The organism is Gracilibacillus kekensis, from assembly GCF_900143085.1.
GTDB classification, from domain to species: Bacteria; Bacillota; Bacilli; order Bacillales; family Amphibacillaceae; genus Gracilibacillus; species Gracilibacillus kekensis.
The window spans coordinates 634,388-692,058 of sequence record NZ_FRCZ01000001.1 but is presented as its reverse complement, the minus strand read 5'-3'; the positions used below and the strand labels follow the sequence as shown (position 1 = coordinate 692,058).

Annotated in this window: 57 protein-coding genes and 1 pseudogene (2 of these 58 running past the window's edge); 55 read left to right on the top strand and 3 right to left on the bottom strand. The window is 37.2% G+C overall.

The window, feature by feature from the left end; genetic code table 11:
- Positions 1–229, top strand: partial view of an arginine--tRNA ligase gene (argS, locus tag BUC25_RS03225; protein ID WP_073199597.1) — the 3' end only. Its footprint begins 1,439 nt before the window's first position; the window shows 229 of its 1,668 coding nt (coding positions 1,440–1,668); its start codon lies off the left edge, out of view; it ends in the stop codon at positions 227–229.
- Positions 230–592: 363 nt separating this feature from the next.
- Here argS and BUC25_RS03220 read toward each other — a convergent pair whose 3' ends face one another.
- On the bottom strand, positions 593–754 hold the full coding sequence (locus BUC25_RS03220) for a XapX domain-containing protein (RefSeq protein ID WP_073199595.1): 162 nt from the start codon (positions 752–754) through the stop codon (positions 593–595).
- A 19-nt stretch (positions 755–773) separates the two neighbouring features.
- Positions 774–1,922, bottom strand: coding sequence for a phospholipase D-like domain-containing protein (locus tag BUC25_RS03215; RefSeq protein ID WP_073199594.1), 1,149 nt, complete (start codon positions 1,920–1,922; stop codon positions 774–776).
- An 801-nt stretch (positions 1,923–2,723) separates the two neighbouring features.
- Here BUC25_RS03215 and BUC25_RS03210 point away from each other — a divergent pair.
- The 47 genes from BUC25_RS03210 to BUC25_RS02980 all read left to right on the top strand — a co-directional run bounded on the left by BUC25_RS03210 (position 2,724) and on the right by BUC25_RS02980 (position 49,236).
- Positions 2,724–3,311 (top strand): P-loop nucleotide/nucleoside kinase family protein, encoded by a 588-nt coding sequence (locus tag BUC25_RS03210; protein WP_073199592.1) that lies wholly within the window; start codon positions 2,724–2,726, stop codon positions 3,309–3,311.
- Positions 3,312–3,444: 133 nt separating this feature from the next.
- The gene (gene rpoE, locus BUC25_RS03205) at positions 3,445–3,963 is read left to right on the top strand and encodes a DNA-directed RNA polymerase subunit delta (RefSeq protein WP_073199590.1); all 519 of its coding nucleotides are present in this window, start codon (positions 3,445–3,447) and stop codon (positions 3,961–3,963) included.
- A gap of 265 nt (positions 3,964–4,228) precedes the next feature.
- Positions 4,229–5,836 carry a CTP synthase gene (locus BUC25_RS03200; RefSeq protein ID WP_073199588.1) on the top strand — a complete coding sequence of 536 codons (1,608 nt, stop codon included), beginning with the start codon at positions 4,229–4,231 and terminating at the stop codon, positions 5,834–5,836.
- 303 nt (positions 5,837–6,139) lie between these two features.
- Positions 6,140–6,499 carry a response regulator gene (locus tag BUC25_RS03195; protein WP_073199587.1) on the top strand — a complete coding sequence of 120 codons (360 nt, stop codon included), beginning with the start codon at positions 6,140–6,142 and terminating at the stop codon, positions 6,497–6,499.
- A gap of 164 nt (positions 6,500–6,663) precedes the next feature.
- Positions 6,664–7,521: a class II fructose-1,6-bisphosphate aldolase gene (fba, locus tag BUC25_RS03190; protein ID WP_073199585.1), complete on the top strand. Its 858-nt coding sequence runs from the start codon at positions 6,664–6,666 to the stop codon at positions 7,519–7,521.
- A gap of 315 nt (positions 7,522–7,836) precedes the next feature.
- The gene (locus BUC25_RS03185) at positions 7,837–9,123 is read left to right on the top strand and encodes a UDP-N-acetylglucosamine 1-carboxyvinyltransferase (protein ID WP_073199582.1); all 1,287 of its coding nucleotides are present in this window, start codon (positions 7,837–7,839) and stop codon (positions 9,121–9,123) included.
- Positions 9,124–9,709: 586 nt separating this feature from the next.
- Positions 9,710–11,002: a transcription termination factor Rho gene (rho, locus tag BUC25_RS03180; RefSeq protein WP_139251757.1), complete on the top strand. Its 1,293-nt coding sequence runs from the start codon at positions 9,710–9,712 to the stop codon at positions 11,000–11,002.
- Between the two features lie 127 nt (positions 11,003–11,129).
- The gene (locus BUC25_RS03175; protein WP_058308716.1) at positions 11,130–11,375 is read left to right on the top strand and encodes a type B 50S ribosomal protein L31; all 246 of its coding nucleotides are present in this window, start codon (positions 11,130–11,132) and stop codon (positions 11,373–11,375) included.
- Between the two features lie 400 nt (positions 11,376–11,775).
- Positions 11,776–12,381, top strand: a complete 606-nt coding sequence (locus BUC25_RS03170; RefSeq protein WP_073199578.1) for a thymidine kinase — start codon at positions 11,776–11,778, stop codon at positions 12,379–12,381.
- Positions 12,382–12,463: 82 nt separating this feature from the next.
- Positions 12,464–13,534, top strand: a complete 1,071-nt coding sequence (gene prfA / locus BUC25_RS03165; protein ID WP_073199576.1) for a peptide chain release factor 1 — start codon at positions 12,464–12,466, stop codon at positions 13,532–13,534.
- A gap of 1 nt (position 13,535) precedes the next feature.
- Complete coding sequence (prmC, locus tag BUC25_RS03160) at positions 13,536–14,393, top strand: peptide chain release factor N(5)-glutamine methyltransferase (protein ID WP_073199574.1); 858 nt, start codon at positions 13,536–13,538, stop codon at positions 14,391–14,393.
- A 94-nt stretch (positions 14,394–14,487) separates the two neighbouring features.
- Complete coding sequence (gene spoIIR / locus BUC25_RS03155) at positions 14,488–15,078, top strand: stage II sporulation protein R (protein ID WP_073199572.1); 591 nt, start codon at positions 14,488–14,490, stop codon at positions 15,076–15,078.
- Positions 15,079–15,137: 59 nt separating this feature from the next.
- A complete protein-coding gene (locus tag BUC25_RS03150; RefSeq protein WP_073199570.1) occupies positions 15,138–15,563 on the top strand; it encodes a hypothetical protein in 426 nt (141 codons plus the stop codon).
- A 207-nt stretch (positions 15,564–15,770) separates the two neighbouring features.
- Entirely contained in the window at positions 15,771–16,784 is a 1,014-nt protein-coding gene (locus tag BUC25_RS03145) for an L-threonylcarbamoyladenylate synthase (RefSeq protein ID WP_084543338.1), read from the top strand.
- Between the two features lie 173 nt (positions 16,785–16,957).
- Positions 16,958–17,506 carry a manganese efflux pump MntP gene (locus tag BUC25_RS03140; RefSeq protein WP_073199568.1) on the top strand — a complete coding sequence of 183 codons (549 nt, stop codon included), beginning with the start codon at positions 16,958–16,960 and terminating at the stop codon, positions 17,504–17,506.
- A gap of 74 nt (positions 17,507–17,580) precedes the next feature.
- Positions 17,581–18,141 carry a low molecular weight protein arginine phosphatase gene (locus BUC25_RS03135; RefSeq protein ID WP_073199566.1) on the top strand — a complete coding sequence of 187 codons (561 nt, stop codon included), beginning with the start codon at positions 17,581–17,583 and terminating at the stop codon, positions 18,139–18,141.
- A 107-nt stretch (positions 18,142–18,248) separates the two neighbouring features.
- Complete coding sequence (rpiB, locus tag BUC25_RS03130) at positions 18,249–18,689, top strand: ribose 5-phosphate isomerase B (protein WP_073199564.1); 441 nt, start codon at positions 18,249–18,251, stop codon at positions 18,687–18,689.
- A 26-nt stretch (positions 18,690–18,715) separates the two neighbouring features.
- Positions 18,716–19,261, top strand: a complete 546-nt coding sequence (locus tag BUC25_RS03125; protein WP_073199562.1) for a TIGR01440 family protein — start codon at positions 18,716–18,718, stop codon at positions 19,259–19,261.
- 226 nt (positions 19,262–19,487) lie between these two features.
- Positions 19,488–20,723: a serine hydroxymethyltransferase gene (locus BUC25_RS03120; RefSeq protein WP_073199560.1), complete on the top strand. Its 1,236-nt coding sequence runs from the start codon at positions 19,488–19,490 to the stop codon at positions 20,721–20,723.
- A gap of 309 nt (positions 20,724–21,032) precedes the next feature.
- A complete protein-coding gene (upp, locus tag BUC25_RS03115; protein ID WP_073199558.1) occupies positions 21,033–21,662 on the top strand; it encodes a uracil phosphoribosyltransferase in 630 nt (209 codons plus the stop codon).
- Between the two features lie 287 nt (positions 21,663–21,949).
- Positions 21,950–24,022, top strand: a complete 2,073-nt coding sequence (locus tag BUC25_RS03110; RefSeq protein WP_073199556.1) for a S8 family serine peptidase — start codon at positions 21,950–21,952, stop codon at positions 24,020–24,022.
- A gap of 306 nt (positions 24,023–24,328) precedes the next feature.
- Positions 24,329–24,550, top strand: a complete 222-nt coding sequence (locus BUC25_RS03105) for an AtpZ/AtpI family protein (protein WP_073199554.1) — start codon at positions 24,329–24,331, stop codon at positions 24,548–24,550.
- A gap of 2 nt (positions 24,551–24,552) precedes the next feature.
- Positions 24,553–24,921, top strand: a complete 369-nt coding sequence (locus tag BUC25_RS03100) for an ATP synthase subunit I (protein WP_073199551.1) — start codon at positions 24,553–24,555, stop codon at positions 24,919–24,921.
- Positions 24,922–24,944: 23 nt separating this feature from the next.
- Positions 24,945–25,667, top strand: coding sequence for a F0F1 ATP synthase subunit A (gene atpB, locus BUC25_RS03095; protein WP_058308698.1), 723 nt, complete (start codon positions 24,945–24,947; stop codon positions 25,665–25,667).
- 47 nt (positions 25,668–25,714) lie between these two features.
- On the top strand, positions 25,715–25,921 hold the full coding sequence (gene atpE / locus BUC25_RS03090; protein WP_018930781.1) for a F0F1 ATP synthase subunit C: 207 nt from the start codon (positions 25,715–25,717) through the stop codon (positions 25,919–25,921).
- A 412-nt stretch (positions 25,922–26,333) separates the two neighbouring features.
- A complete protein-coding gene (gene atpF / locus BUC25_RS03085) occupies positions 26,334–26,861 on the top strand; it encodes a F0F1 ATP synthase subunit B (RefSeq protein WP_073199549.1) in 528 nt (175 codons plus the stop codon).
- Positions 26,858–27,400, top strand: coding sequence for a F0F1 ATP synthase subunit delta (locus tag BUC25_RS03080; RefSeq protein ID WP_073199547.1), 543 nt, complete (start codon positions 26,858–26,860; stop codon positions 27,398–27,400). The genes atpF and BUC25_RS03080 overlap by 4 nt, the downstream gene beginning before the upstream one ends.
- A 21-nt stretch (positions 27,401–27,421) precedes the next feature.
- Positions 27,422–28,930 (top strand): F0F1 ATP synthase subunit alpha, encoded by a 1,509-nt coding sequence (atpA, locus tag BUC25_RS03075; RefSeq protein ID WP_073199544.1) that lies wholly within the window; start codon positions 27,422–27,424, stop codon positions 28,928–28,930.
- 226 nt (positions 28,931–29,156) lie between these two features.
- Entirely contained in the window at positions 29,157–30,020 is an 864-nt protein-coding gene (locus tag BUC25_RS03070; protein ID WP_073199542.1) for a F0F1 ATP synthase subunit gamma, read from the top strand.
- Between the two features lie 42 nt (positions 30,021–30,062).
- Positions 30,063–31,466, top strand: a complete 1,404-nt coding sequence (atpD, locus tag BUC25_RS03065) for a F0F1 ATP synthase subunit beta (RefSeq protein WP_073199540.1) — start codon at positions 30,063–30,065, stop codon at positions 31,464–31,466.
- Positions 31,467–31,525: 59 nt separating this feature from the next.
- Complete coding sequence (locus tag BUC25_RS03060; protein WP_073199538.1) at positions 31,526–31,924, top strand: F0F1 ATP synthase subunit epsilon; 399 nt, start codon at positions 31,526–31,528, stop codon at positions 31,922–31,924.
- A gap of 387 nt (positions 31,925–32,311) precedes the next feature.
- On the top strand, positions 32,312–32,545 hold the full coding sequence (locus BUC25_RS03055; protein WP_058308691.1) for a DUF1146 family protein: 234 nt from the start codon (positions 32,312–32,314) through the stop codon (positions 32,543–32,545).
- A gap of 111 nt (positions 32,546–32,656) precedes the next feature.
- Positions 32,657–33,370 (top strand): YwmB family TATA-box binding protein, encoded by a 714-nt coding sequence (locus tag BUC25_RS03050; RefSeq protein WP_073199536.1) that lies wholly within the window; start codon positions 32,657–32,659, stop codon positions 33,368–33,370.
- 35 nt (positions 33,371–33,405) lie between these two features.
- On the top strand, positions 33,406–34,728 hold the full coding sequence (gene murA / locus BUC25_RS03045) for a UDP-N-acetylglucosamine 1-carboxyvinyltransferase (RefSeq protein ID WP_073199534.1): 1,323 nt from the start codon (positions 33,406–33,408) through the stop codon (positions 34,726–34,728).
- A gap of 109 nt (positions 34,729–34,837) precedes the next feature.
- The gene (gene spoIID / locus BUC25_RS03040; protein ID WP_073199532.1) at positions 34,838–35,893 is read left to right on the top strand and encodes a stage II sporulation protein D; all 1,056 of its coding nucleotides are present in this window, start codon (positions 34,838–34,840) and stop codon (positions 35,891–35,893) included.
- A gap of 68 nt (positions 35,894–35,961) precedes the next feature.
- Complete coding sequence (spoIIQ, locus tag BUC25_RS03035) at positions 35,962–36,819, top strand: stage II sporulation protein SpoIIQ (RefSeq protein ID WP_073199529.1); 858 nt, start codon at positions 35,962–35,964, stop codon at positions 36,817–36,819.
- A 799-nt stretch (positions 36,820–37,618) separates the two neighbouring features.
- A complete protein-coding gene (locus BUC25_RS03030; protein ID WP_073199527.1) occupies positions 37,619–38,650 on the top strand; it encodes an AimR family lysis-lysogeny pheromone receptor in 1,032 nt (343 codons plus the stop codon).
- Positions 38,651–38,961: 311 nt separating this feature from the next.
- Positions 38,962–39,252 carry a sporulation transcriptional regulator SpoIIID gene (gene spoIIID / locus BUC25_RS03025; RefSeq protein ID WP_073199525.1) on the top strand — a complete coding sequence of 97 codons (291 nt, stop codon included), beginning with the start codon at positions 38,962–38,964 and terminating at the stop codon, positions 39,250–39,252.
- Positions 39,253–39,525: 273 nt separating this feature from the next.
- Positions 39,526–40,524 (top strand): rod shape-determining protein, encoded by a 999-nt coding sequence (gene mreB, locus BUC25_RS03020; protein ID WP_073199523.1) that lies wholly within the window; start codon positions 39,526–39,528, stop codon positions 40,522–40,524.
- A gap of 49 nt (positions 40,525–40,573) precedes the next feature.
- Positions 40,574–41,398, top strand: a complete 825-nt coding sequence (locus BUC25_RS03015; RefSeq protein WP_073199521.1) for a flagellar hook-basal body protein — start codon at positions 40,574–40,576, stop codon at positions 41,396–41,398.
- 17 nt (positions 41,399–41,415) lie between these two features.
- Positions 41,416–42,246 carry a flagellar hook-basal body protein gene (locus BUC25_RS03010; protein ID WP_073199519.1) on the top strand — a complete coding sequence of 277 codons (831 nt, stop codon included), beginning with the start codon at positions 41,416–41,418 and terminating at the stop codon, positions 42,244–42,246.
- Positions 42,247–42,276: 30 nt separating this feature from the next.
- Positions 42,277–42,585, top strand: a complete 309-nt coding sequence (locus BUC25_RS03005) for a DNA-directed RNA polymerase subunit beta (protein ID WP_073199516.1) — start codon at positions 42,277–42,279, stop codon at positions 42,583–42,585.
- 198 nt (positions 42,586–42,783) lie between these two features.
- Positions 42,784–43,200, top strand: coding sequence for a 3-hydroxyacyl-ACP dehydratase FabZ (fabZ, locus tag BUC25_RS03000; protein ID WP_073199514.1), 417 nt, complete (start codon positions 42,784–42,786; stop codon positions 43,198–43,200).
- A 172-nt stretch (positions 43,201–43,372) separates the two neighbouring features.
- Positions 43,373–43,702 (top strand): hypothetical protein, encoded by a 330-nt coding sequence (locus BUC25_RS18935; protein WP_084543337.1) that lies wholly within the window; start codon positions 43,373–43,375, stop codon positions 43,700–43,702.
- Between the two features lie 728 nt (positions 43,703–44,430).
- Positions 44,431–45,258: a TetR/AcrR family transcriptional regulator gene (locus BUC25_RS02990; protein ID WP_073199512.1), complete on the top strand. Its 828-nt coding sequence runs from the start codon at positions 44,431–44,433 to the stop codon at positions 45,256–45,258.
- 28 nt (positions 45,259–45,286) lie between these two features.
- Complete coding sequence (locus BUC25_RS02985; protein ID WP_073199509.1) at positions 45,287–46,147, top strand: efflux RND transporter periplasmic adaptor subunit; 861 nt, start codon at positions 45,287–45,289, stop codon at positions 46,145–46,147.
- Between the two features lie 2 nt (positions 46,148–46,149).
- Positions 46,150–49,236 (top strand): efflux RND transporter permease subunit, encoded by a 3,087-nt coding sequence (locus tag BUC25_RS02980; RefSeq protein WP_073199507.1) that lies wholly within the window; start codon positions 46,150–46,152, stop codon positions 49,234–49,236.
- Positions 49,237–49,752: 516 nt separating this feature from the next.
- Here the strand turns inward: BUC25_RS02980 and BUC25_RS02975 are convergent.
- Entirely contained in the window at positions 49,753–50,520 is a 768-nt protein-coding gene (locus tag BUC25_RS02975) for a glycosyltransferase family 2 protein (RefSeq protein WP_073199505.1), read from the bottom strand.
- Positions 50,521–50,680: 160 nt separating this feature from the next.
- Here BUC25_RS02975 and BUC25_RS02970 point away from each other — a divergent pair, with 160 nt between their 5' ends.
- The 7 genes and pseudogenes from BUC25_RS02970 to BUC25_RS02940 all read left to right on the top strand — a co-directional run.
- Entirely contained in the window at positions 50,681–51,940 is a 1,260-nt protein-coding gene (locus tag BUC25_RS02970; protein ID WP_073200473.1) for a lipopolysaccharide biosynthesis protein, read from the top strand.
- Positions 51,941–51,957: 17 nt separating this feature from the next.
- Complete coding sequence (locus tag BUC25_RS02965) at positions 51,958–53,166, top strand: hypothetical protein (RefSeq protein ID WP_073199504.1); 1,209 nt, start codon at positions 51,958–51,960, stop codon at positions 53,164–53,166.
- Positions 53,167–53,178: 12 nt separating this feature from the next.
- Positions 53,179–54,183, top strand: a complete 1,005-nt coding sequence (locus BUC25_RS02960; RefSeq protein WP_073199502.1) for a UDP-N-acetylglucosamine 4,6-dehydratase family protein — start codon at positions 53,179–53,181, stop codon at positions 54,181–54,183.
- 14 nt (positions 54,184–54,197) lie between these two features.
- Positions 54,198–54,881: an acylneuraminate cytidylyltransferase family protein gene (locus tag BUC25_RS02955; RefSeq protein ID WP_073199501.1), complete on the top strand. Its 684-nt coding sequence runs from the start codon at positions 54,198–54,200 to the stop codon at positions 54,879–54,881.
- A gap of 3 nt (positions 54,882–54,884) precedes the next feature.
- Positions 54,885–55,919: an N-acetylneuraminate synthase gene (gene neuB, locus BUC25_RS02950; RefSeq protein ID WP_280174036.1), complete on the top strand. Its 1,035-nt coding sequence runs from the start codon at positions 54,885–54,887 to the stop codon at positions 55,917–55,919.
- Positions 55,916–57,073: a UDP-N-acetylglucosamine 2-epimerase gene (gene neuC / locus BUC25_RS02945; protein ID WP_073199497.1), complete on the top strand. Its 1,158-nt coding sequence runs from the start codon at positions 55,916–55,918 to the stop codon at positions 57,071–57,073. The genes neuB and neuC overlap by 4 nt, the downstream gene beginning before the upstream one ends.
- A gap of 12 nt (positions 57,074–57,085) precedes the next feature.
- Positions 57,086–57,671 (top strand): annotated as a pseudogene (locus BUC25_RS02940) (acetyltransferase); it runs 46 nt beyond the window's last position.

Here is a 57,671-nt window from a genome sequence, read left to right as displayed (position 1 = left end):
ATTTACACAAGTGATTGCAGATGCAGCCATCAACCGTACGCCACACCGAATTACGCAATACATTTTTGACTTATCAGCAAATCTGCACAGCTTTTATAACGCAGAGAAGGTCATTAATGAGGATAACGTGGAGGCAACAAAAGCTCGACTTGCTTTAATGGAAGCAGTACGCATTACCTTGGCAAATGGTATGAAACTGATCGGAGTCAATGCACCACAAAGCATGTAAATATCATTATCATCAAAAAAGCTGGATTCTTTCTAAAAAAGTTTCAGCTTTTTTGTTTGCGGGTAATTAAAGACTAATTTAATGAATGAAAGCAGGAAAGGACGACATAACTGAAATTGAATAAAGCCAATATGATTATAGATGCTTGAGTTGTAGAGTATAAAAAAGCGTAGGCGTCCGCTTCCACTCCTGCAGGAAGTTTTTATCCGAAGATCCACTTTGGTAAGTGGTTTTTGCTTACCAAAGTTAGCTGAGGAGAAAAACCTGCGGAAAGGGAAGCGGACAAGCCGAAGCGGTTTTTAAGCAGTTAAAATATTTCATTACCATTTCATTTATGTCGCAATTTGTTTCTTTTATATATTTTTAGAAAAATTGCTGGACCCAGTCAAATAGCCGAAAGCCTAAGTAGATACCGACAATGCCCATGACCCCTGCCAAGGCGGGTGGGGCCGGAATCGGTAGTTTTAACCAAGCAAATAGAAATCCAACAACTAACCCAGTGATAAGTGCTAAGAAAACTTGCAAATTAATCAACCTCCAATCTTTAAAGTAAGGACCTGAAAGGGATCGTGAGCCACATTAATAGTTTTAAGTAGACAGGCTGATGTTTGAGCCATCCGTCGGTCATTTTTTTACTAATGGAGAGGTCTTTTTCATAAATACGCATCATCTCTTGGAAAATGTCATGCTCCTTCGTTACAACGATATTTAATTCCTGATTAAGGCAAAGGCTGCGTCGATCAAAGTTAGCTGTGCCAATATCACAAATTGCTTTATCAAAAAACATTACTTTGCCATGGAAAAAACCATCTTTATATAAATAGATATTTGCCCCATGCTTTTTCATCTTATTGAAATATGCTAAAGCTGCTGCTTTCGTTAATAGATGATCTGCTTTATCAGGAACCACTACTGTCAACGTAACACCTCTTTTTAATGCTTTTATAAGTGCTTTTTCAATTTGTTTCGTAGGAATAAAATAGGGAGACCCAATGTCAATAGACTCTTTTGATTGCGAAATAAGGCCGAGAATTTCGTTTTCTAAAACATCCCCTTCAGTTGCTAACACTTTTACGCCTTCTTTTTCCTGAAGGTCTGTTCTGTCCAGTGTTTGTGTTTGAGGATCCCAATCGAGATTAAATGATCTCTGCAACACTGCGGTGATATCTCCGGTTAAGCGTAAATGGTAGTCCTGCCATTTACCCAGCTTTTTATCTTTTCCTACATATTCATCTCCTAGGTTAAATCCGCCAATATAACTAATCGTCTTATCTACAACCAAGACTTTGCGATGATTTCGTTGTTGAAGGTGATAGAAAAAAGGAAATACCGGGCGATTCATTTTTCGAAACGATACTTTATCCTTTAACCATTTACTGCGAAATTTTAAACTGCCAACCCAGTCTGTCATCACTTTTACCTTTACCCCTTCGTTCTGTTTTCTAACAAGTAAAGAGTAAAACTGATTGGAAATTCGATCATTACGAATGATAAAAAACTGTATATCAATGGAATACTTAGCATTTTCCATATCGATTAGCATTTGATCAAACAGGCGGTCACCAGAAGTGAAGACGTCAACTTGATCGGTACTTGTTACCCATGAAGTGCTTTTGTTTCGCTTACCCATTAACCATTTGCCTATTTGGAAGTCAATGACGCAGAGAAGAATCAATCCAATTATAAAAAACATACGCTATTCCCTCATTTCCTCTCTTAATGTACCCAAATAAGTTTAAAATCATTAATTACTGTGTACGCGTCCGTAATACCTTAACTTCCTGATAAGCTTTGCCGGGCATAGAGGCTTTGACAAAAGATTGATATGCGTATTAGGAAGAAACTGCGCAATAACCGATGGGTAACTATATAGTCGAAGTAGTAATTTTGAAATGAGTAATTCACTAAATATTCGCTACGGCTCTCCACTTCCCTTTCCGCGGGTTTTTCTCCTCAGCTAACTTTGGTAAGCAAAGACCACTTACCAAAGTGGATCTTCGGATAAAAATATCTCGCAGGAGTGAAAGTGGACGCCTTCGCTTAGATATACTCGACAACTTAGGCCAGAATAATCATATTGGCTTTTTCGACTATCTTTTTTAGTAGGATACTGAAGGGATAGCATTTGTCATTGATGTAGAATCTCATTGAGCGTAGGCGCCCACTTCAACTCCTATGGGATCCTTTTTCCTGAAGATCCACTTTTTCATGCGATTTTTGCAGGGAAAAGTTAGCTGAAGGAAAAAGCCCATGGAAAGGGAAGTGGGCAAGCCGAAGCGGATGTCACACTCATTAATGTCAAAATTACCACAAGGTTATGTCGCAGTTTCCTGATATTACGCAACAATAGATATTGCATCGTTCTTGTTTGAAGTTAAGAGATATGTAAGTCGTAGTCTTTGATTGACGTCTCACTTTATCACTTAATGGATGCGTTTTTCAGTAGAATACGTTAACATATAGAAGGAATAATTATTTAGAAGAGGTGGATATCGTGCAAAAGTTAGTATTTTTTGTAGGGGTAGCAGGTACAGGTAAAACGACGGTTGCTGAAAAAATTTCAGAAAAAATCCCTTGTGCTTTTCTTGATCGTGATACAGTAGGAGGACGTTTTGTAGAACGTTTTCTCGAAATGAATGACCTTGATCCAAATGATCGTGATTCTGACTTTTACAAAAAGAATTTACGTGATTTAGAGTACGATACAACAAAAGATATATGTATTGAAAACTTACGTGTTGGACAAAATGTTTTTATGATTTCTCCATTTACAGCAGAGCTGAAAAATAAAGAATGGATTGAAGAGGTAATCACAGCGAGTGGGAAAACAAAAGCGGATATTGATGTTAAAGTAATTGTAGTTACTCTGCAAGACATTGAGCAACAGCGTAAGCGTATTGAAGAACGTGGAACGGAAAGAGACACTTGGAAACTCGACAACTGGGGTTCTTATGAAACAAGAGTTGACTTCGTACCTACTATAAATTGGGATATTCCTGAGGATAACATCAACATTTTTGATAATGCAGGAGATTTAACGAACGAGAAAGTAGAAAAATTAGTAACGTTTATCAAAAGGTAACCATTGCTGTTAAAAATAGCTCCTTGAAAGATTGTTGCAATTCAAAGAACAAAGCCATATAATATGATGGTAGAACGTAACTGATCATTGGAATTTGTTTACATATAGATTGAGATAAAAGGAGTGCTATAACATGAAATTAAAGCAATTAAATCAAGAAAAAATAGATAATATGGCAATGATTGATATTGCAACAAAAGTGCTGGAAGAAGAGAAAAAAGCATTGGATTTCCGTAAAATTTTTGATCGTGTCGCAAAATTAAAAGGTTTTTCGGAAGCTGATAAAGATATTTGGATCTCTCAGTTTTATACAGATTTGAATATCGATGGTCGGTTTATGACCAAAGGATCGAATCTGTGGGGTTTGAAGAAATGGTATCCTGTCGAAGAAATAGATGAAGATATCACGCCTGAACCGAAGAAAAAGAAGAAAAAGAAAAAAGCAGTAAAGAAAAAAGCTCCAGTCGAAGAAGTAGATGAATCAGAAGATTTAGATGAAACCATTGTTGAGAAAGATGCAATTGGTTTTGATGATGATTTAGAATCGGATACGGACATTGTCGACGATGACTTTGATTTCGATGATGATGACGACTTAGAAGATGATATCGATGATGACTTGGACACGGAAGATGACGAAGAAGAAAAATAGTTAGAAGAGATACTTGACTTTCGAGTAGCTTCTGAGTAAAATTTTTATTGGGCTCCATAATTTAATGGATAATATACAGCGTTCCCCTGCTTAAGGGGAGCGCTTTTTATTTTTTTATTAGCAATGCATAAAATTTTAGCGATGGAGCAAAAACGATCAGCATTTCTAATTACCAATTCAATCAAGTTTAGTATTACATAGAGAAAAAAGAAAAATGAATACTAAACAATAGATAGAACAATTAAAAAAGAAAGAGGGATAAAGTGTGACGAAATATATCTTTGTAACTGGTGGAGTTGTTTCTTCTATTGGAAAGGGAATTACAGCCGCCTCTTTAGGACGTTTATTAAAAAACAGAGGATTAAAAGTAACGATTCAAAAATTTGATCCATATATCAATGTCGATCCGGGAACAATGAGCCCCTATCAACACGGCGAAGTTTTTGTTACAGACGATGGGGCAGAAACGGATTTAGATTTAGGGCATTATGAACGCTTTATCGATATTAATTTAAATAAATACAGTAATATTACCACAGGAAAAATCTATTCTACGGTTATTAAAAAAGAGCGTCGTGGCGATTATTTAGGTGGAACGGTTCAAGTAATTCCACATATCACAAATGAAATTAAAGATAAAGTATTCCAAGCTGGTAAACAAACGAACGCCGATATCGTTATTACCGAAATTGGCGGTACTGTAGGGGATATAGAATCACTTCCATTTATCGAAGCAATTCGCCAAATTAAAAGTAATATCGGTAAAGAAAATGTGATGTACATTCACTGTACGCTAGTTCCATACATTAAAGCAGCAGCGGAATTAAAAACAAAGCCGACCCAGCATAGTGTAAAAGAGTTGCGTTCATTAGGTATTCAACCAGATGTTATCGTGTTACGAACAGAACACGAGATTAGTCAAGAAATGAAAGAAAAGATTGCCTTATTCTGTGATATTAATGAAAAAGCCGTTGTCGAATCGGGAGACGCGGATACGCTATACCATGTTCCATTGGCTATGCAGGAACAAAAATTAGATCAATTAACATGTGATCACTTTGGATTAGATTGTGAACAGGCAGATATGACGGAATGGAATGAATTAGTGGAACGCGTTTTAAACTTATCGAAAAAAATCACTATCGGTCTCGTTGGAAAGTATGTAGAATTACCTGATGCCTATATTTCTGTAGTAGAAGCTCTGAAACATGCTGGCTTTGCACATGATGCAGATGTAGACATAAAGTGGATCAATGCTGAAGAAGTATGTGCTGAAAATGTGGCAAGTGAATTAAATGATGTAGACGGGTTACTGGTACCAGGAGGATTTGGTGACCGTGGTATAGAAGGTAAAATTGAAGCAATTCGTTTTGCCAGAGAAAGCAAATTGCCTTTCTTAGGAATTTGTTTAGGGATGCAGCTTGCAACTGTGGAGTTTGCCCGTAATGTCTTAGGATTTAAAGGAGCAAATTCTGCTGAAATCGATCCGAATACGCCTTATCCAATTATTGATCTGTTACCAGAACAAAAAGATGTCTCTGATTTAGGTGGTACTTTACGTCTTGGTCTCTACCCTTGTCGTTTAAAAGATGGTACCAAAACCAAAGAAGCCTATGAAAATGAAGATGTAGTTTATGAACGTCATCGTCACCGTTTTGAATTTAACAATCAATACCGCGAACAAATGGAAAACAGTGGATTCATTTTCTCAGGTACTAGCCCAGACGAAAAATTAGTAGAAACAATCGAACTAAATGATCACCCTTGGTTTGTGGCATCTCAATTCCACCCGGAATTTAAATCACGACCAACGAAACCACAACAGTTATTCAAAGGATTTATCAATGCAGCTACTAAGGGTTCCGTAAGATAAAGTGAGACTTTTCATTTTCCTACACTTAGCCTTTGAGAGGGTTCCGACCGCTATAGCATCAAGCTGTGGCGGTTTTTCTTATGACAACGAGTTTTTAACATTTTTTGTGATTCGTTTTGAGTAGGATAAATAACTTAATATGACTTATAGTAATGTCTGAATTTTTCTTAAAAAAAACGATTTTTGCAGGATTTTTAAGTATAATATCGAAATATAAGTAGAAGGTCATAATTCAAAAAGCTAACAGTTCGCAATATATGACAAATTTATCCAGTGTAAAGAGAGAAAAGGAGCTGACGATACATGAGTAAAACAGTATTAGTGGTTGATGATCAAATCGGGATCCGACTATTACTAGAGGAAGTAATTCATCAAGAAGGATACAATGTTGAAGTCGCGATAAATGGGAAAGAAGCATTAGACTCTATAACTGCCAAGCAGCCTGACCTTATCTTACTAGATTATAAATTACCTATCATTGATGGTCCAAACCTGTTAAAAAAATTGGAAGCGCAAAATATTTTTGTACCTACGGTCGTGATGAGTGGACTTCCTGATAAAGCAAATGATGAAATGAAGGCCTATAAATCAGTAATTAAAACAATTGGCAAACCATTTCAGTTAAATGATATTAGAGAAATGGTTAATCATATTTTGAAATAGTTTTATTAAATTTCTGTAATAAATTTTATTAGGAAAGCGGTTACTATTGATTGTTATGTTGCACCTTTCGTGTGGAATTGGTATTCTATTAATGGGTGCAATCTTTCGAAGTAGGATCGATTGTCGATACAATTTTATATACATACCTTAAAGGAGGAACAACTATGCCATTAGTATCAATGAAAGAAATGCTTGAAACAGCTAATAAGAATCGTTATGCTGTAGGTCAATTTAATCTTAATAACCTAGAGTATGTACAAGCTATTCTTCAAGCTGCAGAAGAAGAAAAGTCTCCAGTAATTCTTGGTGTATCTGAAGGTGCCGGAAAATACATGGGTGGTTTTAATGTAGTAGTTGCAATGGTTGAAGCGACAATGGAAGCGCAAGGGACAACTGTTCCAGTAGCTATTCACTTAGATCATGGTTCAAGTTTTGAGGCTTGTGCTAAAGCAATTCATGCAGGATTTACATCTGTAATGATTGATGCATCTCATGATCCATTTGAAGAAAATATTGCGGAAACATCGAAAGTTGTAGAACTTGCACATTTCCACGGTGTATCTGTTGAAGCTGAACTAGGTACAGTAGGCGGTAATGAAGATGGTGTACAGGGTGGAATTATGTACGCAGATGCTGAAGAATGTAAAGAGTTAGTTCAACGTACTGGTGTGGACTGTCTTGCACCAGCACTAGGATCTGTACATGGACCTTATCAAGGTGAACCAAACTTAGGTTTTAAAGAAATGGAAGAAATCAATACAATTGCAGGTATTCCATTGGTACTTCATGGTGGAACTGGTATTCCAGTAAAGGATATTCAAAAAGCAATTTCTTTTGGTACTTCTAAAATTAACGTCAACACAGAAAACCAAATCCAACAAACAAAAGTAGTTCGTGAGGTTTTAGAAGCAAATCCTGAAATGATCGATCCTCGTAAGTATTTAGGACCAAGCCGAGATGCAATTAAAGACACTGTAATCGGAAAAATGCGTGAATTTGGTTCCTCAGGTAAAGCTGAATAATTGATATTTCAAACCCTGTTGCATGGTCAACAGGGTTTTCCTTTTGTTAGATAGTAACGCACCTGAAGTTGCCAGTAAAACACCCGAAGTTGCCAGTAAATCCGAAAAGTTGCCAGTAACACATCCGAAGTTGCCAGTAACCGAACCACGTGTCGTCCTCAAAATAATCTTCTGTTTTCATTCAAACTTAAATAGGCTATAATAGAATCAACTGTGAAAAACATTACATAATTTTGGCAGCAATGTACAAACTATCATTACAGTTACAACTATGCCAAAAGTTATTAGGAATCCTTGAAAGCGAGGGAATACAATATGCAGAAGTTGCTAATAGAGGGCGGGCATTTATTAAATGGAAAAGTTCGAATTAGTGGTGCGAAAAATAGTGCAGTAGCATTGCTGCCAGCATCAATATTAGCTGATTCTAAAGTAATTATTGAAGGCTTACCAGATATTTCCGATGTAGAAACATTAAGCTGCTTATTAGAGGAAATTGGTGGAACAGTAGAAAGAAGAGGACAAACTGTACATATTAACCCAGCAGACATGACTGCTATGCCATTACCTAATGGCCGAGTGAAGAAGTTAAGAGCTTCCTATTATTTTATGGGTGCAATGCTGGGACGATTTAAGGAAGCCGTGATCGGTTTGCCAGGCGGCTGTTATCTTGGTCCACGCCCCATAGATCAACATATCAAAGGATTCGAAGCACTTGGTGCAACGGTTACAAATGAACAAGGCGCGATTTATTTACGTGCGAAAGAGTTAAAAGGTGCGAGAATTTATCTGGACGTTGTCAGTGTCGGTGCAACGATTAATATTATGCTTGCTGCAGTTAAGGCAAAAGGTCGTACGATTATCGAAAATGCTGCACGTGAGCCTGAAATTATTGACGTGGCCACATTGTTAACAAGTATGGGAGCAAGAATTAAAGGTGCAGGAACAGATGTTGTTCGAATCGATGGAGTGGAAGAATTAAGCGGATGTATGCATACAATTATACCTGACCGAATTGAAGCCGGTACATACACAATCATGGCAGCTGCGCAAGGCGAAAAAGTCTTAATTGATAATGTGATTCCTCAGCATTTAGAACCTTTACTTGCAAAATTAAGAGAAATGGGAGTAAACATTGAAGAAGGCGAAGAACAACTGTTGATTCATCGTAGTGATAAACTAAAAAGTGTTGACATTAAAACATTAGTCCATCCAGGTTTTCCAACGGATCTCCAGCAACCATTTACTTCATTACTAACGAAAGCGCAAGGTACTGGTGTTGTTACAGACACGATTTATCAAGCAAGGTTCAAGCATATTGATGAACTCAGACGTATGAATGCGAAAATTAAGGTCGAAGGTAGTTCTGCGATTGTACAAGGCCCTAACGAATTAGAAGGTGCAAAAGTAAAAGCTAGTGATCTTCGGGCAGGTGCTTCTCTAATAGCAGCTGGACTAATGGCGAACGGAATTACAGAAATAACCGGTCTAGAACATATTGATCGCGGTTATGCTAATATCACCGAAAAATTAGAGGAACTAGGTGCCAAAGTATGGCGCGAAGAAATGACAGAAAAAGAAATCCAACAATTTCAAAATTCGTAAAAAGAGGCTTAGTTAGTCTCTTTTTTTATGCGCAGGCACGGAGGACAAGATAATAAAAAGTATAACAGGTTCTGACCGAAAGAAATTTTAATGAAAAATCGTTTTTTATCAGAAAAAAGTTGAATATCTAGTTGTAACCGTGTACTATATAGAAAGAATATAATTCACGCATTTTTATATGAGAATGCGTACTTCAAAAGTATCATCATTACTTCATTAAGTGAGATTCCAATCAGTGTGAGTTAAAACTGCTACTGATGGAAATCGAACCGTTTTTCTCCCATTTATCTGCAACTCAGATGTTGAAGTGGTATCAGGAACGGTTACACTGTGAAAAAGTATTGATGAAGCATGCTTCCATCTCATACTCTTCTTGAGATTTCAAGCGATCTCGGTGCTCCATATTGAGTTTCCAAAGCTGATTGGCCAATGTTAGATACAACTTCATCAATTTTTTGGTTAAAACGAAAGGATCAATTAGTCCATTATGCTACGATTCCCCACGTTTATAAAATCTACAATTGTTAATCTCGAAAATTAAAATGAAGATGGAAAAATATAAATAATGAATAGGTGTGGTGATTTTGTGAGTGAAGTAACAATTTCAGAATTAGAATCAATGACATTAAAAGACCTTTATGCGAGAGCAAAAGAATATAAAGTGTCTTATTATGCCAAATTAACAAAAAAAGAATTAATTTTTTCAATATTAAAAGCCCAAGCTGAAAAAAGCGGTTATCTTTTTATGGATGGTATCTTGGAGATTATTCCGACAGAAGGTTTCGGTTTCTTACGACCGATTAATTACTCTCCAAGTGCAGAAGATATTTATATTTCCGCTTCCCAAATTCGCCGTTTTGATTTGCGTAATGGGGACAAGGTGTCAGGTAAAGTTCGACCTCCAAAAGAAAATGAACGGTATTATGGGTTGTTGCATGTCGATGCAGTAAACGGAGAAGATCCGGAAGCAGCAAAAGAACGTGTCCATTTTCCTGCGTTAACACCATTGTATCCAGATCGTTTAATGCATTTAGAAACAGATACCAAATTAATTTCTACCAGAATTATGGACTTGCTAACCCCTGTTGGTTATGGCCAGCGTGGTTTGATTGTCGCCCCTCCTAAAGCAGGGAAAACAATGCTTTTAAAGCAAATTGCCAATAGCATTGCAAAAAACCATCCCAATACGAAACTAATTATTTTGTTAGTGGACGAGCGTCCGGAAGAGGTAACCGATATTGAACGATCGGTAGATGAAAATGTCGACGTAGTAAGTTCAACTTTCGATGAAGTGCCAGAAAATCATATTAAAGTAGCGGAGCTTGTATTAGAACGTGCGATGCGACTGGTGGAACATAAAAAAGATGTCGTTGTTCTTATGGATAGTATTACACGTTTGGCTCGTGCTTATAACCTTGTTATCCCACCAAGTGGCAGAACGTTATCAGGTGGTATTGATCCAGCGGCCTTCCACCGACCAAAACGATTCTTCGGTGCAGCACGAAATATTGAAGATGGTGGAAGCTTCACGATCCTGGCTACGGCATTAGTAGAAACAGGCTCACGTATGGATGATGTGATCTATGAGGAATTTAAAGGTACTGGAAACATGGAATTACACTTAGACCGTCATTTAGCACAGCGCCGAATTTTCCCAGCACTTGATATTCCGCGTTCAAGTACGAGAAAAGAAGAACTATTACTTACAAAAAATCATGTAGAAAAAATGTGGGCAATCCGTAAAAGTATGCAGGATTCTCCGGAATTCGTGGAAAGATTTTTACGTAAGCTACGTTCGACTAAAAATAATGAAGAATTCTTATCCGTACTTGACGAAGAAATGAAACGAAAAGGCACTGCTAAAAAATCAAACTCATAGATCTTTTTGTAAATACTTCTTGCAAACCGGATGTGAGATTGATATAATGCTTCTGTGCGAAAAAATGCTTACAGGCATTAATCTAACTCTGTTTCCTAAGGATTCAGGGCAAAAGGAGTGGACAGACATGAAAAAAGGCATTCATCCAGAATACCAAAAAGTTGTATTTCTTGATACAAGTTCTGACTACAAATTTCTAGGCGGATCTACACAATCGTCTGAAGAGACAATTGAATGGGAAGATGGCAACTCTTATCCATTAATCCGTGTAGAAATCAGCTCAGCTTCTCACCCGTTCTATACTGGTAAGCAAAAAGCTGATAAAGTCGGCGGTCGTGTTGATCGATTCAAGAAAAAATATAACATGGGTTAATTGGTATTTTTTACTTGAACGAAATAGAACAGGATATAAATCCTTAGAAACAGGCAAATGCACCAAAAATTTGCCTGTTTTTTATTTGAAATAGTATATGAAGGACAAAAAAGTGAAATCGAGGAAAAACTGTCTCTCATCAGCCGAATGAGAGACTAAAAAAGGCAAAACAGTCTTTTATGCATCATGCACTAGATTCCATTCACTTGAAATTACCTTCAAATTGATTACATATTACGGCGTTAAACATGGTAAAATGATTAGATATAAAGTGAGACAATGATCAATTAGTTGTTTGATCTTCGCTGACTATTAGCGGTACTGCTTAAGGTGTTAATATACATACTAATGGTTAGCATATTGATAAAGAAACATTACTGTTGGAAGGGGCAACATCATCATGCATATTATGAAACATGCCGGTTGGATAGAACTTATTTGTGGGAGCATGTTCTCAGGTAAATCAGAAGAGTTAATTCGCAGAGTTCGTCGTGCTACCTATGGCAATCTATCCGTGGCGGTATATAAACCACAACTAGACAATCGATATAGCGACGATTGTGTCGTATCCCATAATGGGCAAGAGGTCGTAGCTAAACCGGTAGCAAGAGCTATGGATATTTTAAAAGATGTCACAGAAGATATCGAATTAATTGGTATAGATGAAGTGCAATTTTTTGACGAGGATATCATTACCGTCGTAAGTGAACTGGCCGATAAAGGACATCGGGTCATTTTAGCTGGTTTGGATACAGATTTTCGCGGGGAACCATTTGGACCAATGCCAGAGCTGTTAGCAATAAGTGAATTCGTTACAAAATTAAATGCGATCTGCCCTGTCTGTGGTTCTCCTGCTAGCAGAACACAGCGATTGATCGACGGAGATCCTGCATCATATGACGATCCTATTATATTAGTAGGTGCAAAAGAAGCATATGAGCCAAGATGCCGACACCATCACGAAGTACCAAACCATCCTAAAAGCAAAGTAAAAGTTCATCCATAATAAGCGAATTTTGACGGTATCTCCAACTTTATATATACTGTAAAATAGAAAGTTTTGCTAATCGTAGAAAGAGGTGACGTACGTGTTAGATCGTTTAGAATCGCTAGAAGCACGTTATGATAAATTAAATGAATTATTGAGTGATCCAGAAGTCATTAATGATTCAAAAAAATTAAGAGAATATTCGAAGGAACAATCTGACCTGCAAGACGTAATTACCGCTTATCGTGAATATAAAGATGTTTCAAGTCAACTAGATGATGCCAAAGAAATGTTAGAAGATGATTTGGACGATGAAATGCGCGATATGACAAAAATGGAGATCAGTGAACTGTCTGAACAGAAAACGGAATTAGAGGAACAATTGCGGATATTATTGCTTCCAAAAGATCCAAATGACGACAAGAACGTTATCATGGAAGTCCGTGGAGCAGCAGGCGGTGACGAAGCGGCATTATTCGCTGGAGATCTCTTCCGTATGTATTCCCGTTTCGCCGAATCCGAAGGCTGGAAAATCGATATTATGGACTCTAATACAACAGGTGTTGGCGGATTTAAAGAAATCATTTTTATGATCAACGGAACTGGCGCCTATTCGAAATTGAAGTTTGAAAATGGAGCACACCGTGTGCAACGTGTTCCGGAAACAGAGTCAGGCGGCCGAATTCACACTTCTACGGCAACAGTAGTTGTTATGCCAGAGGCGGAAGAAGTAGAAGTAGACGTTCATGAAAAAGATATCCGTGTCGATACATTTGCTTCCAGTGGTCCTGGTGGACAGTCGGTCAATACCACCATGTCAGCTGTTCGTTTAACCCACGTACCAACAGGGATTGTCGTATCGATTCAAGATGAAAAATCGCAAATTAAAAACAAAGAAAAAGCAATGAAAGTGTTAAGAGCTCGAATTTATGATAAATTCCAACAAGAAGCCCAGGCTGAATATGATCAGACACGTAAATCAGCAGTAGGATCAGGTGATCGTTCTGAACGTATCCGTACCTATAACTTCCCACAAAATAGAGTAACGGATCACCGAATTGGTCTAACGATTCAAAAGCTGGATCAGATTTTAGAAGGTAAGATGGAAGAAATCGTCGAAGCCTTAATTATTGAAGAACAAGCGAAAAAAATGGAACAAATAGGTGAATAACATGACACCACAGACCATTCATGAGGCCCTATACTGGGCTTCTTCTTTTTTAGAAGAACATGGTACAGAAGCAAAAGTAGCAGAAATTCTCCTTTTACACGAACTCAAGTGGACCAAGACAGATTTGATTAGTAATTTGCGAGAGTATCTCGATCCATCCACATTAAAACAATACCAAAAGAAAATAGAGCAACTCGCAACAACGAAAGTACCGATCCAACATCTCACAGGTGTGGAGGAATTTTACGGTCGAAGCTTCCATGTCAATCCGCATGTATTAATACCGAGGCCTGAAACAGAAGAACTCATCCACTATTTGCTAACAAACGTTAAAAAGAAGGAACTTTCCTGTGTCGATGTCGGAACAGGTAGTGGTGTCATTGCGATCAGTTTAGCAAAAGAATGGCAGAATTCAGTAATCGAAGTACTCGCTACAGATATTTCAACAGAAGCTCTACAGGTTGCGAGGAAAAACGCCGAAAAACATCAAGCAGATATTCACTTTTATCATGGTAATTTTCTCACCCCTTTAATCGAACAAGGGAAAAAAGTGGATATGATTGTTTCTAATCCACCCTATATTGCATATGAGGAAAAAGATTCTTTATCAGAAACCGTAAAAAATTTCGATCCCGAAATGGCCCTTTTTGCAGAGGAAAATGGCTTGGCTGCTTATCAAAGTATTATCGAACAAGCACCATTTGTCTTGAATGAAAAAGGGATACTCGCGTTTGAAATTGGTCATCGTCAAGGAAAAGCTGTCACATCAATCATTAAAAGGACGTTCCCAAATAGTGAGGTCGACGTAATCCAAGATATTAATCAGAAAGACCGAATCGTATTTGCAACGATCTTGTAAGAAAAAAATAAAAATTAATAGATTCACAGTTTAAAAGTTTTCGTAGTTGTCCACACTGTGACTAGCAAATGCTAAATTACAGGGGGAAACAAAAATGCGAAAGCTTATTTTATTTTCAGTACTTATTTTTCTTATTATCGGTTTTTTTCCGCAAAAAATAGAAAGTAATGAACAAGACTATCAAGTGATACCAGACGAGGCGATTCGATTACGAATTTTAGCCAATAGTGATCAAGAAAAAGATCAAGCCATTAAACATGCAGTCAGGGATGCTGTGAACGAAGAGGTTACCGAATGGGTAGAAGAAATGGATGATATAGACGAAGCGAGAGCTCTGATATCTGATCGTATCAATGAAATAGATCAAATTATAGCAGATGTTCTAGCAAAGGAAAAACTAGAAATGGAATACAATGTGGAATATCGAAAAGATGTGAAATTTCCGACGAAACTATATGATCAGTATCTATATCCGGCAGGCGAATATGAAGCAATTTTAATTACATTAGGTGAGGCGCAAGGATCCAATTGGTGGTGTGTCGTGTTTCCACCATTATGTTTTCTCGACTTCTCTTTTGGTACCACCGTGGAAGCGGCCGAAGAGGAAGAGGCGCCAGAGGAAGAATTGGAAGAAGACGAAGAAGAAGTAGAATACACTTTTTTCTTTTTAAAATGGTTTAGTTAATCATAAATCTATCATCTCTTCATAGAGTAATAGTAAGACAAAGACAAGAGGTGAGCGATATGGAACTACAATCAACGAAAGGACTTACACAGCAAGAATTCGAAGCTTTTTTTTGCGATCAAATACCAAATTTTAATCAGGAAGAAATGAAAAAATATGGTTATTTTCTCTATAAAGAGCATAGCCCGACAGCTTTTTTTTCATTAGTGCCTGTTGACAGTAATGCTTATTGGTTACGTATGCTCGTGATGAAAAGAAGCCCATCCGCCATGTTACCTGTTACTATCATTCAGGCAGCAGAAAAATTAACCAAAAATTTTGGTGCCACAAACTTATTTATCCACAGTAAAACAGAAACACTAAATCAATTGTTACTACAATTAGGATATACATCAACAGATCAGACATTAGATCCTTTGATAGAAGCAGATTGGTGGATAACTAGCCTTGCATCTGTGGATAACCAGCAGATTTATTCACAATAAGTAATTAATTTGTGGATGAACCTGTGAATAGAAATGACAGATATCTATTAAATATGAAAAAAATGTGTATAAACTATGCTTTTATGCACATTTTTTAATATATTTGTGGAAAAGTCTGTGGATATCCCTTGTGAGATAGTTGTGAGTTGCACAAATCGTAGAAATTCTTCATACTATTTTTTAGAACTTATAGATCGAGGGATTAATATGAAAACAGATTTCTTAGATGCGACAGACAGGTCGTTATCCATAGCGGCTGATTATTTAAATAAACAGGAAGTAGTGGCATTTCCAACCGAAACCGTTTATGGATTAGGGGCAGATGCTACGAGCGAAGCAGCAGTTTCCAAGATATTTGAGGCAAAAGGACGTCCTGCTGATAATCCACTGATCGTCCATGTCCATGATCCGCAGCAAATTAATCACTATGTTACAGAGATACCAGCAATGGCTCAAAAGCTAATCAATGCCTTTATGCCAGGCCCTTTTACGATTATTTTAAGAAGCAATGGCAAAGTTGCAAGTACAGTGACAGCAGGCTTAGATACGGTTGCTATTCGCATACCCGATCATCCGATTAGTCGGGCACTTATCCGTGAAGCTAAATTACCACTTGCGGCGCCAAGTGCTAATATATCTGGAAAACCGAGCCCAACAACCGCGAAGCATGTGTTAAAGGATTTAAACGGAAGGATAGCTGGAATAATAGATGGCGGTGCTACCGGAGTTGGATTAGAGTCAACAGTTGTCGATGTAACTGGCGACATTCCGGTTATCTTAAGACCGGGTGGCATTACCAAACAACAAATTGAAAAAGTAATCGGCTCAGTTGAATTAGCTGATGCTTTAAAAGCGGATCAGCCAAAGTCACCTGGAATGAAATATAACCATTACGAACCAGATGCGCCCCTGTACCTGATCAAAGGCGATCAAGCTTTTTTTCAAAAACAAATTAATTATTTTCAAGCACAAGGAAAAAAAGTAGGTGTAATTGCAAGCCAACCGTTAGTAGACCGATTAAAAGCAGATATTTGTTATCGTTGTGGTGATATCAATAATTTATCAGAAGTAGCTGCCAAGCTCTATTTCGCACTTCGCTATTTTAACGATACAGACGCAGACATCATTTTAGCAGAGACATATCCAAATCGGGAGATCGGCGAAGCCATCATGAACCGACTTGAAAAAGCCGCCACAAACCATCTGAAACAGAACATATAAATCTTTTTTCTCGCATACAAATAGGACAAGGGGACAGGCTCACTGTTCCACTTGTCCTTTTTTACGTTAGGAAAAAGTTGTATGGCGAAAGGAAATTTCGAAAGACGAAAACATTTCGACACTCTCTAAACGAGGAGACGAATGTCGAATTTTTCTAAAGAGGAGGCTTTTTTATAGTGTCGGCGATCGGGGAAGTACTATCTATTCTTTGTTTGGCATTTGCGCTGGGAATGGACGCATTTTCTGTTGGTTTAGGCATTGGGATGCAGGAAATTCGTTTGAAAAGAATTTTTTTAATCGGTTTAATAGTAGGTTTATTTCATATATTTATGCCTTTTATCGGCTTATTTCTTGGAGCATTTTTATCCAAACAAATGGAAGGGATCGCTATCATCGCTTCTGGTTTATTATTATGTGCCATTGGCTTTCAAATGATCTTTCATACTTTTATAAAAAAAGAGTCACAAATATTAGCACCAGTCGGTGTTGGTTTGCTTATTTTCGCATTTACAGTTAGCTTAGATAGCTTTTCGATCGGTATATCCCTAGGTTTATCAGGTGTAGCCACAGCCTTTGCGATTATGATGTTTGGACTTTTTAGCACACTATTAACCTGGTTTGCCTTACTTATCGGCAGACGAACCCATCATTTATTAGGTGCATATAGCGAATTTTTAGGAGGAACGATCCTTTTTGGGTTTGGCCTTCTTGTGCTTTTTTAAAACACTAAATAGCTTTCGTATTATGTGCTATAATGGGAGTAAGTAAGTTCTTAATAATGGAGGCAATTACTAACATGAATATAGTGTTCGTTTGTACAGGCAATACATGTCGAAGCCCAATGGCACAAGCAATATTACAACAGAAAACAGACCACAGCGTCCAATCGGCAGGCATTTTTGCAGGAGTAGGTATGCCTGCTTCACCAGGTACAAGTGAAGTATTATCCGAACAAGGAATCAGCTGTAACCATCAGTCTCAACCAGTAACAAGTGAGTTAATGGCATGGGCTGATTTGGTTTTAACAATGACACAAAGTCATCGAGATCATTTAAAACAAATATATCCAACTGATTGTCATAAAATCTTTACATTAAAAGAGTATGCAGATCCTGAACATGAAAAGGCATGGACAGCATTAAAAGAAGCATATGCCCTGTTAGAGGAGACTAAATTAACAGATTCGAAAGAGAACATTGATGTACAAGAAAAAATCAATCACCTGGAAGCAATAGTTAAAAAGGTAGATATTAGTGATCCATTTGGTGGTAATTTCATGACGTATAAAAAAACATATCAAGAATTAGATAAGTATCTTGCACTATTGATCAAAAAGTTGGAAAATAAAGATAGATAGTTCATAAATTTCACAGCTAGCGGGCAACTAAGCACAAAAGTTGAAATTCGAAAATGAGCAATTTAAGCTAAGCTAAACAATGTTTTTTAAAAAGGAGCATATTTAAAATGAAGGTTATTTTAGCATCTGACCATGGTGGGATTAATCTATCCAAAGAGATTATATCATTATTAGAAGAATTAAATATTGAGTATGAGGATACGGGGTGTAACTGTGAAGATTCCGTCGATTATCCTGATTACGGAATTCCAGCAGCAGAACGTGTAGCGAATGGCGAATTTGATCGTGGAATTTTAATTTGTGGTACAGGAATCGGCATGTCGATTGCAGCAAATAAAGTAAAAGGCATCCGGGCTGCTCTTGTGCATGATGTGTTTAGTGCGAAAGCAACACGAGAGCATAATGACTCCAACATGCTTACGATGGGTGAGCGTGTTGTCGGCCCTGGTCTTGCAAGGGAAATAGTCCAAACATGGTTAGGAACAGACTTTCAAGGTGGACGTCATGCCAACCGAATTGGAAAAGTAACAGATTACGAAAGCAACTAACAATTCAAAAAAAGAGGTGAATATCCATGAAACTTGATCAGTGGGCATTAGATCTAAGAGCAATTGTTGATGAATGGATATCAAATGATTACCTCACGGAAGGTGATTTGTTCGTAGTCGGTTGCTCGACAAGTGAAGTAGCAGGCGAACGAATTGGTACGGCTGGCAGTGAAGAAGTAGCTGCCATGATTTTCAAAGAATTACGTCGCCTGCAGGAACAGACTGGTGTGCATTTATGTTTTCAAAGTTGTGAACATATAAATCGTGCCATTGTTTTAGAAAAAAAGGTGATGCGTGAGCATAAACTTGACCCAGTTTCAGTTATGCCAGTGCGTAAAGCAGGTGGATCTATGGCGGCTTATGCCTACCAGCATCTTGACAATGCCGTTGTCGTGGAAAACATCCAAGCAGATGCTGGGATGGATATTGGTGAGACGATGATAGGTATGCAGTTAAAGCCTGTAGCTGTCCCTCTTCGCTTTGAAAAACGATACGTAGGTCATGCCAGAACGTCACAAGCAAGAACCAGGCCGAAATTAATTGGTGGTCCACGAGCAGTATATCCAGGCTAACGTGTGACAATCTATAATCGGAATCATAAATTCAGTTTCGTTTATCCGTTTTAAGAATAGGAAATATGTACCTTTTTTCTTTAATTACGAATAAAGGTGCATATTTCCTTGTTTTTATTCGTGAAAAAGTATAGAATTATTTGCAAAATGATGTTATTTTAGAATGAGATTAAGTAAATACGAATAATGATGAGACACCTACCAAAAATATTAGGGGGAACAAACGATGGATCACGTAAAAAATTTTGATGTAGAAATTTTTCAAGCAATGGAAGACGAAAGAAAACGTCAGAACGATAAAATCGAATTAATTGCTTCGGAAAACTTTGTGTCAGAGGCAGTCATGGAAGCACAAGGATCTGTTCTGACAAATAAATATGCGGAAGGCTATCCGGGACGCCGTTATTATGGTGGCTGTGAACACGTAGACGTTGCCGAGGACTTAGCACGTGACAGAGCAAAACAATTATTTGGAGCAGAACATGCCAATGTGCAGCCACACTCTGGTGCTCAGGCAAACATGGCGGTATATTTTACAATTTTAGAGCCAGGGGATACCGTTTTAGGTATGAATCTAAGTCATGGTGGTCACCTAACACATGGTAGCTCGGTGAACTTTAGTGGGAAACTATTTAATTTTGTTGATTATGGTGTCAGTGAAGATTCTGAACAAATCGACTATGATGCCGTACTTGCAAAAGCAAAAGAAGTTCAGCCGAAACTGATCGTAGCAGGTGCAAGTGCTTATCCACGTCAAATCGATTTTGCCAAATTCCGTGAAATTGCTGATGCGGTAGACGCTTACTTAATGGTAGACATGGCACACATTGCTGGACTTGTAGCGACAGGCTTACATCCAGATCCAGTACCACATGCCCATTTTGTGACGACAACTACACATAAAACATTGCGTGGACCACGTGGTGGAATGGTGCTATGTAAAGAAGAATTCGCAAAGAAAATTGATAAAACAGTATTCCCAGGCATGCAAGGTGGTCCATTAATGCATGTAATTGCAGCAAAAGCGGTAGCATTTAAAGAAGCCTTACAACCATCATTCAAAGAATATGGTGAAAACATCATCAAAAATGCCAAACGTTTTGGTGAAGTATTGGAATCTGAAGGTGTGCGTACAGTATCTGGTGGTACGGATAATCATTTATTATTGTTAGATGTTCGTGGTTTAAATTTAACAGGTAAAGTCGCAGAGAAAGCACTAGATGAAGTAGGGATTACAACAAACAAAAATACGATCCCATTTGATCCGGAAAGTCCATTTGTTACAAGCGGAATCCGTGTAGGTACTGCAGCGGTAACGTCACGTGGCTTTGGTGAAGCAGAAATGGAAGAAGTTGCAAAAATCATTGCATTAACGTTAAAAAATCCGGAAGATGAAGCAACATTAAAGGCAGCAAGCGAGCGCGTAACTGCGTTGACAGCTAAATTTCCATTATATCAATAATTTTAAAAGCTAGACATTGCGTCTAGCTTTTTCTATTGTGGCAATTCAAAGAGTGTCCAATAAATTGCTTAAAGTGTCCAGTAAATTGAGCAAAGTGTCCAATAAACAGCAAAAAGTGTCCAATAAACTTTGAAAAGTGTCCAATAACGCGTCGAAAGTGTCCAATAAATTAAAATTAATCATTGGAAAGGAAATAATTCGAGAAATTATTTGATCATGCTTGAAAGCTCTCATGATTTTCAGTACAATTTTAAGGATGAAGATTATCGAAGTTGACATAATAATAGTAAAAAAAGGAGAGAGTCCCCTATGAGCAATGTATTTGTATTAGATCATCCGTTAATCCAACATAAATTAACGTACATAAGAAATAAAAATACCGGTACAAAGGAATTCCGTGCATTAGTAGATGAAGTATCTGCATTAATGGCATTTGAAATAACAAGAGACCTGCCACTGGAAGAAACGACGATTGAAACACCAGTTATGGAAGCCACAACCAAAGTGTTAAGTGGTAAAAAAATCGGCCTTGTTCCGATTTTGAGAGCAGGACTTGGAATGGTAGACGGTATTCTGCGCTTGATGCCAGCTGCAAAAGTGGGACATGTCGGTTTATATCGTGATCCTGAAACATTAAAACCTGTCGAATATTATATTAAATTACCAACAGATATCGAAGAACGTGAACTGATTGTGATTGATCCAATGTTAGCAACAGGCGGTTCTGCAAATGATGCGATTCACTCCTTAAAAAAACGAGGCGCAACGAACATTAAATTAATGTGTCTGATTGCAGCTCCAGAAGGTGTAGAAGTAATTCAAAATGAACACCCTGACGTAGACATTTATCTTGGCGCACTTGATGAAAAATTAAATGAAAAAGGCTACATCATCCCTGGATTAGGCGATGCTGGTGACCGACTGTACGGTACTAAATAGTTCATATAAAAAGCTGTCTCTAACTAAAAAAGGACAGCTTTTTTCAATGAGTAAAGAAAGTATATAAGCGGCGTCATGTCTAGCTCCGAGCGCCAGAAACTAGGCGACTTCACGAAATCGCCCTATGATAAGTCATCATCGGCTCGCTTTTCTCAGTGATTCCTTTATCTCAGTTGATTCGCTGCAGTCGCTACGTTTCTAAGCGGGCGCTCTGCGCTTTTCTTATGCATATCTTTCCTTACCTAAACAAACAATACTCCTACAATCTGAAAAAGGGGTTCACACTTATGTCCTTTCTTTTATCTCTCTTACTACTCACCAGTATTCATACTCCTCAAGAAGCCTCCTATATCATAGAAGTGGAGGAAGATCCGCATGTATTTGCAGAACAATTAAGAACCTATCATCCGCAAGTAGAAATATTAGCGATCTACGATACGATCTTTAATGGTGTGGCCATTAAGGCAAAACAGCGAGAACTCGAGCAAATAAACAGGAGAACAGAAATCACACAAACGTATCCGACTCAAACCTATAAGACCCAAAGTCGACAAGAAAACATCAATCACAGTATCCCTTTTTTAATTCCTGAAACACTTCCCTACACAGGTAAAGGAGTCAAGGTAGGCGTGATTGACACTGGAATAGATCACAGTCATCCGGATCTGCAGTCAAATTACAAGGGTGGTTACGATCTCGTTGATTTTGATCAAGATCCAATGGAGACAACTCCAGAACAGGGGATGCCAACCATGCATGGCACACATGTAGCAGGGGTTATCGCAGCCAATGGAAAAATGAAAGGTGTCGCACCAGAAGCAGAGCTTTACGCTTATCGCGCACTCGGACCTGGAGGGAGTGGAACCTCTGTGCAAGTAATGGCTGCGATAGAACAGGCGGTCAAGGATGGCATGGATATTATCAATTTGTCATTAGGAAATACCATCAATGGTCCGGATTGGCCAACAAGTGTTGCAGTTAATCGCGCCACAGAGAAAGGTGTTGCGGTTGTGATAGCTAATGGGAATACAGGGCCAGATCTCTGGACGGTTGGATCACCTGCAACTGCAGATCGCGTTATATCGGTAGGTGCTTCCACTCCTGCATTAAAACGTCCTTTTTTATATGATGACTTTCAAGATAAAAAAATTGAAATCGTACCAATGCAAGGTGCGGCAGATTGGAAATTTAACAGAGATCTTGAAGTTACGTATCAAAAAGAACATGCACTTGATAAGATATTAGTTTTAGAGCGTGGTGAAATTCCATTTGGCCAGCTTGCACTCGAAGCAGAAGAACTGGGAGCAAAAGCGGTATTGATTGCAAATAATCAAGAAGGTACTTTTCAGGGAGCGGTTGAAACAAAAACTTCGATACCAGTGGCAGCTATTAGTATGGAAGATGGCGAATGGTTAAAAGATAATGGAAAGTATTTAGAATTCCAGTATGAACATATTCAGGATACCATCACAGATTTTAGTTCGCGTGGTCCTGTCACTGTGAATTGGGCGATTAAACCAGAGATTGTGGCACCAGGGGCGAATATTGTCAGTACAGTCCCAGATGGCTATCAAGCATTAAGTGGAACCAGTATGGCTGCACCGCATATTGCTGGTGTTCTGGCTTTATTAAAAGAAGCACACCCCGACTGGACACCAGAGCAATTAAAAGCAGCAATTTTGACAACCGCACAACCTTTTGCGAATTTTGAACCAACGGAACAAGGGGCAGGAAAAGTTAATACTAAAGCAGCAATAGCAACAGATACATTAGTTTATCAATCGTTTTTGCAATTCGGTAAAATAGAAAAACAGAACAGACAAAAAACAGAGAAGATAATAGTCGAAAACATCTCAGATCAAACCAAGAAATACTCTTTCTCTTTACCTAAGCAACAACAAAATGTACGTTTTCAATTACCGAAAAGTTTTACTTTAGCACCCCATGAAAAAAAGGAAGTAGAGGTAAAAGTAACGATTCGAACCAACCAGCTTGAGGAAACTATTAAACAGGGATACCTCTATTTAAATGATATTCCGATTCCCTATATGTTTCTGACAGATGCAGATGAAATACCGAAGGCGATGGGGCTTGAATTAGTTGTCACCCCAATAAATGATGCCTATCAATATCAATTGTATTTAGTGGAGAATGCACAAAAACTAACGATTGATTTATACGACTCGAAAACATTCGCCTTTGTCACAACAATGACAGAGATCGAAGAACCAGTATCTGGAGTAATTGAAGGTGCCGTGGAACTGGGTGATCAATTAAAAGGAGAATATATTGCCAACATTAAGATAGAAAACGATTCAAATGAAACGTATGATTATCAAACAGTAATTTGGATAGAATAGGCAGTACTACGGGTTGTTTCGGAACTCGAATTAACTGTCACAATTTGTTCGAATTATAGATAAAAAACATAAGATTACCACCATCAATAGGGGTTTAGAAAAAATTGTTCTATCATGTACGTATATTATTGTTTTTTGTCTGTTAAATGGATTGACAAGAGGTTACCCCTATTGTATGCTAATTTAGTGTGGATGATAAGGGTTACAGTAGTGTGATGAAAATCACTGCAAGAAAATAAGCTTTATGCTCATTTTTTTATCTGCTGTGTACATATGTTTTATGCTTTATATTATAGGAGTGATCACATGTCACCACCTAAAAAAAGCCCTTATTATGGATTGGCCATTTATAGTGCCATTTTGTCACAAATTGTCGGTGGGCCATTAATTGGTTTATTTATCGGCAAAGCATGCGACAACTACTTTTCCACATCACCACTTTTTTTAGTGATCGGACTACTTTTAGGTTTAGGAGCCGGTTTTTACGGAACGTTTCATTACGTAAGACAACTAGCGGGAGACGAGTAACCATGGATCAATACAAAAGAATGATAACCCGTCAACGTAAATGGATGTTCTACCTTCTAGCACTATTTGTTCTTGGCTGGGGATTTACACCATACCCAAGAATATTCCTCGGACTCCTCCTGGGAACAGCATTAAGTTTATATAGTTTATGGGTAATGCAGCGTAAAATCGACCGATTTGGACAAGCTGTTCAAGAAGGTGGTCGAATCACTGGAATTGGTACATTTACCCGACTAGCCACTGCAGCATTAGCGGTAATCATCGCAATGCGCTTTGAAGAACATTTCCACTTGATGGCAGTAATTTTGGGATTAATGACAACTTATGTTGTTATTATGATAGATTTTGCACTATTTAGAAAACAAGACTAGCAAAGGGAAGTGAGGTGAAGGAATTGGATCACGAATCACCGCTGTTGCACGACCTGTTTGGAATACCTTGGTTAGATTTTAACTTATCCACTACATTAATGACCTTTATTTCTTCTGTAATTGTATTTATAATTTGTACACTAGCAGCGAGAAATCTTCAAATGAAACCAACTGGCTTTCAGAACTTCATGGAGTGGGTAGTCGATTTTGTCAAAGGCATTATCGGAGATACCATGGATTGGAAAACAGGGAAAGTATTTTTACCACTAGGTTTAACATTACTAGTGTATATCTTTATTAGTAATATCCTGGGTGTTATTACCATGGGGGTATGGGGACATACGCTATGGTGGAAATCACCGACCTCAGATGCAACACTTACGCTATCATTATCGGCGTTAGTTATTGTGTTAACACATTATTATGGGGTGAAAGTGAAAGGTTTCAAGGAGTATGCCAAAGATTATGTACGTCCTGTACCTTTTCTACTACCATTTAAAATTATTGAGGAATTCACAAACACCTTAACATTAGGTTTGCGTCTCTTCGGTAATATCTTTGCTGGTGAAATTTTATTAGGCCTTATTACAAAAATGGCGTTTATCGCCGCACCAATCACATTTATATCCATCATTCCGATGATGGCATGGCAAGGATTTAGTTTGTTTATTGGTGCTATTCAAGCGTTTATTTTCACAATGTTAACAATGGTTTATATGTCTCATAAAGTGAGTTCAGACCATTAAAATAATAAAAAATACTTATTCATACATTTTAAAGGAGGAAACAAATAATGGGAGCTTTAGCAGCTGCAATTGCAATTGGATTAGCCGCACTTGGTGCAGGTTTAGGTAACGGTATGATCGTAAGTCGTACAGTAGAGGGGATTGCACGTCAACCAGAATTAAGAGGTGCACTTCAAACAACAATGTTTATCGGGGTAGCGTTAGTAGAGGCGATTCCAATTTTCGCCGTAGTAATTGCCTTCATGGTAATGTAATTATACGTAAAACAGATAGAATGGCGAAGTTCGTCCAAGACAACCTTCGCCATTGTTTTGCGAGTTCAAAAGCGAAAGTGCTCGTTTAGAAACGTATGACCTGGACTGAAGTGTAGGAGATAAAGGAATCACCGTGACGAAGGAACGGATGATGACTTTCACCTAAAGGTATAAGGGCGACTAAGTCTCTGACATAGTCAATCGACAAGTCTACTTTATCGTACGAAGCTGAGGGAAGGGCACTAGTTTCTGAGCACTGTAGCTGGATGTGATCATACATGACTATAGTTGAGAAATAACTTGAAGTTTTCACAATTTTAAACAAAAATGACGAACAACATTTTTCAATATCAAATCAGAACGTAATGAAAGTGAAATAGATGATGACTAATCGTAGGAAGGAGTGAACACTGTGCAACTTTTAGAGAGTGGGCTCATCATTCAAGCGTCAATCGGCGGTTTGCAAGGTGGAGACATGGCATTTGCCATTATCAGTTTCTTAGCACTATTATGGCTACTGAGAAAGTACGCGTGGGGACCATTAATGAACAAAATGGAAGAACGTGAGAACCATATTGCCAATGAAATTGATACAGCTGAGAAAAACCGTGCTGAAGCAGAAAAAGCATCACACGAAGCAAATGAACAATTAAAAGCAACACGTCAGGAAGCACAACAAATTATCGAAGACGCCAAAAAAGCTGGTCAAGACCAGGAAAAAGCGATCATCGAAGCAGCAAATCAAGCGGCAGCCCGTTTGAAGAAATCTGCAGAGGAAGATATTGCTCGCGAGAAAGAAAAAGCAATCGAAGCTTTACAGGCACAAGTGGCAACATTGTCTGTACAAATTGCTACTAAAGTGATTGAGAAAGAAATCAACGCTGAAGATCAAGAACAGTTGATCAGTGACTACATTAAAGAGGTAGGAGAAGAGCGATGAGTAATACAATTGTAGCAAAACGTTATGCAGAAGCTCTTTTTCGAATCGCTGTAGAAAAGGAAACAATTGATTTCCTTGAAACTGAGTTAACGACAGTGAAAGAAGTCTTTCAATCAAACCAACAATTTCTTCAATTTTTACAACATCCAAAAGTAGATGCTGCTAAGAAGAAGCAATTACTTAACGAAGCGTTCTCAGGCTTTTCGAAGGATGTATTACATACACTTTCGTTACTTGTAGACCGTCATAACGAATCAATCGTTCCAGAAGTTGTCGATCACTTTATTACTTTTGCTAATGAAGCAAATGGTGTAAAGGAAGCAACTGTCTATTCTGTTCGTGCGTTGTCCGATGCAGAAAAAGAGGAAATTACCAATGTGTTCACGAAAAAATGGAATGTGAAGCAATTAAAAATAAATAATCAAGTCGATCCTGACATCATAGGTGGCGTCAAGATTAAAGTTGACAACACGATATATGATGGTTCTATTAAAGGTAAATTGGATCGCTTAGAACGACAAATTGTAACAGCAAATTAAGAACGATAGGGGTGAAATGGCATGAGCATAAAAGCTGAAGAAATCAGTGCACTGATTAAACAGCAAATCGAAAGCTATGACTCAGACATCGAAGTGAGCGATGTAGGTACAGTTATCGAAATTGGTGACGGTATTGCACGAGCACACGGACTAGATAACGTTATGTCTGGTGAGTTAGTAGAATTTTCAAACGGTGTCATGGGTATGGCACAAAACTTAGAAGAATCAAACGTCGGGATTGTAATCCTTGGACCATATACCGAAATTCGTGAAGGTGATGAAGTTCGTCGTACTGGTCGCATTATGGAAGTGCCAGTAGGAGAGGAACTTATCGGTCGTGTAGTAAATCCACTAGGACAACCTATCGATGGTAAAGGTGCTGTGGAAACTTCTAAAACACGTCCAATTGAATCTCCTGCACCGGGTGTAATGGATCGTAAATCAGTAGATGAGCCATTACAAACTGGTATTAAAGCGATTGATGCACTAGTGCCAATCGGTCGTGGTCAACGTGAGTTAATTATCGGGGACCGTCAAACAGGTAAAACAACCGTAGCGATTGATACGATTTTAAATCAAGCAGATCAAGATATGATTTGTATTTATGTAGCAATTGGTCAAAAAGACTCAACAGTACGTGGAACAGTAGAAGTTCTTCGTAAGCATGGAGCACTTGACTACACAATCGTAGTATCTGCTGGTGCAAGTGAACCTGCGCCATTACAATACCTAGCACCATATGCAGGGGTATCGATGGGTGAAGAGTTCATGCACAATGGTAAACACGTATTAGTAGTATACGATGATTTAACAAAACAAGCGAACGCATATCGTGAGCTTTCCTTATTATTACGTCGCCCGCCAGGTCGTGAGGCATTCCCAGGGGATGTATTCTACTTGCACTCGCGTCTACTTGAGCGTGCAGCGAAGCTTAGTGATGCAAAAGGTGGAGGTTCCTTAACAGCACTTCCATTTGTTGAAACACAAGCAGGCGATATCGGTGCATATATTCCAACAAACGTAATCTCGATTACCGATGGACAGATTTTCTTACAATCTGACCTGTTCTTCTCTGGTGTACGTCCAGCGATTAACCCAGGTTTGTCTGTATCACGTGTTGGTGGTTCTGCACAAATCAAAGCAATGAAAAAAGTTGCAGGTACACTGCGTCTGGATCTAGCATCTTTCCGTGAGCTAGAATCTTTTGCACAGTTCGGTTCTGACTTGGATAAAGCAACACAAGCAAAACTAAACCGTGGTGCTCGTACAGTAGAAGTATTAAAACAGGGTCTTCATAAGCCAATTGTGGTAGAGAAACAAGTTATGATAATCTATGCACTAACCAAAGGTCTTATCGATGACATTCCTGTAGAAGATATCACTCGTTTTGAAGAGGAATTCCATACTTGGTTAGACCAAAACAAAAAGGAATTACTCACAACAATTCGTGAAACTGGAGCTCTTGCGGACGATGATGACATGCGCGGAGCAGTAGAAGAATTCAAGAAAACATTCGTAGTATCAGAATAATGAAGAAAAGCGAAAGTGTCCGGTAAGAAACGTATGACCTGGACAGAAGCGTAGGAGATAAAGGAATCACCGTGACGTAGGAACGGATGATGACTTAATCGTACGAAGCTGAAGGAAGGGAACTAGTTTCTGGACACTCCGAGCTAGACAACAATAGTGAAAGTGTCCGGTAAGGGCACTTTCGAAAAGCTAACGTCAACCTTTTATGAAAGGGCGGTGAAACATTGTGGCATCTCTTAGAGATATCAAAACACGAATTACTTCCACACAAAAGACAAAGCAGATCACAAAAGCAATGCATATGGTATCAGCATCTAAACTGAGTAAAGCAGAAGATTTTGCGAAAGCTTTTGATCCATATAGTAATAAAATCAAAGAAGTAGTGACAAGTATCGCTGGTAGTGGGCAAGATGCAGAACATCCTATGCTTCAAAAGCGGGAAGTGAAAAAGACAGCCTATTTCGTCATTACATCTGACCGTGGTCTTGCTGGCCCTTTTAACAGTGGTATACTTCGTGACGTATATCGTACCATTCAGGAAAAACATCAGTCAAAAGATGAATATGCTGTAATTGCGGTAGGGAAGATGGCAAGTAATTTCTTTAAAAAGCGTAATATGCCAATTTTAAACGAAATTACAGGTTTATCTGATCAACCTAATTTTGCGGATATTAAAGATCTAACTTCTGAAACAGTTCAACTTTTTATTGATGGTGAAATTGATGAGTTGATCATTTGTTATAATCATTTTATCAGTGCGATCACACAAGAAGTTACGTCGAAGAAATTATTACCACTAACCGAACTTGCTAATGAATCTAGCAGCTCGACTAGTGCGTATGAATATGAACCAAATCAACAAGAAATATTAAATGTATTATTGCCACAATATGCAGAAAGCTTAATATTTGGTGCATTATTGGATAGTAAAGCGAGCGAGCATGCATCGCGAATGACAGCTATGAAAAGTGCAACAGATAACGCAGATGATCTTATTGATGATCTGTCATTACAATATAACAGAGCGAGACAAGCGGCAATCACACAGGAAATCACTGAGATTGTTGGCGGCGCTGCTGCACTAGAGTAACAGTATCTATTTAAAGGAAATTATTAGTTAGGAGGGAAATCGATGGCAAAAGGACACGTTATTCAAATTATGGGACCGGTTGTCGACGTTAAATTCGAAGATGGCCATCTCCCTGAAATTTATAATGCGTTAAAAATACAGTATGATGCTGCAGGTGAAACGCAAGAACTTACAGTAGAAGTAGCACTTCACTTAGGCGATGATTCTGTACGTACCATTGCAATGTCATCTACTGAAGGTGTTCAAAGAGGGGCAGAAGCAATTGATATGGCTGCACCAATTTCTGTACCGGTTGGTGATGAGACATTAAGCCGTGTTTTCAATGTATTAGGTGAAAAAATTGACCTTGATGAAGATCTTAGTCCAACCGTTCGCCGTGATCCAATTCACCGTGAATCACCAAAATTTGATGAGCTAGCGACAGAAACAGAAATTTTGGAAACAGGTATTAAAGTTGTAGACTTACTTGCACCTTATATCAAGGGTGGTAAAATCGGTTTATTTGGTGGTGCGGGTGTAGGTAAAACCGTACTTATTCAAGAGTTGATTAATAACATCGCCCAAGAACATGGTGGTATTTCCGTATTCGCAGGTGTAGGGGAACGTACACGTGAAGGAAATGATCTTTATTATGAAATGAAGGATTCGGGAGTAATCTCGAAAACAGCAATGGTGTTCGGTCAAATGAACGAGCCACCTGGAGCGCGTATGCGTGTAGCACTAACTGGTCTTACAATGGCGGAATACTTCCGTGATGAGCAAGGTCAGGACGTGTTATTATTCATCGACAACATTTTCCGTTTTACTCAAGCAGGTTCAGAGGTATCGGCACTACTTGGTCGTATGCCATCTGCCGTAGGTTACCAGCCAACACTTGCAACAGAAATGGGACAATTACAAGAGCGTATTACATCAACTAACAAAGGTTCTGTTACATCTATCCAAGCGGTATACGTACCAGCCGATGACTATACTGACCCGGCACCGGCTACTACTTTCGCCCACTTGGATGCAACAACAAACCTTGATCGTAAGTTATCTGAGCAGGGGATTTACCCAGCTGTGGATCCATTAGCTTCTACTTCACGAGCACTTGACCCTGCAATTGTAGGGGACGAACATTATAATGTGGCACGTGAAGTGCAGCAAACAATCCAAAAATATAAAGAATTGCAGGATATTATCGCAATCCTAGGTATGGATGAATTATCTGATGAGGATAAATTAACGGTATCTCGTGCGCGACGTATCCAGTTCTTCTTGTCACAAAACTTCCACGTTGCCGAGCAGTTTACTGGTCAAAAAGGTTCTTATGTACCAGTGCAGGAAACAGTTCAAGGATTCCGTGAAATCTTGGACGGTAAATACGACGACCTTCCAGAAGATGCATTCCGTCTCGTAGGACGCATCGAAGAAGTAGTAGAAAAAGCCAAACAAATGGCATAATGGGACAAGGGGACAGGTCAAGTGTCCCCCAAGTTTATCAAGCCTAAGGAGGGGTTCTGTTGAATACACTAACAGTAAGTGTTGTTACTCCGGATGGCCCTGTTCTGGAAAATTCATTTGAAATGGTTAGCTGTAAAGCTGAGAGTGGAGAGCTCGGTATCTTACCAGGTCACATTCCGCTCGTTGCACCGTTATCGATTAGTTCCGTACGCTTAAAAGGTGAGAACCCACAAAGAATTGCCGTTAGCGGAGGTTTTCTGGAGGTTCGCCCTGATAAAGTGACAATTCTTGCGCAATCAGCAGAACGACCTGATGATATAGATGTCAAGCGTGCACGAGCAGCAAAGGAACGAGCAGAACGACGTTTACAAGCTAAACAAGATGAAATTGATTTCAGAAGGGCAGAACTAGCACTAAAACGTGCCTTAAACCGAATTGAAGTTGTAGAAAATAGATAAAACAGTAGTGAAAGGGACTGTCTTAGCCGAAAAGGTTGAGTACAGTCCCTTTTTCATAGACAGGCAAAGGTTACGAGTAAATTGGATTGTAGGAAAAGTAAATGATCGGAAATAAAAAGTTAATTCAAATTAAATCCTCAATAGAATAAGTGGAAGGTGCCTTTCAATTGTAAAGATTCGTTCGTGAAAAGGAAAATGGACTTTTGCTCGAAAAGAATCAAGATACTACATTTCCGGTTTCAACAAGATTAATTGAAATGATAAATCATTTCGACAAGATCATTCTAAATTTCCCGGGAAATATCGAATCTTATTAGATAAAGACGAAAAGTGCGTAGATGTGTTAGAATAGAATAAAATAAAACATGTAAAAACGAGGGATTTATAATGATGCAGAGTTTAGCGCAAGAAGGTTTAATTGGAATGTTGTCACACTTGATTTTTATCATTATCACGTGGCAAGTACTTCAATCCTTGAATTTTGACGAGTTATTCCGTAAACATAAAGTATTTGAAGCACGAATATTAATTATTTTCATCACTATTGCAATTGGTTCAACTGTGAGTAATTTCTTCCTCGATTTCTTACAATGGGCGCAACAATTGATCTATCTATTTTAAAAGTCCACAGTTTAAAAACTATGATAGTAGCGAATAGAAAAATACATTTAATAAATAAGTATAAATACTTCATTCTCCGCTAATACTTGAAGTAAAAAAGGAGTGCGGGAAATGAAGTATTTATTTTTATGTTTTTTCACGATTAGTAGTATTGTTGCAATCCAGCTTCCTCACCAGTTCAGCACAAATCATTCTGAATATACTGGCAGTGAATTAGATGACATGATCGAAATAATCGATGAGCAACAATTAAATCTATCAAACTGGCAAACTACAATTAAAGAGACACAAAAAATAAATGATATATCTAGTTTTAAAAAGAAATTAAAAGGGTATCAATTGAACATGGTCGAAAACGACTCCAACATTAAATATCAATCAAACACCCAAGAAAGAGGAGGTATCAACGAAACAGTATTAATAGTGCGCACTAGCTCAGAAAAGAACACCTATAAAATAATTTATACTATTTCATCAACCGATACAACGACGGAAGTACTAGATATTTATAAAAATAGAGTAGATTCGATTACTAAAGTCTTATTTACAGAGAATGCTCAAATTTTTTCTTGTGTTGAAGCATGGAAAAGTGGTATTATAGATATTGTTTGTTTTATAGAATTTGTAAAAAAGAGTCTAGATATGACAATTATCGACGAAATAAAAGATTCCCATTTTTATTCATGGACTGGCTTTACGCCTGAATGGGATGAAAGTTTAATACAAGATACTGAAGAATTTAACATACAAATCGCTGTAAGAGAAGGGATAGGGGACAGAACAACAGTGACAATAGGAACACCTATCCTAATAAATGAATACTAATAATAATGAATATGGTCTACAGAGGAGAATGAGCCTTGGAAAATATCATCGTTCGTGGTGGGAGGCAATTAAACGGCACTGTCAAAGTTGAAGGTGCAAAAAATGCCGTTTTACCTGTCATCGCTGCAAGCATAATTGCGAGTGAAGGAAAAAGTACAATACACGAAGTTCCTGCATTAGCAGATGTACACACAATAAATCAAGTATTATCAAGTATGAACGCGGAAGTTGCTTATCAAAATAATACAGTAACAGTTGACGCTACACAACCATTATTAACGGAAGCCCCATTTGAATATGTTCGTAAAATGAGAGCATCTGTATTAGTTTTAGGGCCGCTTTTAGCCCGTTATGGTCATGCCAAAGTAGCGTTGCCTGGCGGTTGTGCTATTGGATCACGACCAATTGACTTACACTTAAAAGGATTTGAAGCAATGGGCGCTGATGTCCATGTCGGTAATGGTTTTGTAGAAGTATCGACAGAAGGCAGATTAACTGGCGCAAAAATTTATTTAGATATGCCTAGTGTTGGGGCAACTGAAAATATTATGATGGCTGCTGCTCTAGCAAATGGTAAGTCCATTATAGAAAATGCAGCAAAAGAACCAGAAATAGTAGATTTAGCTAATTTCTTAAATAAAATGGGTGCTAACATTGTAGGTGCTGGTACAGAAACGATTAAAATAGAAGGTGTCGAAAAACTTCACGGTACAGAGCACACAATTATTCCTGATCGAATTGAAGCAGGCACATTTATGGTGGCTGCAGCAATCACAGGAGGAAACGTTTTAATTGAAAATGCGGAAATCGAACACATTCGTGCGCTTGTTTCAAAAATGGAAGAAATGGGTGTCCGCATTATCGAAGAGAAAAATGGTGTAAGAGTAATAGGACCGAAATCTTTGAAAGCTACGGATCTTAAAACATTACCACATCCTGGTTTTCCAACAGATATGCAGTCTCAAATGATGGCACTTATGCTATACGCATCAGGTACAAGTGTCATAACAGAAACTGTATTTGAAAACCGATTTATGCATGTGGAAGAGTTCCGCCGTATGAATGCCAAATTAAAGATAGAGGGCCGAAGTGTTATTGTAGAAGGTCCAGTAAACCTACAAGGGGCAGAAGTTGCGGCAACAGACTTACGCGCTGGGGCAGCTCTTATCTTAGCTGGATTGGTAGCAGAGGGTTATACAAGAGTAACTTCACTACACCACATTGATCGAGGCTACGTGGATATTACTGAAAAATTCGCACAACTTGGTGCAGATATTGAACGAGTAACACAACCAGAGACTTCATTTGTAGCAGCAGAACCAGAAATAATCATAGCAAACCAAGTAGAGGTTCAATAATAGAAAGAGGACAGCTAATAGAGCTAGTCCTCTTTTTCTTTTGTTCTATTCAGCTAGTAATGTGAATAAGATAGAGTAGGAATGAAAGAATGAATAGAGGAGGTTATCCATGTCCAAATGGAAACACAACCAAAGCCAAACTAATTGGAAAATACCACTAATCATTGGAATTACTTCTTTATTAGTGTTGATGTTTGTGATCCCAGCCATGATTGTAATTCCCTTTAAGGGAAGCGAATCGACACAAGCATCGATCGAGACAGAAAATACTACAGCATCTTCCAAACAAGAAATAACAGCCTTACAATCTCCTTTCGATGTACACGTATTACGCACAGCTGAAAATAAGGTGGAAGATATCCCTTTAGAGGAATATGTCGTACATGTGGTTGCCTCCGAAATGCCAGCTGACTTTGAATTAGAAGCATTAAAAGCGCAAGCACTTGCAGCTAGAACGTATATTGTCCGCTTTTTGCTTCATGATTCAAATGAGGATCTTCCAGGTGGTGCAGATGTGACTGACACGGTTCAACATCAAGTTTATAAAAATACTGACGAACTAAGGCAAGTATGGGGAAGTGATTATCATTGGAAAATAGAGAAGATTACAGAGGCGGTTAAGGTGACGCAAGGTGAAATCATTACACATGGCAATCAACCGATCACACCGGCCTTCTTTTCCACGAGCAACGGCTATACAGAAAACTCAGAAGACTATTGGGAAAGCGAGCTACCATACTTGAGAACGGTAGAAAGCCCCTGGGATGAAAAAATATCACCAAAGTTCCTAGACCAGCAGGTATTTACAAAAGCAGATTTGGAAAATAAATTAAATATCTCATTAAGCCAAATAGGTGAGTTCCAATTAACGAGAACCGAAAGTGAACGAGTAGCTTCAGCTAAAATTGGTGATAAAACCTTTACTGGACGTGATATTAGAGAAAAACTAAACTTACCATCAAATGATTTTACAGTTACCAAGAAAAATAATCATTATGTGTTTACCACAAAGGGCTATGGTCATGGTGTAGGAATGAGTCAGTATGGCGCAAACGGGATGGCTCAAGAAGGAAAAGACTATACAGAAATTGTCGAACATTATTATCAAGGAACGCAAATTAGCACGTTAGAGCAGGCAACACCGACACTTTTGGTAAAAAAATAAGAAAAATCTAACAAACTATGTATAAATTTTCCTCTATTTGATCACAATGGTAGCTGAGGTGATGCATAATGGAGGAAAACAAAAACGTTTCAAAAAATAGTTGGAAACGTATCTTCAAGAAAAAATGGTTCTTTCCTGCTGTATATTTAGCTGTAGCTGCTCTCGTCCTGACAGGAGTGTTGTGGTATCAAAACGCTATTAATCAAGCACCAGATATCGCAGAAGATATGGAAAATCAATTAAATGATTTATCAGGTGATCAAACTGAGCAGGATGAGGAAGACGCTACAACGGTAATGCAGCAGCAAGAAGTACTACAAATGCCCGTTCCAGAAGACTTGCAAGTAGAAATCGTGACCAAATTTTATGATTATGGAGCAGATGCAGAAGCACAAGAACAGGCGCTAATTTCACATCAAAATAAATTCTATCAAAGTGATGGAATTGCGATCTCAACATCTGATCATCAAGCGTTTGATGTAAAAGCTTCATTGTCAGGTCAAGTAGTAGAGGTGAAACAGGATCCACTACTGGGTAATGTAGTAAAAATGGAACATGAGCAAGGTATTTCCACTTATTACGCTAGTTTAGATGAAGTATTAGTGGAAAAAGGAACGGATGTAAAGCAAGGTGATTCAATAGGAACAGCTGGTCAGAATGTGCTGGGTCAGGATAATGGCGTCCATGTTCATTTTGAAGTGAGAAAAGATGGTACACCAGTTAACCCGGAAAATTTTGTTAACCAGCCAATTCATAAGATTATCGCTCCAGATGACTCGGTTGAAGAAGAAGCACCGGCAGAAGAATCAGAAGATAGTGATGACACCGAAGAAGAAACAGACGAAAGTGCTGATGAAGAGCAAGAAGATGCTGAAGAAGACGCAGAAGAAACAAATGAATCATCAAGCGCAATGGAACGAACATAATAAAAATCTCCTTACCATAAAGAATGGTAGGGAGATTTTTTTGTGAACTTGAACCAAAGCAGGAAAGTACGACATAACACTTTGAGGTAATCATGAGATAATATATGTGCTTTGCAATCGCTTCGGCTTGTCCGCTCCCCTTTCCGCGGGTTTTCCTCCTCAGCTAACTTTTTGAGCACAGTCCGCTTAAAAAGTGGATCTTCGGATGAAAACTTCCCGCAGGAGTGGAAGCGGACGCCTGCGCTTTGTAATATTCTGCAACTCAAGCAGGAATAATCATATTGGCGTTATTCACTATTTCCTATCAATTTGTCATTAGATTACTTATCATTTTTATTAATCTAAGCTGTTTTACTGTCTCATTGTAACAACCCAAAATATCTGCATTTGCAATATTTGTGGAGCTTCATTCAGCGTAGGCGGCCACTTCGACTCCTGTGGGATTGTTTTACCTGAAGATCCACTTTTTCAAGCGATTTTTGCTTGGAAAAGTTAGCTGAAGGGAAAACCCCACGGAAAGGGAAGTGGACAAGCCGGATCGATTGCAAAACAGATATGAAATCTCATAATTACCACCTGAATTATGTCATATAACCCTTTTATCCGGAATAACGAGATGAAATGGTTGATTATCATACGATACATTTCCACCTTTTTCTATATAATTTTACTTGCAAGCTATGAAAAAGCGACTGAACTTGTCGATATCTCTAACTATTTGACGAACGATTCTAGTGAAAAAAGTATTGCATAATTTCTCGAATATGAAATAATTAATAACTGTGAAAGGAGATAAATTATGGAAATTACAAATACGATGCAAGGGATAATCCTTGAACATTTTGAAACAGATAAACAGCTTCAATTAACTCAATTTTTAACAATGGTAAGTCTAGATAATAATGAGGCAACGGAGCTTGCGATAGCTAAGGAATTCCTGCTTGAGAGTAGTTCAGACATGGACAAGCGCCTGGCCTTAGAATATTTTTTTATAAATCATAGTTACCCGGAATTAAAGTATTTTATTCAAGTGAATCAAGAAAGCAGTAATTCTTTGAATAGAGAAATGGCAAAGCTATATCAACTTATGCTAGACTTAAGAAATGGTAAACCTGTCCATGAAGTTAGGAAATATGCACAATCAGTTGCTACCTTTCATCCAGAACTAACTTGTTTAAAATACTTTTTATACATAGCCATAGATGTTAACGTGTTTAACTATGACAACATCGGTTATTTTCTTAATAAAGTCCAAAGAAAATTATGTCAAATTGACAATCCTCTTTTAATTACTTTCTTCAATATAAGAATGAAAACATTATTGTTTATCTACTATTGGAAACGTAATGAGTTAATTTTAGCCAGAAAAAACGCCTACGAAGCACTTCAAATGCCTCACCACGTGAAACAAAAAGCACAACTTCACCTAGATCTAGCATTAAGTTATATATACGAAGATTTTGAATCCAGCCTCTATCATATTGAAGAGGCGAAGTATATAGCAACAACTCTTCAAGATCAACATACATTAAAAAAAATAGAAGATTTTACGTATCCTTTTATCTGTGCCAATTTTGGTAAAGTAGATGGCGTCACTACCAATGACCCGATAGAATCAGCGCACTTGGAGATCGTCAAGGGAAATACCAGTCTTGCTAAAAAAATTTTAGAAGAATTGCCAATCTCCACGCCGTTTACGAAATATTATTTAGGATTAGCCACCAAGAAGCAACATTTCTTTATACATTCTTATCAACACTTTATGGAAAAAAGGAGTGATCACTTTTTTGCGAGATTACCACTCAGAGCAACCGAAGGGTTAGGTATCTAAAATAAAAAGGGAATAGGAGAAGAATGTCTAAAATGAGAATGCAATTACATTATACGGATCCAGATTATGGTGATATTGGGTAAAAAGCGATGGAGAAAACCATCGCTTTTTCTCTATGTTGATCCACAGCTTCTAGCGCATCCTCGGAAATTAACTGTCATAATGGGATGAAATGCTTAATATGATGGTACAAATTATCTTTTATTTGTCTGGGGTGAGGATACGATGGTTTTAGAAGGGATGAATGATATATAAAGTGATACTTGTCTCTGTTCACACCTTGGACTGACAACTTTTGGGAGGCGAGTGAAGTGCATGACTACATCAGAGAAAGAACATTAAAGATTGGCAGGTACATTGTGGAAACAAAAAAAACCGTACGAGTAATCGCCAAAGAATTTGGAGTCTCAAAAAGTACCGTTCACAAAGATTTAACGGAACGTTTACCAGAGCTACATCCCGAATTAGCTAACGAAGTGAAAGTTGTTTTAAGTCATCATAAAGCAATACGACATTTGCGTGGTGGTGAAGCGACAAAAATGAAATATCAGCTCCATAGTAAAAAGACATCAACTGAATCTGAACAACTGTTGACCAAATAAGCTCTCAACATCCTCTCTAATTCATACATACCCTTCATTTCAACTCATACTTCTAATTATTTTCTAATATCTGATAAAATCCAACAATATATTTGAAATTAAATGACATTTTTATTGGAAAAATGTAACGACATTCTAAATTTTATGATATTATATATAATTAGAGGTATTCTGTACCATAATAGGAAAGCAAACAACTTTAGAACTACATACAAACCATAACATATTGACATAAACTAAAGCATGGTAATGAAATAGGGAGGATCAACATTCATGTTCTCAAGAGATATCGGAATAGACTTAGGAACGGCAAATGTATTAATTCATGTAAAAGGTAAAGGAATCGTCTTAGATGAGCCATCTGTAGTGGCAATGGATCGCAATACTGGAAAAGTGTTAGAAGTCGGCGAAGAAGCTCGGCGAATGGTTGGACGTACGCCAGGCAATATTGCAGCAATTCGACCGTTAAAAGACGGCGTTATTGCAGACTTTGATGTAACAGAGGCCATGTTAAAATATTTTATCAACAAAATTAATGTAAAAGGTTTCTTATCTAAGCCAAGAATGTTAATTTGTTGCCCAACCAACATAACAAAAGTGGAACAAAAGGCAATAAAGGAAGCTGCTGAAAAATCTGGCGGTAAAAAAGTATACTTAGAAGAAGAACCAAAAGTAGCTGCAATTGGCGCTGGCATGGATATTTTTCAGCCAAGTGGGAACATGGTAGTAGATATTGGTGGTGGTACAACAGATATCGCTGTACTTTCTATGGGGGATATCGTTACTGCACAATCCGTCAAAATGGCTGGAGATAAATTTGATGAAGAAATTCTTCAATATGTGAAGCGTAAATATAAATTACTAATTGGTGAACGAACGGCTGAAGATATTAAGATTAATGTCGCTACCGTATTCAAGGGAGCACGTAATGAAGAAATTGATATCCGTGGACGAGATATGGTAACAGGTTTACCAAGAACAATTACCATTTATTCTGCGGAAGTGGAAGAAGCATTACGTGAGTCTATTGCACTAATTGTACAATCAGCGAAAACCGTATTGGAAAAAACACCACCAGAATTATCCGCAGATATTATCGACAGGGGTGTTATCTTAACTGGTGGCGGTGCTTTGTTAAATGGACTGGATCAATTATTAGCGGAAGAATTAAAAGTTCCCGTTTTATTAGCGGAAGAACCAATGAATTGTGTAGCAAAAGGGACAGGCATTATGTTGGATAATATTGATAAATTAGAACGTTCTATTGTTTAATATTTCATACATAAAAATGGTTCGCTTCACATAGAGAGGAGTTCTACAGATGCTTAGAGGTTTTTATACGGCAACAAATGGAATGTTGGCACAACAGCGAAGACAAGAAGTGTTATCAAATAATATTACAAATGCACAGACGCCGGGGTATAAACAAGATCATGCAACACTGAGATCTTTTCCAGAATTATTAATTCAACGGATGGAAAATCGTGATATCCCTAGTTCTCAGAACACGACGGTACCAACCATGACGGAGATTGGAGCCATTAATACGGGTGTATATGTACAAGAAACAATTCCTGATTTTGTACAAGGATCCTTGAGAGAGACAGGTATTTCTACTGATGTCGCTTTAGTACAAGGAGAAACGCCAGATGAGGAAGGATCGATCTTTTTTAATGTGCAAAACGGTGAAGGCGAAGTCCGTTATACGAGAAATGGTAACTTTACAGTAGATGGTGAAGGGAACCTGACGACAAATCAAGGTCATTATGTATTAGATGCGGCCGGTAATCCGATTAATACCGATGGATTGGATTTTACGGTGACACCTGAAGGCGTTCTGGAATTAGATGGTGCTGAGGTTCCATTAGCTGTTTCCTATACTGCTAATCCGAACGACTTAGTGAAAAACGGCCAAGATTTATTTGAATTAAATGAAGATGGTGAAGCTTTGATCGATGCTAGAGGTGTTGCAGGATTGCAATTTAACGTGCAACAAAATCATCTGGAAAATTCAAATGTTGATGCAGCTCAAACGATGACAGATATGATGCAAGCATACCGAAGCTTTGAAGCCAATCAAAAAGTCGTTCAACAATATGACCGTAGTTTAGACAAAGCTGTCAATGAGATTGCAAGACTAGGATAGTAGAGGGGTGAACATGTATGACGAGAATGACTTTTCAAGCTGCCGCAACCATGGGGCAATTACAAAAAAGACTTGATAATATCGGGAACAATATCGCGAATTCGAATACCGTAGGCTATAAAAATCGTGATGCTAATTTTTCTTCTTTATTATCACAACAGATAAATACAGAACCAGACCCAACCAATCCGATAGGACGGCTCACACCTGATGGTCTGCGTGTTGGATCAGGGGCTAAGCTAGGTCATACCAATATTAACTTTGATCAAGGTTCCTTACAACGTACGGATCGAAATCTTGATGTAGCATTATTAGAAGACAATCATCTTTTTCAAGTAGCGGTGAACGAAAATGGTGAGGAAGAAGTGCGTTACACAAGAGCTGGGAACTTTTATTTAACACCTGTAGAAGGTGAGCAGGTAATGCTTGTAACTTCAGATGGAAATCCTGTTCTTGGCCAAGGTGGCGATCCAATTGTTCTAGCTAATAATATGGATGATCTAAATATTGAAGAGAATGGGCAAATTAATGTTACAAGAAATGGTGTGCAAATGATCGAAGGTGAACTTGCAGTAGTAGAAGCAGTTCGACCGCGATTATTAGAGGCTGCTGGAAGTAATTTATTCCGAATTTCTGAACAATCATTGGAAAGTTATCCATTTGACGATATTATCAATGGCGTAGGGTTTGCGGATGTCAATATGGAAAGTGGTGCATTAGAAGCATCAAATGTTGACATAGCCAAACAACAAACCGACATGATTGAAACACAAAGAGCCTATCAATTTAATGCAAGAACTATTTCCATGCACGACCAAATGAAAGGTCTTATTAACCAATTAAGATAAGTTAGTTTTTATGAATAAGGAGACACTTGTATGTCAAAGGATGCAAAAGCAAATAATACAACTAAAAACCAATCAGAGGAACAGAAGCAAATAAAAAAACAATCTTCAGCCAAGAAAGAAACAAGAGCGGCTAAAAAAGCAAAAAAGAAAGCAGAAAAAAAATATATCCGTCGATTTGTTCCAATTTGGATGAAGGTTCTGATTGTAATTGTTTTAAGTTTATTTGCTTTAATGATCGGTCTTATTATCGGGTTCAGTGTACTCGGCGAGGGCAGCCCACTCGACGTACTTAAATGGGAAACATGGCAGCATATTATCGATTTTGTAAGAGATGTGTAAGTCGTACAATTTTTGCGGAGATAATAATAATAAATGTAGTGTTACATCTGAGAAGATAGAGCACTGCATTTTTTTGTTGCTAAATCACTAGTTACATTAATATTTGAATATACTATGTTCAATCTATACAATTTATGAAAGTATTCATTTCCCCCCCTTTTTGATATACTTTTAAGGAAAAGAAAGGAGTTACATATCATGGACATTGAACAAATTAAAGAAACGATCCCGCATCGTTACCCATTCTTATTAGTAGATGCAATCACCGAACAAGAGGACGAACGAATTGTTGGAAAAAAGAATGTAACAATTAATGAACCTTTTTTTCAAGGGCACTTTCCAGATTATCCTGTCATGCCTGGCGTTTTAATTGTCGAAGCCTTAGCACAGGTTGGGGCAGTGGCGATCTTAAGTAAAGAAGAGAATAAAGGAAAAATTGGATTTTTAGCAGGAATTGATAAATGTCGTTTTAAGCGTCAAGTTAAACCTGGTGATACCTTGCACTTAGAAGTAGAAATTATACGAATTAAAGGACCTATTGGAAAAGGTAAAGCCGTAGCCAAAGTAGAAGGCGAACTTGCTTGCGAAGCAGAAATAACCTTTGCAGTAAAATAATAGGAGAGAAGCTTATCTTCAGGATGAGCTTCTCTTTTTTCATTAAAAAGCTTAATCTGAAATCTTCCTATGCTGATTAGAGTATACTGAACAAAATTTTTTTATAAGCTGGCATATTATGTAGTTTATTTGGTTAAGCTAGCATTGAACAAGAATTTAAGGAGGACATCTAATGGAATTAAAATACGTAAAGTATCTCTCAGCATTTTTATTATCACTTGCCTTTTTAGTTGGTTGTGCGCAAAGTGAGGATGAAGAAGCACCACTAGAAGAAGAACAGCCACAACAAGAAGAACAACAGCCAGAAGAAGAACCGCAGGAACAGCCACAAGAAGGACAAGAGAACGAAGAAGCACCAATGGAAGGTGAAGGTGAAGAAGGCGGTACAGGTGAAGATGTAGGCGAAAATGTTGAAGAAAACATGGATGAAGCAGAACAAAATATGGAAGATGCTGTTGAAAATGGCGAAGAAGAAATGAACAAGGAAAATAAAGAAGAATAAACAACAACTCCAAACAAATACGTTAAAAGATGGTTCCCTGATAAACAGCGAACCATCTTTTTTAAAAGTAAATGAAATCGTAACAAGAGCTAGAACAATCTCATCGGCATTATAGCAGAAAATAAGTCCATAAAAGCCGACGAGAAGCAATCTCATCGGCATTATAGCAGAAAATAAGTCCATAAATGCCGACGATAAGCAGTCTCATCGGCATTATAGCAGAAAATAAGGCCATAAATGCCGACGATAAGCAGTCTCATCGGCATTATAGCAGAAAATAAGGCCATAAAAGCCGACGAGAAGCAATCTCATCGGCATTATAGTAGAAAATAGGTTCATAAATGCCGACGAGGAACAATCTCATCGGCATTATAGCAGAAAATAAGTCCAGAAATCCCGGCGAGAAGTAATCTCATCGGCATTACAGTAGAAAATAAGTCCAGAAATGCCGACGAGGAGCATTCCTTTTCACAATTCAGTATGGAATAAATTGAAAAACTCAAGTCCTTCCCCAACCCGATAAACTTCATGGATAATGTTAGATCTTTTTTGCGAAATTAAGAACGTTCCAATCTGTGATAAGCTTTTCCCTACAAACAAATTAAGAGTAACAATTTGTAATCTTAAAATAATACTGCTATAATTATTTTCTGACTGACCAGTCATTCTTCAAAAAAGTGAAACCATTTAAATAGTCAAATCGTAGGAAAGAAAGTGAGGGGCTCCATGTGATAGACGATAAAAAAAAGCGCATGATTGAAGAAAGCATGAAGCTATTCTCGGAAAAAGGATTTCATTCCACATCCATTCAGGAAATAGCCGACAAAAGTAATGTTTCCAAAGGTGCATTCTACCTTCATTTTCAATCGAAGGATGAATTATTAATAGAAATTTATAGTTATTATTCTGAAGTTATCTTAGAAAAGATTGGATCTATTAATAGCAGAACCCATGATCCTTTAAAGCAATTTACAGAACAAATCGAAGCATTCCTTGGTTTATTCAAAGAACATAAAGAATATTTGATGATGCACGTCAGGGATAATATTAATCTTGGTGAGAAAATGAATGAGCTAATCTTTAGCTTACATAAGCAATCCTATAACTGGCTGGAGAATCAAATTATCATGATTTATGGAGAAAGGATCCAACCATACATTGTAGATGTTGTAATACAAATTGATGGCATCTTAAGCGGTTATTTTAAATGGATAGCGATCCATGATCTAAAGTTTGATAGCGAACAATTAGCGAAGTATATTATTGACAAAGTAGATGTGATCGTAAAGTCCATACTCCAGGAGAATCAACAGCCGATTTTCACATACCAGTCTTTATCCATGTTCAAGGAGCCAAGTGCACAAGAAATAATCCAACAAATAAAAAAACAAATCGAAAGGAGTGACAATCGCGAGCTGCTAGAAGCGATCCTCGTATTAGAAGAAGAATGGAATAAAAAAGAACCGAAAAAAATCATTATTCAAAGCATGTTAAAGCATTTAGAATCCAACACCACGATAAAAGAATTGATACGTAAGTTAAAAAAGTTTTTATAAAAAAGAGTCGAGAGGGGACAAACAAAAAATGAAGCGTTTATTATTGTTGCTGTTAATTGTAATCATCACGCTGGTTGCCTGTTCAGAAAATAACAACGAAGAGGAAGAGCAAGTAGAACGTGTGACACCTGTAGAGGTAGGAGAAGTAACAAAAGGTGATCTTGTTATGGAACGAAACTTTTATGGTCGTACGATGCCAAATCAGACGACACCAATCATTCCCTCTGTAGCTGGAGAGATTGACGAATTAGAGGTTGAAAATGGAGACAAAGTCGAAGAGGACGATGAAATTGCTACGATTTCAAGTCCACAAGGCACTATTAAAGTAGAAGCTCCAAGTACAGGGATTATTACGGAATTAGCGGCCCAAGAAGGATCCATGGTATCCAATCAGGAGCCGTTAGCGGTCATCATTGATCTAGAACAACTAACCGTTCAATTGCAAGTACCTGATGTGCAATTAGAATTATTTGAAAAAGGTAAACAGGTAACCCTTTTATTAGAAAGTGCAGAAGAAGAAACACACGAAGCTGAAATTGAATATGTAGCAAATGCAGCTAATGAGGCCGGGCTATTTCCAATTGATCTATCATTTGATAACGAAACAACCCATTATAAAGCGGGTGTGATCGCTACAGTTGTCTTAGAAGATACTGTGATTGAAGATTCATTATTAATTCCGACAACCGCATTAGTGGAAGATAATGATGAAACCTATGTCTTCACGACCGATGGCGAAACTGCCACTAAGGTAGAGGTAACGGTTCAAGCGACACAATCACAAACAACAGCCGTACAAGCGGAATTAAATGAAGGAGATCAAATTATTACAAGTGGACAATTAACACTTGTAGATGGCAATAAAATTAATGTGATCGAGGAGGATTAATCATGAAACTAGTTAATACATCCGTAAAACGACCAGTCGGGGTCATCATGATTGTCCTCGCCATTATTGCAATGGGCGTTATTTCAGTTCGAAATTTAGCGATTGATCTTTTTCCTGAAATTGATCTGCCAATTGCAGTGGTTGCGACTAGCTATCCAGATGCAGCACCTCAAGAAGTCGAAAAGTTAGTATCAGAACCAATGGAGAGTGGTCTTAGCTCGATAGAAGGGGTTAATTCGATTCAATCTCAATCCCAGTCCGGATCATCCCTCGTGATCATTATGTTTGAAAATGGTACCAACCTAGATAATGCCCTGCTTGAGGTTCGTGAGAGCGTCGATCAAGTAAAAGGCATGTTGCCAGATGGTGCGAATGATCCAAGTGTACTCAGATTCAATCCAAATCAATTGCCAATTATGTGGGTAGGCTTAACAGGCAGCGATACCACCACTCTGCAATCGGTAGCAGAAGATACCGTTCAGCCTTATTTTGAACGTCAAAGTGGTGTTGCTTCCGTCAGCATTGAAGGTGGAGAAGAGCGGGCGATTGAACTCGAGTTAGATCGATCTGCCATGACACAGTATGGTGTGTCGACCCAATTGATTCAGCAGTCATTAGCAGGAGCAAACCAATCCGCTTCAGCAGGTTCAATTCAAAAAGGAGATCAAGACCTCCAGCTTAGAATTGATGGATCATTTCAATCGGTTGACGATATTGCCAATACGATTATTCAAACACCCCAGGGTGCACAAATAAACGTGTCAGATATTGCCGAGGTTAATGATACCTTACAAAAGAATGGCACCACACTTGTTAACAATGAATCAGCAGTCGTTCTCAGTATCTTAAAACAATCAGACGGAAATACCGTCGATGTTTCTGATAATATTTTAGCGGCTGTTGAAGATTTGAATAAGGATTTACCAGGAGATGTGAACTTAGAAGTTGTAGTAGATACATCCGAATTTATAAAACAATCGATTAATTCAGTGATCCAGAATATGATTTTTGGCGGGATTTTTGCCTTACTGGTTTTACTTTTATTCCTGCGAAGTGTGAGAGCAACCCTGGTAATTGGTGTTTCGATTCCAATTGCGATTATCTCAACTTTTGTACTCTTATATTTTACAGGTGAGACATTAAACGTATTAACAATGGGTGGTCTTGCGCTCGGTATCGGGATGATGGTCGATAGTTCGATTGTTATTCTCGAAAACATTGTCTCCTACAGGCAGCAAGGGTATAAATTGAAGGAAGCAGCGGTCAAAGGGGCATCCGAATTAGCACCTGCAGTTATCGCTTCAACGACAACGACATTAGTCGTATTTTTACCAATTGTCTTTGTGGATGGAATAGCATCAGAGCTGTTCACACCATTAGCCTTAACGATTTCGTTTGCACTCGTCGCATCGTTAGCCGTTTCGATTACATTGATTCCGATGTTATCATCAAAACTATTAACAAAAGCAATGGAAGACCATGGCAGACGTTATTGGTTTGATCGCGTATTAAATAAAGTGATTGCAGGTTATCAGCGCGTCCTGGAAAAAGCATTAAAATTAAGAAAAACAACGATCGCAATTACGATTGCAGCCATCATTGGTAGTTTATGCTTAATACCTTTTATCGGAACTGCCTTTATTCCTGAAGGCGATCAAGGACAAGTAGGAATTACGGTTGAGACACCTACTGGAACAAATGAAGAAAAACGTCTTGCGATCACGGAAAAAGTAAATGAAAAACTTGCTGAATATGACGATATCATTGATGTTAGTTATGTAACAGTTGGAAGTAGTAACCCAGAACAAGCTGTGATGTCAGGCGGATCAGCTGCATCCTATCAGATTCAGTTAGTAGCAGCGGATGAACGATCAGAAACGACTGCCTCTTTTGTCCAGCAATTAGATGAAGACATGCAAGATATACCTGGAGCTGATATTACCGTAACAGAAGCAAGTTCAGGTGTAGGAGGCCTGGGTGATCCGATTCAAATTCAAATCTCTGGACCTGAAACAGATGTGTTACAAGAACTATCAGATCAAGTCTTACAGGTATTAGAAGATACAGAGGGAATCTATAATCCTACATCTTCTTTAGAAGATACACAGCCAGAGATGAACATCCAAGTCGATCGCGAACTGGCAGCCCAATATGGCTTATCCTATCAGGAAGTAATGAACCAGGTTCAGATTAGTTTCACGGGTCAGACGGTTATGCAGTACCGTGAAGATGGTGACGAGATGAATGTTACTTTAATGTTTCCGGAAGATGCGAGAACAACCATTAACGATTTAGAAAATGTTCTGATTCAAAACCAACAAGGAACATCGATACCATTAACAACGATTGCTGATTTTGAACAAGTCCAAAGTGCAGCAACGATCACAAGGCAGAACCAGCAACGTCAAGTAAATATTTCATCAGGTATTGAGGGGATGGATCTTGGAACGGTTTCTACAAATGTAGAATCAGCCTTAGACGGGATGAATTTCCCAGAGGATTATGACTACACCATTGGTGGTCAGGCAGAAGATATGACAGAAGCCTTTGCAGACTTAAGCTTGGCACTGATCTTATCGATCTTCTTAGTCTATGCCGTAATGGCAGTTCAATTTGAGAATTTCCTGTTCCCGTTAATTATCATGTTCTCGATGCCAGCAACAGCAGTAGGTGTGTTTGGTGGCCTATTTATCACAGGTCAACCATTATCGATAACCGCCTTCATCGGGGTGATCATGCTCGCCGGTATTGTCGTCAACAATGCGATCGTACTTGTCGATTACATTAATATTTTAAGAAGACGTGGACTGGATCGTCATGAAGCAATTGTCGAAGCCGGAAAAACAAGGATGCGTCCAATTCTGATGACAACCTTGACAACGATCCTAGCGATGGTACCACTCGCCCTAGGTTACGGAGAAGGCGCCGAAATGCAGCAACCAATGGCAATTACCGTTATCTTCGGTTTAGCCGTATCCAGTATGTTCACGTTAGTGTTAATACCAGTTGTTTACACGTATTTTGATAATTTGTCAGAGCGTGTGAAGGGATGGTTTGGGAAGAAGCCGAAGAAAGAGAAAGAAGTATAGTTGAAGAAATCCGAGATTAATGATAGTAAATTTCCCGCTGTCAAGTAGTCAGCGGGAATAATAAAAAAAATTCAGGAGGCTTAAGCCGTATATTCCATGTGGCTTAAGCCGTTTTTAACTATCGTGAGTGCCTCAGACATTCCAACCATCTCCATATGCTAATCTTTTTAGCAGAGGATATGGTAAAAGTTTTTGTGGATTTAAGTGTTACGTTAATTTTGTCAAGCTTCCACTTTTTTTGGTTTACTACATCGAAATCCAACTACTACAGCTAGAATAAATGACCATTATTTTTATCCTATAAAATTTTTAAAAGCCTTTGTTAAGGCCAAGGAAGTCTTTCCAAAACCAGCCATTTTCTAATAATCTCTGTGTAGTTCTTGAAATTTTAAAATTAACATCTATTTTTTACATTCGTATCTAGTTTCACGCAACGCTCCCTTGAGGTCTAAGACAACTCTGCTATCACCTAAGCATGAAGTGGCTGAACTGGCACTCTGTCCTATTCTTAATCAATTATTTTAAAAACGTTTTTACTATGGCTTTATATGCGTAATTTAAAAAGTACCATGTCGCAGGAATTAGGCTGAGTTTCTCTATTTTCCGATACACATACCAATTTTTTTTGGCTGCTTTAATTTTATTGCTTGATATAGAACCAGGAACTTTTCTGTAAAAAGCTAAATCAATATCCAGTCCATAAGCAGTATATTTTTCTTTTAATATTTTTAACCATAAAGCGAAATCTTGACGGGTTCTTATGTTGGGCATTGTAATGTCTTGGATTTCATGTTTGTCAAGAACAACAGTTAAGCAACCAATTGCCCCAGGATGACTTAAAAGATTTTTATAGTTTAGCATGTCTTTAGCTCGAACCATTTTATTTAATTTATTTCCATCCTTATCTATAAGAGAGTAGGAAGTGAAAGTGAAAAAGTAGTTATTTTTTTGCATAAAACTTATTTGAGTTTCTAACTTTTTTGAACTCCATATATCATCACTATCTAAAAAAGCAATGTATCTTCCGGATGCCAGGTTTATACCTGAATTTCTAGAGACTGCTGCTCCTTTATTTTCTTGATTTTGAATAAGTTTTAGTCTAGGATCTGAACTGATTTCCCCTTTAACTAATTCCACAGTATTATCAGATGAGCAGTCATCAATTATAATCATTTCCCAATTTTGATAACTCTGTGATTGGACTGATTCTATAGTTTTAACGACATAATCACTTGAATTGAATGTAGGTGTTATAACAGATACTAGTGGTTGATTGTTGTCCATAAAAAAACGTACTCCTTTTCAGTAGAAAAATTTAAAATTTTCTTGCATGATAAACTATTCAAGTATAAACTTAACTATGGTGATCAAGATTTAAAAATATAAAGTTATGATAACTTATTTTTATATAAAGGACAATAAGGATATTTACGTAGGTGATACATTGTTTAAAAAATTGTTTCAGTCAGCAACTATTTATGTTTCTTCAACTATATTAAACGCAGCAGTTCCATTTTTTCTAATTCCTATATATACACGTAATATGTCAACTGAAGATTATGGTCTTTTCTCTATGTTTCAAATGGTTTTACTAATATTTGGGCCTGTGGTTGGTCTAAGCATTCATGGGGCGGTTACTAGACAATATTTTGAAAGAGACAAAATAGATTTCGCAAAATATGTTACCAATACTTTACTTGTATTACTATCTAGTACAGTGATTATTTCGGTATTGAATTCTGTATTCAGTAATATTATTTTCAACCTGACTGATTTAAACTGGCGTTGGATTCAATTGGCTATACTTGTGGCAGCAAGTCAGTTTCTGTTTCAAGTAGTTCTAGTTCTTTTTCAGGTTCAACATCAACCGTATAAATATGGAGCTTTTTTAATAAGTCAGTCAATGCTTAACGGAATACTGTCGATCGTCTTAGTGGTGAATTTTAATATGGGCTGGCAAGGCGCTGTTTTAGGTTTGAGTATTTCGTATATCTTATATGGATTTATTGGGATATTTATAATAAAATCGCAAAAATTGTTGAAATTTCAGTATTCCTATTCATATATTAAACACGCTATAAAATTTGGAGTTCCACTAATTCCAGTTGTATTGGGTATGGCGTTAATAAATGTTTCGGATCGATTATTCATTAAAAACATAGTAGGTATAGAAGCTGCAGGTATTTATACGATAGGTTATCAAATATCAATGATATTAATGATTGTCATTAATTCATTTAACAAAGCGTGGGTACCCTGGTTTTTTGAAAGATTAAAGCTGGATCAATTAATTGTTAGAAAAAGGATTGTCAAATTTACTTACTTCTATTTTATAATAGTGATTGTAGCTGCGGTAGTATTGGGTATATTATCCCCATATATTATTTCGTTTTATGTAGCAGAAGAGTTTCATGATGCTAGTAAATTTGTTCTATGGATTTCTATTGGATATGCTTTTAATGGAATGTATAAAATGATGACGAATTATGTTCATTATGCTCAGAAAACACATCTAAACTTTGGTGTTATGATAATTGTAGTTCCACTAAATTTAATACTAAACAATTTATTTATAACTCATTTTGGGGCAATAGGAGCTTCATATGCATCTGCCTTATCATTTCTGTTGGCTTTTGTATTAATGTGGGTCCTTTCATCAAAAGTCTACTCAATGCCTTGGTTTAGTTTACTAAAAAAAAGATAATTTTAAGGAGTATTTTTATGGTAATTGAATATATTTTATTTTCTTTATTGACACTCATGTATGTATCATTTTTATTCATTGGTTTCAGATATAACGAGCATAAAAAATCTTTAGTAATTTTTTATGTGATTTCTACAATAATTTTCTATACACCATCCATCTACTATTCCATATTCTTGGGTGAAGCGTATAAAGTATTTAGTGCAGGTTCATACTTACAATACTTAGCATTTTCAATCTTATATTTCTTAATTATAACCTTATTGATTATAGTTAAAAATTCCATTAATTTTTCTAAAAATATTACATTTAATCATTCTTCAAATAAGTTAGTTTATTTGTATATGGGCTACGTTACTGCGGCCATTCTGGCTTATGTTGTGTTTTACTTTGATCGATTTCCATTGATCAATTTGGTTTTAGAAGGAAGTCGAATAGAAAGACCAGATATGAGTGGTAGTATACCTCTTTACTTTACGTTTTCAACATTTATATTTTTTATCATCCCATCGTATTATTTATACTTTTATGATAGAATTCAATCAAATGTAGTTAAGTTAATTTTGTTTGCTGCTGTAAGTATCATTTTATTAATCGGTGGGAACAAAGGAGTTTTAGTTTATTTCTACATTTTTTTCTGGATCTTTATTTTTAAAATGAAAATTAATTTCAAATTGCTAACAATGGTAGTTATTGCGTTCTCGGCATATTTGTTTATAACAGGTAGCCTCGTGACTTCGGGAATCAGGAGATTTTTCGTTACTCAAGGTGCAGCATTTATAGCCAGGTTTGAAATGCTCAATATTGATTTTCCTTTTGACCTTCATAATATAGATGGCCAGGTATTTGAATTTATATATGGATATCCTGATGGAAGTGGTCCTAGCTTTTTTGTGGGGGATTTCTTTATTCATATTGGTTATATAATTGGTACAGCGACCATGTTATTGATTTTCTTAGTGTTCTTTTATATTTCTCGTTTTATAGATGTGCACTTTAAAAATAATTTATTTATTTTATGGAGCTTCACGGCTGTTATATATATATTAGGAATGGGAAGTCTAGATTTCCCAGCATTTTGTCGTATAGTCGCAATTAGTTTAAATGCTATAATAGTTGTTAGCTTGCAAAACACAAAGAGTATATCTAACTTTGCGGTAAATAATTTACAGTTCCTTGGTTTTAAGGGAGCTTTAGCTGGTGAACGTAAAAATAAAAATAATTAGAGGGTGTTTTGTATGTATCAAGGAAAAAATATATTAGTTACTGGTGGAACAGGTTCTATTGGAAGTGAAATAGTTAGACAATTATTAAAGTATGAACCCAATGTTATTAGAATTCTTAGTAGAGATGAATCGAAGCAGTTTGATTTACAGTATGAACTAAAAGAATACAGTAATATAAGATATTTAATTGGAGATATACGTGATAAAGATAGAATTAATTATGCAACTAAAGACATTGATATCATTTTTCATGCAGCAGCCTTAAAACATGTACCTTCTTCTGAATATAACCCGTTTGAAGCTGTGAAAACAAATGTTTTTGGTGTACAAAATATTATAGAATCTGCAATTGATAATAATGTTGAAAAAGTAGTAGCAGTGAGTACGGATAAAGTGGTTAACCCAACGAATACAATGGGAGCAACCAAATTGTTATCAGAAAAATTAGTTTCTGCAGCAGAACACTATAAAGGATCAGCTAAAACGGCATTTTCGTGTGTGAGATTTGGGAATGTTATGGGATCTAGAGGGTCAGTGATACCACTCTTCAAGAAGCAGATAAAACAAAACAATGACATTACATTAACAGATAAAGATATGACAAGATTCATGATGTCGGTGCCACAAGCAGCTAAGTTAGTTCTTAATGCAGGAGAATTTTCAACAGGTGGAGAGACTTATGTATTGAAAATGCCTGTTCTTTTCATAAATGACCTCGCAGAAGTATTAATTGAAGACTATAATTCTAAAAGTCAACAATCATATACAGGTAAGATAACAGAAGTCGGAATTAGACCAGGGGAAAAAGTTTACGAAGAATTAATGACATCGGAAGAGTCGGAACGTGCTTTCGAAAATGATAAGATGTATGCTATTGATTCGTTATTGAATGACAGAATTAATACTAAGCAAGGTTTTACAAAGACGGATAAAAAGGAATATTCTTCGAAAACAGAAAAGCCATTACTCAAAGAAGAAATTAAGGATTTATTAAAAAATACGAATTTGTTATTTTAGGAGTTGTTTTAATTATGAGTATTGTTGCTTTAATACCTGCAAGGGGTGGATCAAAAGGTATAAAAAAGAAGAATTTAGTATTGCTTAATAATCGACCTTTAATTGCGCATACTATTGAGAATGCTAAAAGCTCTAGCTTTGTTGACAGAGTGATTGTTTCAACTGACGATAATGAAATTGCTGCAGCGGCTTTAGAATATGGCGCTGAGGTTCCTTTTATAAGACCTAAAAGCTTAGCTGATGACCATGCAAAATCTATAGATGTAATAAGTCATACCATTAAAGAATTAGATGAAAAAATGGACGATATGATACTTCTACAACCTACTTCTCCTTTAAGGACGACTAAGCATATAGATGAAGCAATTAAACAATTTTATGATGAAAATCGAACACCATTAATCAGTGTATCGGAAGCAGCTGTTCACCCAAACATTATGAAGAAATTAAATGATGGAAAATTAGTCGACTATCTTGAAAATAAACCGGATGTAACAAGAAGACAAGACTTTGAAACAATATATCAAATTAATGGTGCTATATATATTACTACGAAGGAAATGGTATTAAATAAAAACAAAATATATGACACTATGGCAATCCCTTATATAATGGATAAAATATCATCAGTTGACATTGATGATATTTATGATCTTTATCTGGCAGAAATACTGATGAACAAACATATGGAGGATTAAATGGTGATAAAAATAGGCGAAAAGGTTATTCATAGTTCTTCACCAACTTACATCATAGCCGAAGTTGGTGTGAATCATAATGGTGATATGAATATTGCAAAAAAGATGATCGATGTAGCAGTTGAATCAGGAGCAGACGCAGTAAAGTTTCAAACGTTTAAGGCAAAAAGTTTAGTTTCTAGTTCTGCTAATTTAGCAGAATACCAAAAGAAAAACATGGGTGAGCATGAATCACAGTATAACATGCTGAAAAAACTTGAATTAACTGAACAAGATTTTATTATTTTAAAAGAATATTGTGAAGACAAGGGAATAGAATTTCTATCTACGCCATTTGATATAGATAGTGCACTTTTTTTAGAGCGAATAGGGGTGCACGCTTTTAAAGTTGGATCAGGTGATTTAACAAACCATCCTTTCTTAAAAGGTCTAGCTAATTTAAACATACCGATCATTTTATCGTCTGGAATGGCAAATTTAGGTGAAATTGAAGAAGCATTAAATATTCTAAAAGATTCAGAAGTACTCCTTTTGCACTGTACTTCAGATTATCCAGCACCTTATGAAGATGTGAATTTAAAAGTGATTAACACAATGAAGCATAGTTTTGGGAATATCGTAGGGTATTCAGACCATACAGACGGAAGTGAAATCTCAATAGGTGCTGTTGCTCTCGGTGCAAAATTAATTGAAAAACATTTTACACTAGACAGAAACATGGAAGGACCTGACCATAAGGCTTCCATTACCCCAAAAGAATTCAAAGAAATGGTAAATAGTATAAGGAATTTGGAGAAAGCATTAGGAGATGGCATAAAGAGGTGCATGCCATCAGAAGCTGATACAAAAGAAGTAGCAAGGAAAAGTATTGTAGCAAAAAGTGCAATAACAAAAGGAACCATACTAAATGAGGATATTCTCACGGTTAAAAGACCAGGTAACGGAATTGAGCCTAAATTTTTCGAACTAATTCAAGGAAAAGAAATAAAAAAAGATGTTCAAGCTGATCAAGTTATTAAATGGGATGATATCCTATGATTAATCCTAAAAGAAATATATGTGTAATTACTGGTACTAGAGCTGATTATGGAATTTATTATCCGATAATAAGTACAATTAATGAAAATGAAAATCTGAACCTTCAAATTTTGGCTACTGGTATGCATTTGTCTCCGTATCATGGGAATACGTTGAAAGAAATTGAAAATGATCATTTTACGATATCAGATAAGGTTGATATTTTGCTACAAGGTTCTACTGGAGAAAACATGGCAAAGTCAATTGGTATTGGAATAATAGGAATGACTCAGTCTTTTCAAAGGTTAAAACCAGATATAGTTCTTGTTCTGGGAGATAGAGGCGAAATGTTATCTGCGGCTATTTCTGCTTCTCATATGAACATACCAGTAGCGCATATCCATGGTGGAGAAGTTTCAGGTTCCATTGATGAATCTGTAAGGCATGCGATCACTAAGTTATCACATATTCACTTTCCTTCAACTGATTTGAGCGCTGAACGTATCAGTAAATTAGGAGAAGATCAATGGAGAATATTCAAAGTGGGAGCTCCTCGAATCGACACAATTAAAACACAAGAAACGCCACAAACAGAAGATGTATTATTAAAACATAATATTGTATTGAATAATAAGGACTATTACTTGTTTGTCTTTCACCCTGTTACGACAGAGGTAAATGATGTTAAGTCTCAAATCCAAATATGTATGAGTTCACTATCACAGTTAGGAAAAGATGTAATTATAATAATGCCGAATTCAGATGCAGGGAATGAGGATATTATTATTGAATATGAAAATTACAAGAAATATAAATATTTTCATTTTGTTACTAATTTTAGTCCAATGGAATATTTAACAATACTTAAAAACTCGTTGGCTATTATCGGCAATTCGTCGTCAGGGATTATTGAGGCAGCATCATTCAAAAAGCCAGTAATAAATATCGGTAATAGGCAAATCGGGAGAGAACGCTCAGAGAATGTAATAGATGTAGATTGTAACAAGGATGATCTATTAAAAGCCATTAAAATGATGGATACACAAGCATTTAGTCAAAAGCTTACAGAAGTAAAAAATGTTTATGGGGAAGGTAATGCAAGTCAAAAAATTATCGAAGTTATAACATCGATCGAGATTGATAATGCTCTTATCAATAAAAAAATATCATATTAAAGGTGTGGAATAATGTACGTTATAGTTGGTGCTGGTGGACACTCGAAAGTGGTTGTGGATATATTAAAACTTAAAAAAAAAATATATTAGGCATTATAGATGATTACAAAAAAGATAGTTTTATTGGCTATCAAATTCTTGGTGGAACGGATGACATTGAATCAATATTTCCTAATAAATCATCAATAAAAGTAATAATAGCGATTGGGGATAATAAGTTAAGATTAAAAATTGCCCAAAAAATAGCTGATAAAGGTTATTATTTTGGCAAAGCTATACATCCTTCTTGTTATATTGGGTCGAATGTTACAATAGGAGATGGAACTGTTTTGATGCCGAATGTTGTTGTTAACCATTCAAGTGAAATCGGAAATCACTGTATTCTAAACACATCATCGACTATAGATCATGATTGTTTTGTAAATGATTATGTGCATATATCTCCAGGAGTTAATCTATCGGGCAATGTATCTATTGGTAAGCGAAGTCATATAGGAGTAGGAACCTCTATTATTCAAAATATAACTATAGGAAATGATAGCATAATTGGAGCAGGTTCGACGGTTGTAAATGAGATTAAACCTTACACAGTTGCTTA

What these genes read in the sequence shown, in the direction of transcription:
- BUC25_RS03215 (WP_073199594.1), bottom strand. Translation starts at nt 1,922, where the DNA reads ATGTTTTTTATAATTGGATTGATTCTTCTCTGCGTCATTGACTTCCAA.
- rpoE (WP_073199590.1), top strand. Translation starts at nt 3,445, where the DNA reads ATGAAATTAAAGCAATTAAATCAAGAAAAAATAGATAATATGGCAATG.
- BUC25_RS03195 (WP_073199587.1), top strand. Translation starts at nt 6,140, where the DNA reads ATGAGTAAAACAGTATTAGTGGTTGATGATCAAATCGGGATCCGACTA.
- fba (WP_073199585.1), top strand. Translation starts at nt 6,664, where the DNA reads ATGCCATTAGTATCAATGAAAGAAATGCTTGAAACAGCTAATAAGAAT.
- BUC25_RS03185 (WP_073199582.1), top strand. Translation starts at nt 7,837, where the DNA reads ATGCAGAAGTTGCTAATAGAGGGCGGGCATTTATTAAATGGAAAAGTT.
- BUC25_RS03175 (WP_058308716.1), top strand. Translation starts at nt 11,130, where the DNA reads ATGAAAAAAGGCATTCATCCAGAATACCAAAAAGTTGTATTTCTTGAT.
- BUC25_RS03170 (WP_073199578.1), top strand. Translation starts at nt 11,776, where the DNA reads ATGCATATTATGAAACATGCCGGTTGGATAGAACTTATTTGTGGGAGC.
- prmC (WP_073199574.1), top strand. Translation starts at nt 13,536, where the DNA reads ATGACACCACAGACCATTCATGAGGCCCTATACTGGGCTTCTTCTTTT.
- spoIIR (WP_073199572.1), top strand. Translation starts at nt 14,488, where the DNA reads ATGCGAAAGCTTATTTTATTTTCAGTACTTATTTTTCTTATTATCGGT.
- BUC25_RS03150 (WP_073199570.1), top strand. Translation starts at nt 15,138, where the DNA reads ATGGAACTACAATCAACGAAAGGACTTACACAGCAAGAATTCGAAGCT.
- BUC25_RS03145 (WP_084543338.1), top strand. Translation starts at nt 15,771, where the DNA reads ATGAAAACAGATTTCTTAGATGCGACAGACAGGTCGTTATCCATAGCG.
- BUC25_RS03135 (WP_073199566.1), top strand. Translation starts at nt 17,581, where the DNA reads ATGAATATAGTGTTCGTTTGTACAGGCAATACATGTCGAAGCCCAATG.
- rpiB (WP_073199564.1), top strand. Translation starts at nt 18,249, where the DNA reads ATGAAGGTTATTTTAGCATCTGACCATGGTGGGATTAATCTATCCAAA.
- BUC25_RS03125 (WP_073199562.1), top strand. Translation starts at nt 18,716, where the DNA reads ATGAAACTTGATCAGTGGGCATTAGATCTAAGAGCAATTGTTGATGAA.
- BUC25_RS03120 (WP_073199560.1), top strand. Translation starts at nt 19,488, where the DNA reads ATGGATCACGTAAAAAATTTTGATGTAGAAATTTTTCAAGCAATGGAA.
- upp (WP_073199558.1), top strand. Translation starts at nt 21,033, where the DNA reads ATGAGCAATGTATTTGTATTAGATCATCCGTTAATCCAACATAAATTA.
- BUC25_RS03110 (WP_073199556.1), top strand. Translation starts at nt 21,950, where the DNA reads ATGTCCTTTCTTTTATCTCTCTTACTACTCACCAGTATTCATACTCCT.
- BUC25_RS03105 (WP_073199554.1), top strand. Translation starts at nt 24,329, where the DNA reads ATGTCACCACCTAAAAAAAGCCCTTATTATGGATTGGCCATTTATAGT.
- BUC25_RS03100 (WP_073199551.1), top strand. Translation starts at nt 24,553, where the DNA reads ATGGATCAATACAAAAGAATGATAACCCGTCAACGTAAATGGATGTTC.
- atpE (WP_018930781.1), top strand. Translation starts at nt 25,715, where the DNA reads ATGGGAGCTTTAGCAGCTGCAATTGCAATTGGATTAGCCGCACTTGGT.
- BUC25_RS03080 (WP_073199547.1), top strand. Translation starts at nt 26,858, where the DNA reads ATGAGTAATACAATTGTAGCAAAACGTTATGCAGAAGCTCTTTTTCGA.
- atpA (WP_073199544.1), top strand. Translation starts at nt 27,422, where the DNA reads ATGAGCATAAAAGCTGAAGAAATCAGTGCACTGATTAAACAGCAAATC.
- atpD (WP_073199540.1), top strand. Translation starts at nt 30,063, where the DNA reads ATGGCAAAAGGACACGTTATTCAAATTATGGGACCGGTTGTCGACGTT.
- BUC25_RS03055 (WP_058308691.1), top strand. Translation starts at nt 32,312, where the DNA reads ATGATGCAGAGTTTAGCGCAAGAAGGTTTAATTGGAATGTTGTCACAC.
- BUC25_RS03050 (WP_073199536.1), top strand. Translation starts at nt 32,657, where the DNA reads ATGAAGTATTTATTTTTATGTTTTTTCACGATTAGTAGTATTGTTGCA.
- spoIID (WP_073199532.1), top strand. Translation starts at nt 34,838, where the DNA reads ATGTCCAAATGGAAACACAACCAAAGCCAAACTAATTGGAAAATACCA.
- spoIIQ (WP_073199529.1), top strand. Translation starts at nt 35,962, where the DNA reads ATGGAGGAAAACAAAAACGTTTCAAAAAATAGTTGGAAACGTATCTTC.
- BUC25_RS03030 (WP_073199527.1), top strand. Translation starts at nt 37,619, where the DNA reads ATGGAAATTACAAATACGATGCAAGGGATAATCCTTGAACATTTTGAA.
- mreB (WP_073199523.1), top strand. Translation starts at nt 39,526, where the DNA reads ATGTTCTCAAGAGATATCGGAATAGACTTAGGAACGGCAAATGTATTA.
- BUC25_RS03015 (WP_073199521.1), top strand. Translation starts at nt 40,574, where the DNA reads ATGCTTAGAGGTTTTTATACGGCAACAAATGGAATGTTGGCACAACAG.
- BUC25_RS03010 (WP_073199519.1), top strand. Translation starts at nt 41,416, where the DNA reads ATGACGAGAATGACTTTTCAAGCTGCCGCAACCATGGGGCAATTACAA.
- BUC25_RS03005 (WP_073199516.1), top strand. Translation starts at nt 42,277, where the DNA reads ATGTCAAAGGATGCAAAAGCAAATAATACAACTAAAAACCAATCAGAG.
- fabZ (WP_073199514.1), top strand. Translation starts at nt 42,784, where the DNA reads ATGGACATTGAACAAATTAAAGAAACGATCCCGCATCGTTACCCATTC.
- BUC25_RS18935 (WP_084543337.1), top strand. Translation starts at nt 43,373, where the DNA reads ATGGAATTAAAATACGTAAAGTATCTCTCAGCATTTTTATTATCACTT.
- BUC25_RS02985 (WP_073199509.1), top strand. Translation starts at nt 45,287, where the DNA reads ATGAAGCGTTTATTATTGTTGCTGTTAATTGTAATCATCACGCTGGTT.
- BUC25_RS02980 (WP_073199507.1), top strand. Translation starts at nt 46,150, where the DNA reads ATGAAACTAGTTAATACATCCGTAAAACGACCAGTCGGGGTCATCATG.
- BUC25_RS02975 (WP_073199505.1), bottom strand. Translation starts at nt 50,520, where the DNA reads ATGGACAACAATCAACCACTAGTATCTGTTATAACACCTACATTCAAT.
- BUC25_RS02965 (WP_073199504.1), top strand. Translation starts at nt 51,958, where the DNA reads ATGGTAATTGAATATATTTTATTTTCTTTATTGACACTCATGTATGTA.
- BUC25_RS02960 (WP_073199502.1), top strand. Translation starts at nt 53,179, where the DNA reads ATGTATCAAGGAAAAAATATATTAGTTACTGGTGGAACAGGTTCTATT.
- BUC25_RS02955 (WP_073199501.1), top strand. Translation starts at nt 54,198, where the DNA reads ATGAGTATTGTTGCTTTAATACCTGCAAGGGGTGGATCAAAAGGTATA.
- neuC (WP_073199497.1), top strand. Translation starts at nt 55,916, where the DNA reads ATGATTAATCCTAAAAGAAATATATGTGTAATTACTGGTACTAGAGCT.